Consider the following 50,028-nt stretch of genomic DNA (forward strand, 5'->3'; position numbering starts at 1 on the left):
CCTCTGCGGCGCCGGCACCGATCGCATCGACGTACTTCTGCCCGTAGAAGGGCTTGCCGTCCTCACGCCAGGGCAGGCTGTTGATCACCAGAACGGAGCCGACGGATGGGTCGGTGCCGACCGCTCGGACCGACGCGGTCCACAACGTCGGATCGATGATGGCCGCACCGGTGATGTCGAGTGGGTTGTGCGCATGGCCGAAGTCAGGCATCCGCTCCGCCAGCGCCGCCGTAGTCGCCCCAGAGAGCTCGGGAAGCTCCGCGCTGCCGGCGTCGGCGAGATCGGCAACGATGTCGCATGCGCCACCGGAGATCGAGACGACACCGATGCCAGGCCGCTTGAGGGGACCGGTGTGTGCCGCGATCCCTGCGGTCACCAGCATCTCCTCGATGGTGTCGACCCTGATCACCCCCAGGTCGGTGAACATCGCATCGATCACACGGTCGTCTCCCACCAGCGCTCCGGTGTGCGATGCCGCGGAGCGGGCGGCCAACTCGCTCCGCCCGGCCTTCAGCACCACCACGGCCTTGCCCGCCGCGGCGGCGCGGCGAGCCGCCGCCGCGAATACCTCCGGCTCCTTGACGCTCTCCATGAAGATCGCGACAGCACCGACGGAATCGTCGTCGACGAGGACGTCCACGAGGTGACCGACGGTCACCATCGCCTCGTTGCCGACGGTGCACACATGGGAGAGTCCGACGCCCGCCATCGCGGCGAACTCCTTCATCGCTCCACAACTGGCACCGCTCTGCGAGATCAGAGCAACCGGTCCGGGCTCGGTCGGCGGATCGGAGAGAGCCATCGCCGGGATGCCGGCGCCGACATTGACGACGCCCAGCACATTGGGTCCGAGCAGCGCGATGCCGAGCTCATCGGCGAGCGCCACCAGATCCTGTTGCCGCTGCAGGCCCTCTGGTCCGACCTCCGACCACCCGGAGCTGAGGACGATGGCCGCCTTGGCCCCCGCTGCAGCTGCGTCGCGGAGCGCATCCGGCGCCGCTGCCGCGGGGACCATCACGTGCACCAGGTCGATCGGCCGGCCGATCGCCTCGCAGGTGGGATAGGTCGCCCGGCCGTGCACCTCACTGCGACGAGGGTTGACCAGGAAGGTGGACTCCTCCCACCCCGCTGCCACGAGGTTGCCGTGCAGGAGCGTGGAGAAGGTGGACTTGTCGCTTGCCCCGATCAGCGCGAACGATCGCGGATTGAGCAGGACATCGACGGACTCGCGGGAAAGCACTCAGATTCCTCCGGATTGCGGGTCGTCGACGACGCGACGACGGGTGTGCGGGGAGACGGGCCACGGCGCCTCGACGGCCGCGCGGCTCATCCCTCGTCACCGACTCGCCGGCCGGCCTCGCGGCGTCCGGCCTGGTCGGCGTACTTCTCGTCGGCCATCGGCGAAGGGCCACCGGCGCCGGTCATCCCGGCGTCGACGGGAAGGACCACACCGGTCACGAAGGCCGCATCGTCGCTGGCGAGATAGAGCACGCCCGCGGCGACGTCAGCGGGCACGAGCGGACGGCCCATGTAGCGAGAGCGGTCCAGAGCCTCCTCGGCTCCGGACAGATCGTTCGCGCCCCCCGCCACCAGATCGGCCGTCATCTGGGAGACGACAGCACCGGGGACGATGACGTTGGCGCGGATCCCGAACTGACGCAGCTCAGCGGCGACCGAGTTCGAGAGCCCGATGATGCCTGCCTTCACGGCGCTGTAGACATGGGCGCCGACGCCGCCCATCACGCCGGCGGGGCTGGAGGTCGAGATGATCACGCCCGAGCCCTGGGGCTTCATCACCCGTGCTGCGTGCTTCATGCCCAGCAGCACCCCGCGCAGGTTGACGGCGATGGTGAGGTCGGCGTCCTCGGTGCGGGTCCGGTCGATGGGCCCGACCGCGCCGATGATGCCGGCGTTGTTGAACATGACGTCGAGGCGGCCGAACTCGGCGACCGCTGCGTCCACCAGCGAGGCGACCGCCTCCTCCTCGCTGACGTCGGTGCGCCGGAAGATCGCACCAGCACCGAGCTCAGCAGCGAGCGCGGCGCCCGCCTCCTCCTGCAGGTCGGCGATCACTACCCGGGCACCCTCGGCATGGAAGAGCCGGACCGTGCCGGCCCCGATGCCACTGGCACCGCCGGTGACGACGGCGACCTTGCCCTCGAGGCGACCTCGCGGGGCGGCCGCTGACTCGCCGCTCACGACGGAATCGCGATCGACTTGGTCTCGAGGAACGCCTTGAATCCCTCGGGACCCATCTCGCGCCCGATCCCGGACTGCTTGTAGCCGCCGAAGGGCGAGCCGTAGGCCTGCGGCCGACCGTTGATGCTGACCATGCCCGTGCGGATCCGGCGGGCGACGGCGACGGCATGGTCGACGTCAGTGCCCCAGACGGATCCGGAGAGCCCGTAGACGGAGTCGTTGGCGATCCGAACGGCGTCCTCGACGTCGTCGTAGGGAATCACCACCACGACCGGACCGAAGATCTCCTCCTGGGCGACCCGCATCCGGTTGTCGACCCCGGCCAGCAGCGTGGGGGGCACGAACCAGCCTGCCTCCAGCTCCGACGGCAACGGCAAGGTCTCACCGCCGGTGACCACCTTCGCGCCCTCCTCGCGGCCCAGGGTGATGTAGCCGGCAACGCGGTCGCGCTGACGCCGGCTGACCATCGGGCCGATCCTGGTGTCGGGAAGCATCGGGTCGCCGACCTTCTGCGCGGCAAGAGCTGCGGCCAGCGCCTCGACGAACTCGGACTCGCGATGCCGGGGAACCAGGATCCGGGTCTGCGCGATGCACGCCTGTCCGTTGACCATCATCGCCATCGGGAGCAGGGCCGGGATCACGGTCTCGACGTCGGCATCCTCCAGCATGATCGCCGCCGACTTGCCCCCCAGCTCCAGGGTGACCCGGGCGATCCGCTGAGCGGCCGAGGCCATGATCGCCTTGCCGGCCGCGCTGCTTCCGGTGAAGGCGACCTTGTCGACCTCCGGGTGCGCGACCAGGTGGGCGCCGGCCTCGCGGTCACCGGGAAGGATGCTGAGCACGCCCTCCGGCAGGCCCGCCTCAAGGAACGCGTCCGCGAAGGCCTGCACCGTCAACGGGGTCTCCGGCGGTGGCTTCAGCACCACCGAGCATCCCGCCGCGAGGGCCGGGGTGATCTTGAGCGACGGAGTGCTCAGGGGCCCGTTCCACGGGGTGATCGCCCCGACGACACCGACCGGCTCCTGGGTGACCAGGCTGGTGTTGGTGCCGTCCGTGCGCCGCTCGTCGTAGGCGAACTCGCGGGCCATGTCTGCGTAGTACCGGGTGTGCCGGATGGGGTTCGGGACGTGGGCCATCTCGCTGAACCACAGGGGGCACCCGAGCTCGGAGGTGATGCTCACCGCCAACTCGGGTGCGCGCTTCTCCAGGTAGTCCGCGGCCTTGTGCATGACCTCCGCCCGCTCCTCAGGCGTGGCCCGGGACCAGATTCCGGAGTCGAAGGAGGTGCGGGCAGCCGCGACAGCCGCGTCGACGTCGTCGGCCGAGGCGAGGGCAGCGGACCCGACCCGCGCTCCGGTCGCCGGGTTGCGCACGTCGGCGACCTCCCCTCCGCGGGAGTCCTGCCACCGGCCCCCCACGAAGAGCTGAGGCCGCTCGGCCATGGCATCGGGCAGTGAGACGGGCTGGGACATAGGGGGTCTCCCTCCGGCGAACAATGTCGCCACACGGGTGCTGAGATGACTCTGCGAGGACTATTGCTGATAATGAAACATAACGTATTGTCGCGAGTGATGCCAGCCACATCCCAGGAGCAGAGCATGTCAACACATGTCGTCATCGTCGGAGCCGGCCTTGCCGGCCTCCGCACCGCCGAACGCCTGCGCCGAGGGGGTTACGACGGCGTCCTCACGCTGGTCGGCACCGAGTCGCACCCGCCGTACGACCGACCGCCCCTCTCCAAGTCGCTTCTCGCCGCCAAGGAGACGCCCGATCTTCCTGCCCTCCGGGGCAGCGATCGGCTCGCCGAACTCGACCTCGACCTCAGGGCCGGGGTCACCGCGACCCGCCTCGACCCCGAAGCACACCTGGTGACACTGGACGACGGCAGCGAACTGGCCTACGACCATCTGGTGATCGCCACCGGGTTGGCAGCACGAGCCTTCCCGCAATGGCAGGGAGTCGAAGGCGTCCACGTGCTGCGCACCTTCGACGACTGTCTTGACCTGCGCGCGTCCGCTGCCCGCGCCCGGCACGCGACGGTGATCGGGGCCGGCGTGCTCGGCAGCGAGATCGCCGCGACCCTTCGAGGCAGGGGCACCGCGGTCGACCTGGTCGACACCCTCCCCCAGCCCCTGTACCGCGTCGCCGGCGACGAGGTCGGCGCCTTCATCGCGACTCTGCACCGGTCCCACGGCGTCGGCCTCCACCTCGGCCGCACCGTCGAGGAGCTGTCCACCGACGACGGGCGCGTGCGCGAGGTCCGCCTCGACGACGGCACCCGACTGCGCACCGACCTGGTGGTAGTCGCCGTCGGTGCCTCACCCGTGATCGACTGGCTGGAGTCATCGGGCCTCCAGCTGGACGCCGGCGTGGTCGTCAACGACCGTGGCGCCACCTCCGCGCCCGACGTCTGGGCGGTCGGCGACGTCGCCGCCGTCCCAGATCCCCGCGGCGACGGCACCGTGCGGATCGAGCATTGGACCGCGGCCGGAGACCTGGCTGCGACCGTGGCCGCCAACGTTCTTGCCGCACTAGGCACCGGCGAGCCCCGAGCCCACGCGGAGATCCCCTACATGTGGAGCGACCAGTACGACGTCAAGGTGCAGTGCCTGGGCCTGCCCCGGGCCTCCGACGAGCGCGTGCTGCTCACCGGCTCCTTGGAGAGCGGCGCGTTCCTGCTCGCCTTCGTGGATGGCGGCCACGTGAAGGCGGTCGTGGGAGCCGGCATGCCGGCCGCGCTGATGCGCTGCCGGGCAGCAGTCACCGGATCCTGGCCCGTGGCAGAGCTCCAGGACACTGCCCCGTGGGAACGAAGGAAGGCAACCGCATGAGCAACCTCGACGACCTGATGCACCGCGTGGCCCGACTGGAGGAGGCAGAGCTCGCCCGGAACCTGCTGCACGCCTACGCGGAGACCCTCGACGACCCGACACCCGAGGCAGTGGCGGCGCTCTTCACCGAGGACGGCGTGCTCTCCGTGCCCGCAGGCGACTTCGCCGGGACCGCCGCGATCGCCGGCTTCTACCGCGACCGGCTCGGACCGGGCGCGTCGGAGAAGCGTCACTTCATCATGAACGTACGCACCCGATCACAGGGGCCCGGCCTGGTCGAGGTGGCGTCCTACTTCGTCTTCACCGCACGCGAGCCCGACTCCGGGCTCGGCTGGGGCCAGTACCGCGACCTCATCGAGGTGGCCGACGGCCGGGCCCGCTTCCACCACAAGACCATCACCCCGCACCTGGCCACCGACCTGAAGCGCGGCTGGCCCGCCCACGGGGCGTGACCAGCGGCAGAGACCCGTTGGTCGAGCCTGTGGAGTGATCGAGCCCGTCGGCCGCTTCCGATCTCGACGGGCTCGATCCCCACAATCGCTCGGGGGTCGGGCCCGTCGGGACCCGACCCGATCAGGCAAAGGCGGGGAGCACCTCGTTCTTGAACTTCTCCAAGGTCGCGAGCATCCGGTCCTGGGGCAGGTCGTACCACTGCATCCGCAAGATCACGTGGGTGATGCCGATCTCCTCCAGCTCCTTGAGTTGAGCGATGGCGGTGGCGGGGTCGGTGAAGAGATAGGACTTGTCGGCCACCGACTTCAACCCAGCGTCGCCCTTGAGGTGACGGTAGCTGTCGGTCTTGTCGGGGGCCTCGAACTCGGCGTACTTGCGGGTGTTCTCGCCGCGGAAGTGCAGCCCCACCTCCAGCGCCTTCTCGGGATCGTCGTCCAGCACCATCTCGCGGCGGACGACGACCTCCTGGGCTGGGCCGCGCCCGAGCCGCTCGCGCTCCTCGGCGTAGAAGGCGAGGATCGTGCGGAGCTTCTCCGGCTCGGCGTGCGGCGGGACGATCCAGGCATCCCCGAGCGCGGCCGCCCGCCGCGCTCCCGTCTTGTGGACACCGGCCCCCACCCAGATCGGCGGGCCCCCGGCCTGCACGGGAGGGATGCCGATGGACTCGCCCTTGATGGTGAAGTGCTCGCCCTCGAAGTCGACGGTCTCGTTGCTCCAGAGGCGGCGGAGGATCTCCACACTCTCCTCGTAGCGCTTGACCCGATCGTCCATCGAGACCCCGAACGCGTCGTACTCGTTGCTGCGGTAGCCCATGCCGAGGCCGGCTACGGCATGGCCGTTGCTGACCTGGTCCAGGGTGGCGAACTCCTCGGCCACCGCCACCGGGTGCCGCAGCGGGAGGATGAACATGTTGGTGCCGATCCGCATGTCACCGGTGTGCTCGGCGATCGCGGCCAGTCCGACGAGCGGCTGCAGGGTCTGCATGTTGCCGAGGTAGTGGTTCAGCATCCATGCCGAACTGATGCCGCTCACCCGTGCCGCCCGTGCCTGCTCCCGCAGCTCGCCGATCCGCGCGGATGGGGAGATGTGGGGCGGGAAGTCGTTTTGCAGGGCCAGACCGAACGTCAGCGCCATGGAGTCCTCCAGAAGGTCATGAGCAGGGCTAAATACATACTATTCATATTCAGAGATCTTGGCTAGGGTCTGGAGCAAACGACCGCGACCGAGGGGAGCCATCCGCCGATGACCCGGACCTACGACGATCTCGAGCCCACGGATCCGGACTGGACGCGGTGGACCGGTGCACAGGTGCTGCGCCGTCAAGCGACCGAGCGCGGCGAGCGAACCTTCCTGATCGCTCCCGAGGAGGACCTCGAGATCACCTACGGCGAGCTCCTCGCCACCTGTGAGCGCGTGGCCGGCGGGCTCCACGCCGCCGGGGCCGAGCGCGGCGACCGGGTCATCATCATGGCCAAGAACTCCAGCCGCTTCGTGCTGACCTGGTTCGCAACCGCCGTCGGCGACCTTGTGGAGGCCGGCGTCAACACCGCCTACGAGGGCGAGTTCCTGCGTCACCAGGTGCAGCTCGTGGACGCCCGATGGGTCGTCGTCGACGACGACCTGGCCGACCGTTTCATCGCGCTGCGTGATCAGCTCGACGACGTCGAGGGGTTCTGGGTCATCGACAACACCGGCGACGCCGCCGGCGCCGTGGAGCGACTCCGAGCCGCGGGGTGGCGTGCCGAGCACTGGGACAGCCTCCGCGAGTCCGCGCCGTACGACGGTCCGGAGCCCGACGCCCGCGACCTGACGGCCGTCTTCTTCACCTCCGGCACCACGGGACTGTCCAAGGGCGTCGCTATGCCGAACGCTCAGATGAACTTCTTCTCCGAGCTGACCCGTTGCCTGACCCGGTTCACCGAGGACGACACCTGGCTGTCGGTGACTCCGCTCTTCCACGGCAACGCGCAGTACATGGCGCTCTACCCGGCGCTCATCGCCGGCGGGCGTGCCGTGATCCGCTCGCGCTTCAGCGCCAGTCGCTGGGTGGACCAGCTGCGCGAGCACGACGTCACGGTCACCAACTTCTTGGGCGTGATGATGGACTTCGTGTGGAAGCAGCCTGCGCGCCCCGACGACGCCGACAACCCGCTGCGCTGCGTCTTCGCCGCTCCCACCGCGTCGTCCATCCTCGACGACTTCAAGAAGCGCTTCGACATCGAGGCGTTCGTCGAGGTCTACGGGACGACCGAGACCACCACGCCGATCCTCAGCCCCTACGGGGAGGAGCGGCCGGCGGGGGCAGCCGGGCTCAACGCCGGCAGGTGGTACGACGTCGCGATCGTGGACCCGGAGACCGACATGGAGGTCCCGGTCGGCGAGGTCGGCGAGTTCTGCGTGCGCCCTAGGCATCCGTGGATCAGCAGCCTCGGCTACTACAACATGCCGGAGAAGACGACCGAGGTGTGGCGCAACATGTGGTTCCACACCGGCGACGCCGTCCGTCGCGACGCGGACGGCTGGTACTACTTCGTCGACCGGATCAAGGACGCGATCCGCCGCCGCGGCGAGAACATCAGCTCCTACGAGGTCGAGCAGGCGCTTCTCTCCCACCCCGCGATCGCGGAGTGCGCGGTGATCGGCGTCCCCGCCGGCTCCGAGGCCGGTGAGGACGAGGTGATGACCGTGATCGTGCGCGACGGCGCCCTCGCCGCGGACGACGTGTGGGAGCACTGCGTCGGCAGGGTTCCGGCCTTCGCGATCCCGCGCTTCGTCCGCTTCCGCGACGACCTCCCGATGACGCCGTCGGAGAAGATCCGGCGCAACGTGCTGCGTGACGAGGCCGTGACCGCACAAGACATCTGGGACCGAGAGGCGTCGGCCGGAGCCGCCCGGTGAGCCGGTCGGCGCCGGCATCCGCGCGCGCCGTCCAGGTCGCCAGTCTGGACGGGCCCGCAGGACTCCGGATGGTCGAGGTGCCCCGCCTGCGGCCCGAGGATGCGGAGGCTGCGGTGTTGGTCGACGTGTACGCGGCCGGGGTCAGCTTCCCTGACCTCTTGATGAGCCACGGACGCTACCAGCGCAAGCCTCCCCTCCCCTTCGTTCCGGGCGTCGAGGTCGCGGGAGTCGTCGCATCCGCACCCGCGGGCAGTGGTTTCCGCCCCGGCGACCGGGTGGCCGCCTTCATCCGCGTCGGCGGGTGGACGGACCGCGTGGCAGTGCGTCCCGAGCTCACCTTCCCGCTGCCCGACGCCATCAGCTTCCGCAGTGGCGCGGGAATGCCGATGAACTACCTCACCGCCCACCTGGCGCTTACCCGGCGAGGCGGCCTGCGCCAAGGCGAGACCCTGCTGGTCCACGGTGCCGCCGGGGGCCTGGGCACGGCTCTCCTCCAAGCCGGTCGGGCCCTCGGTGCCCGCGTCATCGGCGTCGTCTCGACCGAGGAGAAGGCCGCACTGGCCCGCGCTGCCGGCGCGCACGAGACGGTCCTCGTCGACGACTGGCTGGCCGACGTCCGCGCCCTCGTGCCTGGTGGCGTGGACGTCCTTGCCGACACCGTCGGTGGCGGACGGTTCCTCGACTCGGTCCGCGCCCTCGGCAAGGAGGGCAGGCTCCTGGTCCTCGGCTTCGCAGACGGCATCGCGACGGTCGCGGCCAACCGGCTGCTGCTCAAGAACGTCGACGTGCGCGGGGTCGCCTGGGGAAGCCTCATCGAGGACGAGCCCGCCTATCCACGCCACCAGTGGAGCGAGGTGTCCCACTGGCACGCCGCGGGGCACATCCGTCCCGTCGACGGCGCCGCCTATCCGCTCGAGCAAGCAGCCGACGCGTTGCGCGATCTCGAGGACAGACGAGCGACCGGCAAGATCACCCTGACTCTCCGGGAGGAGAGTGGAGGCCCGGTCGTTGCCGAGCAGAACCCCAACCGAGAGGCAGGAACCCACTGATGGGCCAGATCCACGTCAAGGAACGCAACGAAGCCGTCTGGATCACGTTCGACGCTCCGGAGCGTCGCAACGCCTTCGATCCGCAGATGGCGCAGGCCGCGGTCGAGGCCCTCGAGCAGAGCACCGACGCGCGTGCCGTCGTCATCACCGGCGCCGCCGGAGGGTTCTGCGCCGGCGGGGCACTGGATCTGCTCGGCACGCCGACGCTTCCGCAGATGCGCGAGCTGTACCGCATGTCCCTGCACCTCTTCGACGCGGTGCGCACCCATCCCCGACCGGTGATCGCGGCCGTCAACGGTGCCGCAGCGGGCGGCGGGAACGAGCTGGTGGTGGCCTGCGACCTCGCTGTCGCCGCGTCGTCCGCCACTTTCGGGCAGACCGGGCCGCGGGTGGGGAGTGCGCCGGTGACGGGTGCCACGAACGTGCTCGGCGTCCAGATCGGCGAGAAGCGGGCCAAGGAGATGGCGTTCCTGTGCCGTCGCTACACCGCGGCCCAGGCACTGGAGCTCGGTCTGGTCAACCAGGTCGTTCCCGACGACGAGCTCGAGGCCACCGTCGACGGCATCGTCGAGGAGCTCAGCGCCCTCAGCCCGCGCTACCTGGAGATCGCGAAGGTCTCCTCCAACATCTGGTGGAACCAGGCGCGCGACAACTTCATGGGCGGGCTGGGCATGCTCGTGCAGGCCGTCGGAAGCGAGGACATGGTGGAAGGGGCGACGTCCTTCCTCGAGAAGCGCAAGCCCCGGTTCCCCGATCCGCAGTGACACCACCCGACGCATGAGAGGAGGGGCCGGCGGTTGCCGGCCCCTCCTCTGCGTTCGGGGATGGGTGCAGCTCAGCCCAACTGGTCGAGCTCTGCCGGATCCACGTCGAGCTCTACGTCCTGGACCCCTCGCCACGCCGTCGTGCCGCCGTCGACGGGCACATTGATCCCGGTGAGGAACGACGCCGCATCGCTGGCCAGGAAGCACACCACCTGGGCGATCTCCTCGACCGTGCCCCGCCGCGGGATCAGATGGGTGCCGTACATCGATCGCGCCCGCTCCAACCGGTCGGTGGCGCTCGCCAGGTGCGAGTTGCCCATCGGCGTCTTGATCGCGCCCGGCGAGTAGCAGTTGGCGCGCACGTGCGGAGCCAGGTTGATCGCCGTGGTCCGCGTGAGCTGGATGACGGCCGCCTTGGTGACTGCGTACGCCGTCATAGCGGACCCGTTCATGCCCGAGACCGAGGCCGCATTGACGATGCTCGGTCCCCGGTCGGAGGCCCGCAGGTGGGGCGCGGCATGCTTCGTCGCCAGCCAGACGGCCTTGAGGTTGATGTCGTTGACGGCGTCCCAGGCGTCTTCGTCGAGAGTGTCGACCCCGACCCGGTCCGGGTCGGTGAAGACGTGGTCCAAGACGCCGGCGTTGTTCACCAGCACGTCGAGCCCACCGGCCCACGCAGCGACCTCGTCGACCATCTTCCGGATCGCCTCGCCCGACCGCAGGTCGGCGACGACGGCGAGCGCCTCGCCCCCCAGCTCACGGACCAGCGCAGCCGTCTCCTCGGCGCCGTCGCCGTTCACGTCGGTGAGGCCGACGTGGGACGCCCCCTGTCTGGTGGCCTCCAGGGCGATCTCTCGCCCCATGCCCTGGGCTGCTCCGGTGATCAGGATCCGCTTGGGCCCCAACATCACTGCTCCTTCACTCGTCGGCGACCCAGCCGGCGGCCAGATCAGTTCGCAGGTGGTTCTGCAGGTGGATGCGCACGAAGCGCGGCTCGTCCCCCGACACGTCGACCAGGTCGTCGTACTCGCCCCACCCGAGGATCGACTGATCAGGCAGCCGCCCGGTGAAGCAGAAGTAGGTCTCCAGCCGAACCAGGCCCGGCTCGATCCAGGTGACCCGCGGTGCGGTCACGAAGTGCCGCTTGTCCGACGGGTCTCGCCGCCACGCCTCGGTGAAGAACGCGGCGATCTCCTGATGGCCCCGATGGACGGCGCTGGGCGTCTCCAGGATGGCGTCCGGCCGGAAGCAGGCCAGCGTGGCCCTCAGGTCCTGCGCATCGACCGCTGTTGCGAAGGTGTGCAGGACGTTGCCCGCGACCACGCACTCCCAGGCGCGCGTCCCCGGGTCGCTGCCGCGGCTCACGCCACTCATTCGCGCGGCAGCCCGAGGCCACGCGCGATGATGCCGCGCTGGATGTCGTTGGTGCCGCCACCGATCACATACATCGGGGCAAGGCGGATGGCTGCCTCGTAGCGCCCGGCCAGTGCTGCGGAGGGACCGAGCACGTCCAGGCAGATCCGCCCGAGCTCCTCCGCGAGATCACCGCTGAGGACGGCGGCCATCGGCCCGGCGATGCGGGCCTCGACGCCCGAGGCGCTGCCGCCCATGATCCTGGTGGCGCGCAGGACCAGTGCGCGGGCGGCCTGCAGCCGGGCTGCTCCCCAAGCGATCCGGTCACGGTCGAGCGCATCGACCGCCCCACCTTCGGCGACCCGCGCACGCAGCTCACCGACCGCCTCGTCGAAGTGGCGACGCAACGTGGCAGCAACGCCGCCCATCACCACCCGTTCGGCCGTCAGAGCGTCGGTGATCACCCGCCATCCGCCATGAAGCTCGCCGACTCGGCACGAGTCGGGCACCCGGACGCCGTCGTAGAACACAGTGCAGGAGATCTCACCCGAGAGCGCCGTGTGGTTCTGCACGGTGATCCCGGGAGTGTCCATCGGGACCAGGAAGATCGTGATGCCTGCGTGCCGCGGCTGGGCGTCGGGATCGGTCCGCACCGCCAGCCAGACGTGGCTCGCGGTGTTGCCCCTGGTGGTCCACAGCTTCTGGCCGTCGATCACCCAGTCGTCTCCATCTCGCACCGCACGGGTGCGCAGTGACGCGAGGTCCGAGCCGGCCTCGGGCTCTGAGTAGCCGAGGCAGAAGGCCATCCGGCCGGCATGCAGGAGCGGCAGGAACTGGCTCTTCTGCGCCGGCGTTCCGTGGCGCAGCAGCGAATGGCCGATCAGCATGGTCGCGCTCATCGCCCGATCGACGGGTCCGCCCGCGTACTTCATCTCCTCGTGGAGCACGACCTGCTCCTCGATCGAGACCTCCTTGCCGCCGTGCTCGGCCGGCCAGTTGAGGGCGAAGAGCGACTGCCGGGCCATCTCGTCGCGCAGCGCCTCCACGTCGTACTCGCCGAGGACGCCGGCCGCAGGATCCGGATCGGGGCGGCGGAACCGTGCCAACAGCGCACGCACCTCACCACGGAAGGTCTCGGCCCGCTCCCCGAGGTGGAAGTCCGGGAGGCTCTCACCGGCCAGCAGCCGGTCGGCGACGCCGTCTCGGCGGCGGTCGTCGAGCGCGCCGGAGCCGAGGTGGGACAGGTCGGTGTGCACCCTGCGGAAGAGCCAGGCAGCCTCGTGCTCGTCGAAGAATCCGACCGCACCGAGGGTGTGCTGTGCACCGGCCATGATCCGCTGCGCAGCGGTGCGCGCGTGACGGGCGGCCAAGGCGGCGGCGATCCCGGCGTCAGGGCGATCGACGGTCATCGCACCGACCGCCTCGTCGATCAGCGCCTCACTCGCCGAGACCTCGATCTGGCAGGAGGCGACCCGCTGCTGGACCGCACCGAAGGCACCGATCGCCTTGCCGAACTGGTGACGCGTCAGCGCGTGCTGGACGGCCAGCTCGTGCGCCCGGCCGGCAGCTGCGATCGCGCGAGCAGCGGTAGCGAGCCGAAGGACGGCGACCATCCGCTCCGCATCCTCGCCGGCGAGCGCACGGGAGTGGACGGCGTCGCCGAGTGTGATCTTCCGCAGCGTCGGCGCGGCAAGCCCGGTGAGCTCCACCGCGCTGGTGAGCGGGTGCAGGGAGACGGTGCCCGCCGTCTGGTCGACCAGGACCCCGTGGGTGGCGGTGCCGGCGTCGTCGACCACCGAGTCGGCGCCGGCACCATCGATGACGACTGGGCGCAGTTCGCCGTCGCCGATGGCCGCGGCATGCTCCGGCAGCAACATCGCGGCGACATAGGCGTCGGCCAAGGGAAGCGGGCACGCACGACGACCCAGTTCACGGACGGCAGCCACCAGGTAGTCGGCCGCGGCGGCCTCTCCGAGCTGATACCAGCCCTGCTGGGCGGCGACCTCGGCCAGCTTGACGACGTCAGGCTGCTCCGCGTTCACCGCGGAGGGCCACAGACCCTCCAATGCTCCTGCGACTGCCTTGCGGAAGTCCTGCACCTCGGAGTCGTCGTCTGTCATCTCGTCACCGTCCTTGCCGAAAGCGGGTTATCCATGAATACCATAGTCATGATCACCATCACACGCGAGGTTTCAGCGAGGAGCAGCAGCCGCCATGATGTTTCCCCACCTCTTCCGTCCGCTGATGATCGGCTCTCGGACAGTGAAGAACAGAGTGGTCCTGCCACCCCACGCACATGTGGTCTCCAGCCTGTGGGGCACGGACGCTGAGGCCGAGCGCCACATCGGGTACTGGGCAGAGCGCACCTCCGCCGGCTGGGTGGACGGGGTGTCCGCCCATGTGCGCAACAACCTGATCCCCGGCTTCGAGCCGACCGGCGTGGGCGCCCAGTACGACGGGCACTTCCGGCAGCCCTACTTCCTCGACCGCGTCGGCCGGCTCGCGGACACGCTGCACCAGGACGGCACCATCCTGACCGTCCAGATGATCCTCCAGGGCGGCATGCCGCACGCGGCGTCGTCCACGCTGAGCGGACCCGTGGTCAACCAGGTGCCCCATGCCCTCACCCGCGAAGAGATCGACTGGTTCGTCGCGGAGTACGCACATGGCGCCCAGCAGATCGCGCTCGCCGGCGCGGACGGCGCCGAGGTGCACCTCAACCACGACGACATGCTGGAGTACTTCCTCTCCCCCCTGACCAACCACCGCACCGACGAGTACGGCGGCGACCTCGCCGGACGACTGCACTTCCCGTTGCGCATCCTCGCCGCCATCCGGGGGGCGATGGGCCCGGACCGCATCGTCGGCGTCCGGCTCAACCTTCGCGAGGAGGAGCCCGGCGGGTACGGGATCGACGGCCCGGACGGAGCGATCGCCATCGCTCGGGCACTCGAGGCCAGTGGCCACGTCGACTACCTCAGCTGCGCCATCGGCAGCCCGTGGGGAAACCCGAGCTACATCCAATCGCAGCACCATCGGCCGGCCGAGTGGTCGGCTCTGGCCGGTCGCGTCAAGGAGGCGGTCTCCCTTCCGGTCGTCTACACAGGACGCGTCACCAGCCCCGCAGTCGCCGAGGAGCTGCTGGCTGCCGGACACGCGGACGCCGTCGGCATGGCGAGAGCGATGATCGCCGACGGGAAGCTGCTGACCAAGGCGCAGGCCGGGCGCCCGGAGGACATCCGGCCGTGCGTGGGCGGCAACGAGTGCATCAGCCGCCGCGTCGTCGAGGGCACGCCGTTCTCCTGCGCGGTCAATCCTGAGGCGGGCAAGGAGGCAGACCGCTCGTTCGCCACGCGTACCGCCACCCGACGCATCCTCGTCATCGGCGGCGGCCCGGCTGGCATGGAGACAGCGGGCCTGGCAGCAGAGCGGGGGCACCAGGTGACGCTGTGGGAGGCCGGGCACTCACTCGGAGGGCAGCTGCGGATCGCCGCCAACGCGCCGTGTCACGAGGACTATCGCTCCTACCTGGCTTGGCAGGAGCGGCGCCTGGCGACTGCCGGAGTGGAGATCACGACCGGGCAGCGTGCCGATGCACAGGGCGTGGAAGCCTTCAGCGCCGATCACGTCGTCGTGGCGACCGGCGCATCGGCCCGGACGCCGGACATCTCCGGCGTCGACCTTCCTCACGTGCACACGGCCTATTCCGTGCTGGCCGACGACGAACAGCGGATCGCCCTCGGCGAGCACGTGCTGGTCGTGGCCCAGGACGACCACCTCGCCCCGCTGTCGGTCGCGGATTTCCTGGCAACCCGAGGCCACCGCGTCACGCTGGTGCACGGAACGGCGGCTCCAGGGCCCTTGCTCAGCCGCTACATCCTCGGCTCGATCTTGGCGCGCCTCGATGCGGGCGGGGTCACCCTCCGCGCCTCCGAGCAACCGGTCTCGATCGAGGACGGACGGGTGGCCGTCCGACACGTCTACTCCGGCACTACGCGGGCGATCGAGCGGGTCGACTCGGTCGTACTGTCCTGCGGAGCAGTGCCGGAGTCCGCCCTGCACGACGAGCTCCGCACCCGGGGCATCGCCGCCGACATCATCGGTGACGCCTACGCCCCTCGGCGTCTCGTCTTCGCCACCAAGCAGGCACGGGAGCTGGCGCTTGCGCTGTGAGCCGAGCGGGAGCGCCGTGACTCACGGGTAGTGGCTGCCCCGGGCAGCCGTGCCCAGCACGCCGTCACCCCCGTCGACGACGAGGCACGCTCCGTTGATCCGCGGCGCACGAGCGAGGAACAGCGCCGCCTGTGCGACGTCCGCCGCTGTGGTCGGGAGCCCGCTGGACGACGCCGCAGCCAGGCGCGCATACGGCGTCTCGAGATCGTCGGGGTCACCCATCAGCCCGGCGGCCAGCGACGTGACCGCGCCACCGGGGGCGACCGCATTGATCGTGAGTCCATCGCGCCCGATGTCGACGGCCACAGACTCCACCAGGCCCTTCACCCCATGCTTGGCGGCGGTGTAGGCGTGCGGACCCAAGCCACCCCGAACCGAGGCCACACTGCCCGTGCAGACGATCGCACCCCTGCGGACGGGACGCATCACCCGCACCGCGTGCTTGACGGTGAGGAAGACACTCGTGAGCAGCAGATCCAAGGTTCGGCGGTAGTCCTCCAGCACATGGTCCTCGATCCTGCCGGTCACGCCCACCACGCCCGCATTGGCGAAGACCGCACCGAGTGAGCCGAGCGCCGCGGCAGCATCCACGGCAGCCGCGACGTCGGACTCTTGGGTCACGTCGCAGTGCACATACGTGGCCGCACTCCCCAACTCGACCGCCAGGGCAGCTCCGGCGTGGTCGTCGACGTCGGCGACGACCACGCGACCGCCCTCGGCCACCACGGCCCGCGCAATGGCCGCCCCGATGCCCTTCGCGCCCCCTGTCACAAGCGTCGAAGTCACAACGTCAGCCATGCCGAACCTCCTTGATTGACACTCTGCAACACGAGAGATTACCGTAGAATCATTATCAGAGATAGGGAGTACCGTGGCAAGCAAAGTGGTTCGGCTCGACCGAGTGATCATCCGTTTCGCTGGCGACTCCGGTGACGGCATGCAGCTCACCGGTGATCGGTTCACCCAGGAGTCAGCGGCGTTCGGCAACGACCTCGTCACGCTGCCGAACTTCCCCGCCGAGATCCGCGCCCCCCAGGGCACCATCCCCGGCGTCTCGTCGTTCCAGGTCCACTTCGCCGACCACGACATCCTCACCGCCGGCGATGCCCCCGACGTGCTGGTCGCGATGAACCCCGCCGCGTTGAAGGCCAACCTCGCCGACCTGCCCAAGGGCGCCACGATCATCGTCGACACCCACGACTTCTCCAAGCGCAACCTCGACAAGGCCGGCTACGACGTCAACCCCCTCGACCTACTCGGCGACGCCAACGACATGCTCGGCGACTACAACGTGCAACCGGTCGACCTGACCGGCATGACGGTCGCCTCGGTGGCGGAGTTCGGGCTCTCACGCAAGGACGCCGCCCGCGCCAAGAACATGTTCGCCCTCGGGCTGCTGTCCTGGATGTACGGCCGCCCCACCGAGACCACCATCGACTTCTTGTCCAAGAAGTTCGCCAAGGCACCCGCCATCCGCGATGCCAACATCACCGCGTTCAAGACCGGCTGGAACTACGGCGAGACCACCGAGACCTTCGCCGTCCAATACGAGGTCAAGCCCGCCGTGATGCCGGCCGGCACCTACCGCAACATCACCGGCAACCTCGCCCTGTCCTACGGCCTGGTCGCCGCCGGCGTCCGCTCCGGCCTCCCGGTCTTCCTCGGCTCCTACCCGATCACCCCGGCCACCGACATCCTCCACGAGCTGTCCAAGCACAAGTCCTTCGGCGTCACCACCTTCCAAGCCGAGGACGAGATCGCCGGCGTCGGCTCCGCCATCGGCGCCTCCTTCGCCGGCCAGCTCGGCGTCACCACCACCTCAGGTCCCGGTGTCGCACTCAAGGGCGAGGCCATCGGCCTGGCCGTGATGACCGAGCTGCCGCTGCTGGTGGTCAACGTGCAACGCGGCGGCCCCTCCACCGGCCTGCCCACCAAGACCGAACAATCCGACCTGCTCCAGGCCATGTACGGACGCAACGGCGAATCCCCGGTCCCGATCGTCGCACCCGCCACCCCCGGCGACTGCTTCAACGCCGCGGTCGAGGCCGCGCGGATCGCGATCACCTACCGCACCCCCGTCATGCTGCTGTCCGACGGGTACCTCGCCAACGGCTCCGAGCCCTGGTCGATCCCCGCGATCGACGACCTCCCGCTCATCGACCCCAACTTCACCACGCTGGAGACCCTCGCAGCTGAGGGGAAGAGCGGCGCCGAGTTCGAGCCCTACGCCCGCGACCCCGAGACGCTGGCCCGGCCGTGGGCGATCCCCGGCACCAAGGGTCTCGAGCACCGCATCGGTGGCCTGGAGAAGGGCGCCGGTCACGGCAACATCTCCTACGACCCCGCCAACCACGATCACATGGTCCGCACCCGCCAAGCCAAGATCGACGCCATCGCCGACTCCCTGCCCCCGCTCGAGGTCGACGACCCCACCGGCGACGCCAAGGTGCTCGTCATCGGGTGGGGCTCCACCTACGGCCCCATCGGTGCCGGCGTGCGCCGCGTCCGCAAGGCCGGCTACAAGGTCGCCCACACCCACCTGCGCCACCTCAACCCGTTCCCCAAGGACCTCGGCGACATCCTCAAGCGCTACGACAAGGTCCTCGTCCCCGAGATGAACCTCGGCCAACTCTCGATGCTGCTGCGCGCCAAGTACCTCGTCGACGCCCAGGGCTACAACCAAGTCCGCGGCCTGCCCCTCAAGGCAGCCGACCTCGCCCACGCCATCGGCGACCTCGTCGCCGAAGCCGAATCTGTGGAAGTGATGCTCTGATGACCTACGTGATCGCTCAGCCCTGTGTGGACGTGAAGGACAAGGCCTGCGTCGACGAGTGTCCGGTTGACTGCATCTACGAGGGCAAGCGGATGCTCTACATCCACCCCGACGAGTGCGTGGACTGCGGAGCGTGTGAGCCCGTCTGCCCGACCGAGGCGATCTTCTACGAGGACGACGTCCCCGAGGAGCAGACCCGGTACACGGCGATCAACGCGGAGTTCTTCAGCGAGCTCGGCGCCCCCGGCGGAGCAGCTCGTAGCGACTTCGCCGGACAGGACCACCCCGACATCACGGCACTGCCGGAAGGGCTGAACGCATGAACACCGACAGCACCTCCACCGTCGCGCTGGGCCTTCCCACTCTGCGTGGCACCGACGGCGTGCCGACCCTCGCCGAGCACGAGTTGCTCACCGGCAAGGACTTCACCTCCGACCAGGAGGTCCGCTGGTGCCCCGGCTGCGGCGACTACGCCGTCCTCAAAGCCGTCCAAGGGTTCCTGCCCGAGCTCAACATCCGCCGCGAGAACGTCGTCTTCATCTCCGGCATCGGCTGCTCCAGCCGCTTCCCCTATTACCTCGACACCTACGGCATGCACTCCATCCACGGCCGCGCACCCTCCATCGCGACCGGCCTGGCCACCGCTAGAGAAGACCTCCACGTCTTCGTCGTCACCGGCGACGGCGACGCCCTCTCCATCGGCGGCAACCACCTCATCCACGCCCTGCGCCGCAACGTCAACATGACCATCCTGCTGTTCAACAACCGCATCTACGGCCTCACCAAGGGCCAGTACTCCCCCACCAGCGAGACCGGCAAGGTCACCAAGACCAGCCCCATGGGATCCCTGGACCACCCCTTCAACCCGGTCTCCCTCGCCCTCGGCGCCGAAGCCACCTTCGTCGCCCGCACCATCGACAGCGACCGCAAGCACCTCACCTCCGTGCTCACCGCAGCCGCCGCCCACCGCGGCACCTCCCTGGTCGAGATCTACCAGAACTGCCCCATCTTCAACGACGGCGCCTTCGACGCCATCAAGAGCCCGGACACCAAGGCCGACGCGATCATCCCGCTCGTGCACGGCGAACCGATCACCTTCGGCCCCCGCAACCCCGACACCGGACTCGGGGACAAGGCCCTGATCCGCACCACCACCGGAGCCATCGAGGTCGTCCCCGTCGCCGACATCGCCACCGAGGCGATCCTCATCCACGACGCCCACAACCCCGACCCCTCCACCGCGTTCGCGATCAGCCGCCTCACCGACGCCGGCTACCTCCACCAATCGCCCATCGGCATCTTCCGCCAAGTCGAACGCCCCACCTACGACGACGAGGCCCGCGCCCAGGTCCGCACCGCCCAAGGCGACAACCCCACCGACGCCAAGGCCCGCCTCCAAGCCCTCATCAACGGCAACGACACCTGGACCGTCTAACCCCAATGTGACCTCAGCGCCCGGAAAACCACCGAAACAGCGCGCTGAGGTCACATCAAGCAGAGCGCCAAGACGAAAGAGACCCCCAGCCCTCGGGCCGGGGGTCTCTTTCGCCTACATGTGGACCAGTACACGCGAGCGGTCAGTCCTCGGTGGAGGCAGCCTGACCGGCGGCGATCAGATCCATGATCGAGGCATCGGCCAACGTCTGGGTGTCGCCGACCGCGCGACCCTCGGCGACGTCGCGCAGGAGGCGGCGCATGATCTTCCCGGAGCGGGTCTTGGGGAGCTCGGGGACGATCATGATCTGGCGTGGCTTGGCGATCGGGCCGATCTCCTTGCGTACGTGGTCGCTGAGCTCCTTGACGATCAGCGGACCGCCGTCGCCGGCCTCGTTGCGAAGGATCACGTAGGCGACGACCGCCTGACCGGTGTCGGCGTCGGTGGCGCCGACCACCGCAGCCTCGGCAACCTTCGGGTGCGACACCAAGGCGGACTCGATCTCCGTGGTGGAGAGGCGGTGGCCCGAGACGTTCATGACGTCGTCGACCCTGCCGAGCACCCAGATGTCGCCGTCCGCGTCCTTCTTGGCGCCGTCGCCGGCGAAGTAGTAGGCACCCCTCTCGCCGGTCGCGGGGAAGCGCGACCAGTACGTCTCGACGTAGCGATCGTCATCCCCCCAGACGGTGCGGAGCATCGAGGGCCACGGCGAGGTCACCACCAGATAGCCGCCCGACCCGTTGGGCACCGATCGGCCGCCGTCGTCGACCACGTCGACGCCGACGCCCGGGATCGCGCTCATCGCCGAGCCGGGCTTGCCGGCGGTCACTCCGGGCAGCGGGGACATCATCACCGCGCCGGTCTCGGTCTGCCACCAGGTGTCGACGACCGGCGTGCGACCCCCACCGATGACCTCGCGGTACCAGACGTAGGCCTCGGGGTTGATCGGCTCACCGACCGAGCCGAGGATGCGCAACGACGACAGGTCGAAGGAGCCGGGGATCTCGTCGCCCTGCTTCATGAACGACCGGATCGCGGTGGGTGCGGTGTAGAAGAGCGTGACGCCGTAGTCCTGGATGATCCGCCACCAGCGGCCCGGATCCGGGCTGTCGGGGGTGCCCTCGTAGAGCACCTGGGTGGCTCCGTTGGCGAGCGGTCCGTAGACGATGTAGGAGTGCCCGGTAACCCAACCGATGTCGGCGGTGCACCAGTACACGTCGGTGTCCGGTTTGAGGTCGAAGACCGCGTCGTGGGTGTAGGACACCCCGGTCAGGTAGCCGCCGGTCGTGTGCAGGATGCCCTTGGGCGTGCCCGTGGTGCCGGAGGTGTACATGACGTAGAGCGGGTGCTCGGCATCGAAGGCCTCCGGGATGTGATCGGGCGATGCCGAGCCGACGGCGTCGTGCCACCAGATGTCGGTGGCGTCGTCCCAGCCGTCCTCGCCGAGGTCCTGGCCGGTGCGGCGGACGACGAGCACCTTCTCAATCTTGTCGGTCTTGGTGCGTGCCTCGTCGACGGCGGGCTTGAGGGCGGAGGCAGTACCGCGCCGGTAGCCGCCGTCGGCAGTGATCACGACCTTCGCCCGGCAGTCCTCGATCCGCGAGGCCAGCGCATCGGCGGAGAAGCCGCCGAAGACGACCGTGTGCGGGGCACCGATTCGTGCGCAGGCCAGCATCGCCACGACCGCCTCGGGGATCATCGGCAGGTAGATCGCCACTCGGTCGCCCGTGCCGACGCCGAGGGCCGTCAGCGCGTTGGCGGCCCGGCAGACCTCGTCCTGCAGCTGCGCGTAGGTGATGTCGCGGGTGTCGTCGAGCGGCTCACCCACCCAGTGGATGGCGACCTTGTCTCCGCGGCCGGCCTCGACATGCCGGTCCACGCAGTTGTAGGCGGCGTTGATCCTGCCGCCGGTGAACCACTTCGCGAAAGGCGCGTCCGACCAGTCGAGGACCTTGTCCCACCGCTTCGCCCAGGTCAGCCTGTCGGCCTGCTTCGCCCAGAAGCCCTCGCGGTCGGCCGTCGCCGCACGGTAGGCGTCGGCCTTCACGTTGGCACTCGCCGCCAGCCCGGCCGGCGGAGCGAATCGACGGTCTTCCCTGAGCAGGTTCGCCAGAGGCTCGGAGCCCGGATCAGTCACGCCACGACCTCATGTCACCACGTCGAACGAACATGACGGACCTCCTTCACCTCAGGCGACGCTGCGGCCTCGCGACCAATCAGCCGAATGGTTATTAGAGATTATCGCAACGCCGACCCTCTGAGAACCGCCACTGACCCTTGTGCGCGTCCGGGCCTGACGCTGCCCGCCTTTGCGCATGCCCCCCGCTCAACCAGCCAGCGCAGCCCTCAGCTCGTCACGCTCCTCGCGCGTCAGCGACTGGCCCGACAGCAGGGGCGCCGAGCCGACGAGCAGCCTCGTGTACGGGTGCTCGGGAGCGGTGACCACCTGCCGGGTGGGCCCGGACTCGACCACGCGTCCTTGGCGCAGCACCACGGTCCGGTCGCTGACGCCGGCCACGGAACCGAGGTCGTGCGAGATGTAGAGCATCCCGATCCCCTCGGCGCGCAGCTCGGTCAGGGCCTCGATGATCCTGACCCGGGTGGCGGCGTCGAGCGCGCTGACCGGCTCGTCGAGCAGCAGCAACCGCGGCTCGGTGATCAGCGCCCGGGCGATCGCCACCCGCTGCCGCTGACCACCCGACAGCTCGGCCGGATACCGCTCGAGCAGCTCGAGGGCGACCTTGCTCCGCTCCGCATAGGCCCGCACCCGCTCCGTCACCTCGGCCCGCGACAGGCCGCCGCGGATCCGCAGCGGCTCGGCGATCGAGTCGCCGACCGTCCAGTCGCCGTCGAGGCTGCGCAGCGGATCCTGGAACACGTACTGCACGACACCGCGCCGCCGGAGCCGGCGCTGCTGCGCGCGCGAGCGCGCCGTCACCGGCTCGCCGTCCACGCTGATCCCCCCGCTGCTCACCCCGACCAGGCCGAGGATCGCCCGGGCCACGGTGGTCTTGCCGGATCCGCTCTCGCCGATCAGTCCGACGATCTCGCCCGGCTCGACGTGCAGGCTCACCCGGTCCAGGACCTGCGTGCGCGAACGCCGATGCCCGTAGTGGACGTCGATCGCCTCGACCGCCAGCAGCGACGACCGCGCGCTCATCAGCTGGCCGCCTTCCGCTGCAGCGAGGCGTCCTGCTCGAAGTACCGGTCCAGCCCGAACCGCTCGTGCTCGCTGATCAGCAGCCGGGTGTACTCATGCTGCGGGTGGCGCAGCACGGCCCGCGCGGGGCCGGCCTCGACGATCTCGCCGTCCCGCATCACCACGACGTCGTCGCAGAGCTGGGCCACCACCGCAAGGTCGTGGGAGATCACCACCAGCGACAGGCCCTCGGCCTCCTTGAGCTCGACCAGCAGGTCCAGGATCTCCGCCTGAACGGTGACGTCGAGCGCCGTCGTCGCCTCGTCGGCGATCAGGATGTCGGGGCCGAGCGAGATGGCGATCGCGATCAACACCCGTTGCAGCATCCCGCCGGAGAGCTCGTGCGCGTACTGCTGATGCACCAGCTCCGGGTTGCGCAGGTGGACCGCCCGGAACAGCCGCAGCGTCTCGGCCCGGGCCTCGGCACGCGACAACCCCTTCTTCACCCGCAGCACCTCCTCGACCTGCTTGCCCAACCGGATCGACGGGTTGAGGTAGGAGCCCGGGTCCTGGAAGACCGCGCCGATCACCGAGCCACGGCACGCGATCCAGTCCTTCTTGGTGAACTCGCTGGTCGGGCGGCCCAGCACCTCGATCGCGCCGCCGGTGACCTCGAGGATGTCCGGCAGGATCCCGAGCACGGCCCGGACGGTGACCGTCTTCCCGCTCCCGGACTCGCCGACGATGCCGAGCACGCGCCCGCGCACCACCTCGAAGCTCACCTGCCGGACCACCGATTGGCCGGTGACGGCGTGCGTGACCTCGAGGTCGCGCACGGTGAGAACGCTGTCAGACATGGGTGCCTCCTGGGATGTTGGCGGTCGCGGTCCGGGCGCGACGTCGTGAGCTGCTGGCCGCCTTGCGGGCGAGCAGTTGGCGGCCCGACTCACCGGTGACGTCCCGGACGGCGTCAGCGAGCAGGTTGCAGGCCAGCACCGAGATCAGGATCAGCGCGACCGGCACGAACGGTGCCGAGGGGCGCACCGCGATGAACTGCAGGTCGGTGGCCAGCACGCCGCCCCAGGTGGCCGTCGGCGGCGAGACGCCGATCGAGAGGAAGGTCAGGCTGGCGATCACCGCCAGGCCGGTGCCGACCGTGGTGGCGAACGCGATGGCCAGCGGCGGCAGCACCTTGACCAGCACATGCTTGGAGACCACCCACCGGGTGCTGGCGCCGGCCAGGACGGCAGCCTCCACGTACTGGGAGCCCTCGACGCCGAGGGTGGCGGTGCGGGCGACCCGGTAGAAGACCGGCGCCAGCAGGATGCCGACGGCGAAGAGTGCCTGGACCACGCCATTGCCGAGCAGCGCCGTCATGGCGACGGCGAAGACCAGGAACGGCAAGGCGATCAGGGTGTCGGTGACGCGGAGCGAGACCCATTCGAAGGTGCGGCCGAGGTAGACCGACAGCACGCCGGGGATCGCCCCGAAGAGGAAGGCGAGCAGCGCGACGAAGAGCGCCCCCGACAGGCTCAGTGCGGAGCCCGCCAGGATCCTGCTGAGCACGTCGCGGCCCAGGTAGTCGGTGCCGAGCCAGTGCTCGGCGGACGGCCCGAGCAGGCTGTCGCCGACGGTCTGGTTGGGCTCGTAGGGCGCGAGGGTGCCGCCGAAGAGGCCGAGCAGGAGCAGGAAGGCGAGCAGTCCGACGGCCCACCGGCCGGTCCGCAGCCGCAGGATGTTGCGCAGCATCACACACCTCGCTTCGATGCCGGGTTGAGCACGGCCAGGACCGAGTTCACCGCCATGTTGAAGACCACCACCAGGATCACCGCCACCACGAGCACCGCCTGGACGGCCGGCACGTCGCCCTTCACCGCGGACTGGGCGGAGAAGAGCCCGTAGCCCGCGAGCTGGAAGATCGACTCGGTGACGACGGCGCCGCCGAGCAGGTTGGGGAACTTCAGCCCGAGCACCGCGATGGCCGGACCGACGCCGTTGCGCAGGGTGTGCACGAAGAAGACCCGGCGCGGGCTCAGGCCACGCACCACGGCACCCGTCACGTAGTTCTCCTTGGAGGTGTTGAGCAGTCCGGCGCGCAGCAGCCGCGCCATGTCGGCGACGGTGTCGAGGCTGAGCGCGATGGCCGGCAGGATGATGTGGCTGAGCCAGGGCCAGAACCCCTGCTCGAACGGGATGTAGCCGGCTGCCGGCAGCCACTCGAAGCGGACGGCGACGATCGCGATCAGGGCGATCCCGACGATGAACGGCGGCATCACCGAGATCACCGAGGTGAAGACGGTCACGCCCCGGTCGAACCAGGAGCCGTGGTACTGCGCGGCGAGGGCGCCGAGCAGCGAGCCCAGCAGCACCCCGATCAGCAGTGCGACGCCGGCGATCGAGAGGCTGATCGCGGCCCGTCCGGCGAGCAGCTCGCCGACCGGGACGTTGGTGGCCCAGCTGATCCCAAAGTCGCCGGTCAACACCGAGCCGAGCCAGTCGAAGTACTGCACGATCCAGGGGCGATCGAGGCCCCATTCGGCGTTCATCGCCGCCACTGCCTCCGGGGTCGCGTTCTCCCCGAGCTGGATCACCGCGGGGCTGCGTCCGCTGACCGTGCCCAGGAGGAAGGTGAACAGCGAGGCCAGCAGGAAGACCGGGATGAAGGCCGCCAGCAGCCTCCCCAACCAGCCCACGAACCGCCGCAGGCGGCCGCGGGGCAGGCCGGGCGGGCTCACCACCTCCTGGGCGACGGCGGTCATCCGACCGTGATCCCGTTCCAGCGGAAGATGCCGTCGGTCTTCGGGAAGTCGGAGACGTCTGCGGAGGTCGCCGAGACCGTCGGGGTCGTGTAGAGGAACACCGTGCTCCCGGTCTCGACACCGGCCTTGGACGCCGCCCGGAGCCGGGTCTTGTAGGCGGGGTCGTCGAGCGGCGTCTTCAGCACCTGCTCACGAGCCGCCGTGTAGGCGGGGTCCTCGCTGGCCGACAGGTTGAGGATGCCGGCCTCGGAGAAGTGCTCGTCGAGCGAGAGCAGCTTGTTGTCACGACCGACATAGCCGTAGAGGGCGGCCTGCTGGGTCTTGCCGTAGTAGCCGGGGTAGAACGAGGTGGTGTCCTCGGCGACGATCTCGACGTCGAAGCCCACGGCCTCGAGCTGCTGCTGGAGCTGCTCGGCCGGAGCGGTCATCGTCGGGAAGACGTGGATCTTGAAGGAGAGGTCCTTCGCCCCGGACTCCTCGAGCAGCTGCTTCGCCTTCTCGGGGTCGAATCCGACCTCCTCGTCGATGGCGGGGTTGAACGCCGGGTTGGTCGGCGGCACCGGGTTCGCGGTGGCGTCGCCGAGGCCGAAGGTGAGGGTCTTCACCAGGGCGTCGCGGTCGATCGCGGCGTTGAAGGCCTCGACCACCTGCGGGTTGTCGAAGGGCGCCAGCTGGCGGTTGATGTTGACGAAGCTCGCCACCCAGTTCGCCGAGGTGTCGGCGACGACCTTGAGGCCGGACGACTTGGCGGTCTCGAGGTTCTGGGGCGCCAGGCCCGGGACGAAGTTGTAGACGCCGGTCTGCAGCCCGGAGAGCACGGTCGCCGGGTCGGTGCCGAGGCTGACCTTCACCTTGTCGACGTGGATGTTGTCGGCGTCCCAGTAGCCGTCCCACTTCTCCAGGGTGATCGAGGCTCCGGGCACCACCTTCACCACCTTGAACGGTCCGGCTCCCACCGGCTCGTTGGCGTTGAGCGCCTTGAGGTCCTTCTCGGCCGCCGCCTTGCTGGCGATCAGCGCGGAACGGTTGGCGAGCACCAGCGGGAAGCCGAAGTCGGCCTGCTTGAGGTCGATCTGCACGTGCGTGGCGTCGACGGCCTGGACGCTCTTGATCTGGTGGTAGGCGGGCTTGAGCGCCGAGTTCTCCTGGGTGCGACCGCGCTCGAGGTGGTAGGCGACCGCTTCGGCGTCCAGCGGGGTGCCGTCCTGGAAGGTCAGCCCCTCGCGCAGGGTGAGCGTCAGCTGGGTGCCCGTCTCGTTGAACGTGTACTCGGTGGCGAGTGCTGGCTGGATCTCCCCCTGCTCATCGAGGGTGAAGAGCGACTCGTAGACGAGCGACAGCGTCTGGGTGGCGCCGGTCGGGCCGAGCACGACCGGGTCGTAGGCGGGGATGTCGGCCGCATTGGCGATGTTCAGCACGCCTGCCTCGCCGCCGGAGCCGGAGTCGGAGGAGGCGGAACCGCAGGCAGCCAGGAGCGTGGTGGTCAGGACGGCGGCGGACACGGCGACGAGCGCCCTCCGTGCTCCGAACGGGCGACGGCGGGTGGTGTCGCCGATGGCGGGCGCAGCCAGCTGGGTGCGCGGCTTCTTGCTCATGATTGCTGTTCAGCCTTTCCTGCGGCGGTGCCGCTGTGGTGGTCCCCAGCGCTCTCGGGTGGTCGTGCTGGACCTCGGATCCAAATATGAGTTTCTTACTCGACTTAAGTCGATAGAAGCAGCGTGCCCGAACCTGGGGGCGAAAGTCCAACAACGCTTCGTGTCGCGACCCATCGCCAGGAGCGATGGGTCCGCGCTTACTCCCGCCGAACCTGCGCTTGTTCCCGCCGAACCTGCGCTTGTTCACCACCGAACCCACCGGACGTCGTCCGCGGAGCAGCCGCAGCGACCGCGCGCAGGGCGTCCGCCACGAAGGCGATCAGCTCCGGCGCGATGCCCGCCCGGCCCCAGACCGCGAACTCGAGCGGCTCCACCGCCGGCAGCCCGGCGACCGGCGCGAGGCCGGTCGGCACCTGACCCAACGTCGCCATCAGCGAGACGCCCACCCCGGCAGCCGCCGCGGCATGGACGCCGGCGAGCTGCACGGCCTCCCCTGCCACCGAGGGGTCGAACCCGTTCGCGGTCAGCGTCTCGACGGCACGCGCCCGCAGCGCGCACGGGCTCTCGAACGCCACGATCGGGACCGCACCTGAGCGCGGCGGCTGCCAACCGGGAGCGGCGTACCAGTCCAGCGCCAAGGAGCCGATGCTCTGCGCCCGCGCCGCCCGGTCCAACTCGGGGTGCGCGGTCGGCCCCGGCAGGATCGCCAGGTCGAGGCGGCCGGCGGCGAGATCCTCGCGCAACCGCACCCCGCGGTCGAGCCGCAGCCGGACCTCGTGCTCCAGCAGGGCTCCGCTCATCGCGCCGGTCAGCGCCGGGAGCAGCTGCGCGGCCGCATGCTCGGTCGCCCCGATCGCCAGCGCGGGCAGCTCGCCCGGCCGGAAGTGGTCGATCGCCGCGTCGTGCAGATCGAGCAGCCGACGCGCATAGCCGAGCAGCGCCTCGCCGTCCGGCGTGAACCGCGAGGCGCGGCCGTCGCGCTCGACCAGGCGCCGATCCACCGCCTGCTCGAGGCGTCGCACGTGTTGACTGACCGCCGCCTGGCTCAGATGCAAGGCGTCCGCCGCCCGCTGGAAGCCGCCGTTGTCGGCGACCGCGACCAGGCTGCGCAACGGCGTGATGTCCAAGATTCCCGCCATGCACTCCACCCTCGGGTCGATCCATCAGCGTCCGCGATGGATGAGATGGTGACTCATTGTTAGACAAAGTCACGTAACTTAGTTGAGATTGTCCTACGCGGCCCGCTCCCAGCGGGCACATGTCTCACGGATTGGAAGACGATGGCGAAGCGGCAGATCCACCTCGGTGCGGTGACCACCCCGACCGGGGGCCCCGGACAGCACACGCTCTGGCACGACCCCGAGATCCCGGGCGACGCCAGCGTGAGCATCGACTGGTACATCAAGGCGGCGAAACAGGCCGAGGCCGCGCGCTTCGACCTGGTCTTCATCGTCGACAGCCAATTCATCACCCCGCACTCCCCGCCGCACTACCTCAACCGCCTCGAGCCGCTCACCCTGCTGAGCGCCCTGGCCACCCACACCAGCAACATCGGCCTGGTCGGCACCGCGACGACGAGCTTCAACAGCCCGTTCAACCTCGTCCGCCGCCTGGCCTCGCTCGACCTGATCAGCAACGGTCGCGCCGGCTGGAACGTCGTCACCACCGGCGACGCCGGCACCGCCGCCAACTACGGCCTCGACGAGATGTACGACTACGAGACCCGCTACGGGCGGGCCCAGGAGTTCGTCGAGCTCGCCCGCGCCCTGTGGGACTCCTACGAGGACGACGCCTTCCCCCGCGACCGCGCCACCGGCCAGTTCCTCGACCGGGCCAAGCAGCACGTGCTGAACTGGGAGGGCGAGTTCTTCAAGGTGCGTGGGCCGCTCAACATCGAGAGCTCCCGCCAGGGCGCACCGGTGATCTTCCAGGCCGGCGACTCCGACCAGGGGCGCAACCTCGGCGCCAGCGTGGGCGAGGGGATCTTCACCCACGCCCCCGACATCCCGAGCGGCCAGGCCTTCTACACCGACCTCAAGGCCCGAGCGGCCAGGTTCGGGCGCGCCCAGGACGAGCTCGTGGTCATGCCCGGCATCTCGGTCGTCGTCGCCGACACCGACGAGGAGGCACGGGAGCTCGAGGCCCACTACCGCGACGCCGACCACACCTTCGCCGCCGCGCTCGGCGAGTTCGGCAGGCCCTTCGGCTGGCACGACTTCAGCCAGTACGACCTCGACGCACCCTTCCCCGCCGAGGCTCTGGTGCACGGGGAGCGCTCGTTCTACACCCAGGCCCAGGCCGTCACCCAGCGCGCCGTCGACAACGGCTGGACGCTGCGCCAGGCCGTCGAGGCCACCCGCTCCGCGCGCAAGGGCGAGTTCGTCGGGTCACCGTCGACCGTCGCCGACAAGCTGATCGAGTGGTGGGAGGCGCGCGCCTGCGACGGCTTCAACATCCACATCGGCCACCCGGCGAACTTCTCCCGCTTCACCAGCGAGGTGATCCCGATCCTCCAGGAGCGTGGCGCCTACCGCCGCGAGTACGAGTCGGACACCCTGCGCGGCAACCTCGGCCTCCCGGTCCGGCCCAACCGGCACACCGTCCGCCGCGACCAGGAGGGCATCGCATGAGCACCGAGCCCACCACGCAGCCGACGATCCTCGACGCCTGGAACGAGCCGGACGGCGCCGTCGCGCGCGGCACCGTGATCCTGGTTCCCGGCCGCGGCGAGACGGCGGCCGAGTACCAGCGGTTCGGGAGGCGGATCGCAGCGGAGAATTGGAAGGTCCGCCTGGTCGCGCTCGACCTCGACGACGCCGAGCCCAGCCGGACCGCCGTCGAGAAGCTGCTCGCCGACGAGACCCTGCCGGCCCCGAAGGCCCTGGTCGGCGTGGACGCCGGCGCCACCTGGGTCGCCCGGATCGCCAACGCCGTCGGTGCCGACGCTGCGGTGATCGCCGGTGCCGCGACCACCGACTCCTCCCAGGTCGGCGACTGGCAGGCCGAGCTCGACGCCCGGTCCGCCTGCCCGGTGCACCGCGGCGTCCTGGACGCCGACACCTCGTTCGCGCGTGGTGCGCTCAACCAGGCGCTGCCCGCCGAGTGGGCCGTGGCGGTGGCACCCGCCCTGCCCACGCTGGTGATCCACGGCGACGCCGATCCGCTCACCCCGTTGGCCCAAGCCGTCGCGCCCTACGCCTCGGCCGACAACGCCGTCGTCAAGGTGGTGCACGGTGGCCGCCACGACGTCTTGAACGACGCCACGCATCGTGCGGTCGCCGCCACCCTGGTGCTCTTCCTGGAGTCCCTGCGCCTCGGCGGCGACCTGCCCGCGATCGTGAGCGACCTGACGGGGGCCCGCCGGTGAGCGCCGACCACCGCTTCATGTTGATGAGCCTGATCCCGCGTGAGCCCGGCACCGACGCGGGACGACGGTTGCGGGGAGTCGGCGACCTCGCCGTCCTGGCCGAGCAGCTCGGCTTCGACGGCTTCGGGGTCGGTGAGCGCCATGAGACCAGCTACCTGAGCTCGTCGCCCGCCGTCCTGCTCGGGCATCTGGCGGCGCGCACTTCGCGGATCAGGCTCTTCACCGCCGCCTCCACCCTGGCCATGCACGACCCGGTGCGCGCCTACGAGGACTACGCGACCGTCGACCAGCTCTCGGGCGGACGGCTCGAGTTGATCGTCGGCACCGGCCTGGGCCCGACCGCCCAACGCCTGTTCGGGATCGCCCCCGAGGAGCAGACCCGGCTCACCGTGGAGTCCTACGAGCTGCTCCGCGAGCTGTGGCACTCCACCGCGGTCAGCTACGGCGGCGACCTCCGGCCGAGCCTGGATGCGGTCGAGCTCTCGCCGCCGCCCCACCAGCATCGGATCCCCGTCTGGCATGCCGGGCTCTCCTCCGCCGAGTCGGCCACCCGGCCGGCCGCCTGGGGCGAGCCCCTGGTCACCGGCAACCTGTTCGGCACCGTCGATCAGGTCGCCGCGCACATCGCGCTCTACCGCGAGGAGTGGGCGCGTCAAGGCCACGACCCGGCGGCCGCGCAGGTCGGCGTCGGCATCGCCGGCGCACACGTCGCTCGCAACAGCCAGGACGCACGCCGCCAGTTCCGGCCCGCCTTCGACTGCCAGATGCAGCAGTACGGACAGTTCTTCGGGACGGCTCCCTACGCCGACTTCGACGCCTATCTCGCCACCAGCACCGCGCTGGTCGGCAGCCCGGCCGAGGTGCAGGAGAGGCTCGCGCTGCTGCGCGAGCGCTTCGGCCACACCCTGACCTACCACCACGCCGACTCCCCCGGCCTGGCCGAGGCCACCTGGCGCGCCGGCAAGGAGCTCTTCGCCGAGCACGTGATGCACCGGACCCCGGAGGTCGCCGGTGTCTGACACGCCCCTGCGCCGCCCCTTGGAGGGAGTGCGGGTCGTCGAGCTCGCGCACGTGGCCGCCGGCCCCTTCACCGGCATGCTGCTCGCCGACCTCGGCGCCGACGTCGTCAAGGTGGAGCCGCCGAGCGGCGACCAGATGCGGGCCTGGCCGCCGTTCGCGACCTCCCCGGACGGCGAGCGGTTCAGCCACAACTTCGCCTCGGTCAACCGCAACAAGCGCTCGCTGGTCGCCGACCTCAAGGACCCGGACCAGCTAGCGGACGTCCGTGCGCTGATCGCGGCCGCCGACATCGTCGTGGAGAACTACCGCCCCGGGGTGCTCGACCGGCTCGGGCTCGGCTACCAGCAGGTCGCTGCCGAGCACCGCGGCCTGGTCTACTGCTCGATCTCCGGCTACGGATTGAGCAGCCCCTATGTCGACCACGGCGCCTACGACGTGGTGATCCAAGGCATGTCCGGGATGATGAGCGTGACCGGCGAGGCAGACGGGAGCCCGGTGAAGGCGGGCGTTCCGGTCGGCGACTTCACCGCCGGCCTCTACGCCGCCTACACGATCGCCGCGCTGCTGCCCCAGGTCCGCGACGGCGGTCGCTCGGTGCACGTCGACTGCCCGATGCTGGACTGCCTGCTGGGCGTCTCCGCACTGCAGACCAGCGAGTACTGGGGATCCGGCCGGGAACCGCGCCGGCTGGGCACGGCGCATCCGCGCAACGCCCCCTACCAGGGCTTCGCAGCCAGTGACGGCGACTTCACCGTGGCCGCCGGCACCGACCGGCTCTGGCATGCCGTGGCCGAGGTCGTCGGGCTGCCGGAGCTGATCGCCGACCCCCGCTTCACCACCCAGCTGAGCCGCGTCGAGCATCAGGGTGAGCTCGAGGCGCTGCTCGGGGATCGGTTCTCCCGCCACTCCCGGGCGCACTGGATCAGTGAGCTGCGCGAGCGGGGCGTGCCCTGCGGTCCGGTGAACACCTTCGGCGAGATCCTGGCGGATCCCCATGTCAGCAAGGGCGATCTCGTCGCCGAGCTGGACGTTCCGGTGGCCGGCCCCACGCCGACCGTCGTCCACCCGGCGCGGATCGAGGGACTCGCCCCGCGGCTGGATCGGCCGGCTCCGGTGCTGGGCCACGACACCGCCGAGGTGCTCAGCGAGTGGGGCGTGCGATGACGCTGAGCCTGGTCCGCGGGCAGGTCTGGCAGGTCACCCTGGAGCGCCCGAAGCAGGCCAACGCCCTCTCCTCCGCACTGGTCGAGCAGCTCCATCTCCTGCTGGAGGAGGCTGCCGTGGCCCGGCCGGAGGCCCTGGTGCTGCGCGGCAACCCGGTGCACTTCGCGGCCGGACTGGACCTCACCGGCCTGGAGGCGGAGACCGACGCGTCGCTGGCCCATCGTCTGCTGCGGATCGGCACGTTGCTGGAGCGCCTGTTGCAGCTGCCGTTGCTGACCATCGCCGTGGTCGAGGGTGCCGCCGTCGGGGCTGGGGCGGATCTGGCGCTGGCCTGTGATCGGCGGATCGGCACGCACCGGGCCTCGTTCCGCTTCCCGGGGTCCGGGTTCGGCGCCGTCCTCGGCACGGCCCGACTCGCCGCCGCGAGCAGTGCGCACGTCGCCCTCTCCTCGAGCCGGCGCCGCTACGCCGAGGAGGCGTTGCGCGATGGCCTGCTGACGGACCTCGCCGAGGACCCCGAGGCCACGCTGGCCGGGATCCTCCGCACCTGGCGGGGCGTCGCGCCGATCGCTCGCGCGGGCCTGCTCGGCCAGGCCCGAAGCTTCGACGCGGACGCCGCACTCGCTGCGCTGGCCCGCTCGGTGACGGTTCCCGGCCTGCGCGACCGGGTACTCGCCTTCGCCGCCACCGCCCGGCCGCGGGCCGCCACGCCCCCGCCTGCCACCCCGACCACCCACCATCGACGAGACTGAGTGAGATGACCAGAGAGACCGTTGCCGTGCAGAGCGAGATCCCCGAGGTGGCGCACTTCGCCGCCACCGTGCGGGGGCTGATCGCCCAAGGACTGGACGAGACGTCCCTGACCCAGGCGGTGCAGCGCGAGCTGACGGCGTTGCTGGCCACGGGATTCGAGATCCCGGAGCCGTTGCGCCGTCCCGACCCGGTCCGCTACGTGATGTACCCGCTTCATGTCGAGGCGGACGACTCCTTCTCCATCGCCAGTGCGGTCTGGGACGTCGGCCAGGGCACGCCGGTGCACGGCCACGAGACCTGGGGCGTGGTCGGGATCTACCGCGGCACCGAGGTCGAGACCCGCTACCAGAAGCCGGAGCGCCCGGACGTTCCGTTGCTCGCGCAGGGCACCGACTCCTGGGGCCCCGGCCAGGTCACCGTCTGCTGCACCACCGACGACGACGTGCACCAGGTCTCCTGCGGCGGCGACGAGCCGGTGATCGGCATCCACGTCTACGGCTCCGACATCGGCACCCTGCCCCGGCGCTCCTACGATCCGGAGACCGGGGCCGTGCACTGGTTCACCTCACGCTGGGCCGAGTGACCCTCCGGCGCATCAGCAGCGCTCCGGCCAGCGCGGCCAGCAAGGCGCCGCCCAGCACCGCCCACGTGACCGGCGAGCCGGCGTCAGGAAGCACGCCCCCCGGGCCGTCGTTCGCGTTGTCGTTGTCGTTGCCCGGGTCGGTGCCGGGGTCTGTCCCGGGGTCGGTCTGCGGATCGTCGTCGTTGGTGATGGTGCAGGTGACGTGGGTGCTCTCGATGATGCTGACCCGTCCGTCGGCGACGGACAACGGCTCCCCGTCCTCCAGGCAGACCCAGTCGCCGGCGGTGTAGCCGTCCGGCCCACCGGACTCGGTGAGGTCGTAGTCGCCGGCGGTGATCTCGGCCGCGGTCACCGCGGCGTCCCCGGTGACTCCGCTGATCGGGGTCGGGCCATCGGCCGACAGCTCCCAGTCCTCCGGCGAGGCCGAGCCGCCGTCGTCGTTCACCACCACCTTGGTCAAGGTGAGCGTGGTGGCGCATTCGACCTCGTTGGTGATCTGGATCCGCCGGGCCGGGAAGTCGGCGGTGGTCTCCAGGGGCAGCGGTAGATCGGCAGGGTCGCCGTCCACCTCGGTGACCTCCGCCGCGACCACCGTGCAGCCGCTGGGAAGCTCGCTGGTCTCGTCGACCGTGACCTGCTCGCCCTGCGCGTACCCGTTGCGCTCCTCACCCCATGGCTGGGCCGAGGCTCCGGCGGCGCCCGGCCCGGTGAGAGTGGCCTCGGCGCTCATCCCGGCCGGCTGCGAGCCTTCCGGATACTCGACTCCGTCGACAACCCAGAGCTTGTCGACGACGATCGCGGCACTGGCCCGGTTGTACATCGTGCAGACGACGAAGGCTCCGGCCGGCACCTCGATCGTGAACCCCGGCTCGTCCGGATCGCCGGAGGAGGTGACGGCGAGTGGTGCGTCAGCGGCCGTCCGGTTGCGGCAGACGGCGTTCTCGCCCGCCTGGGTGACGAGCTGATAGCCGTCCTGCTGGGTCTCGCTGATCGTCATCGCGGCATTGGCCATGCCGGCCGGGTAGTCGAGGTCGAAGTGGACCGCACCGGTGTCGTCGGAGGTCGTCTTCTGGTCGGGCAGGCCGCCGACGCCCGGGGTGCCTGTCGCCGAGAAGGTCCAGCCGGGGCCCGCGGGCTGGGCACCCGTGATGTCCTCCCCCGTGGTGCCGGGCGGGACGATCTCCTTGAAGACGGCGACCTGCTCCTCGCAGCGTGCCAGCGCGAGCTGACGCATCGCCTGCCCAGCCTCCTCATAGTCGTCGGCGTCGAAGTAGTCGGCGTCCTCGACGTCGGCCCCGTTGTACATGACGGGTCCCGACAGTGCCGCCAGGTTCTTGCGGCTGATGTCGTCCAGGCCGTTGCCGACGCCGACCGCGACCAGGCGGCTGCCCTCGGCCTTGATGGCGTTCGCCGAGTAGATGCCGTTCTCGACGTCGCGGAAGTGGGTCGTGCTCCCCGAGCCGAGCAACGGGTTGGCGCTGAACCGGGTCGGGTTGCCGTCGGTGATCACCACCACCAGGTCATAGCGGGGTGTCGCCTCGGCAACTGCCCACAGGCCCTGGTCCCAGTTGGTGCCGGCGCCGAGGACCCAGTTCGCGTAGGTGTCCTGTACCGCCTGTGCGCCGGCCGGGGTGGAGACCGAGCGCGGCTGCGGGTAGTTGGCGTCGGCTCCGGAGTTCGGCGAGGCGGCGTCGAAGGAGAAGAGCGCGACCCGCGACGGCGTGCCCACCAGCGCGTCGATGAAGGTGTCGGCCGCGCCCTTGAGGTTCGGCAGCGCCGAGCCGACCGAGGCGGAGAAGTCCATCACCAGGGCGACGTCCAGTCCGCAGGAGTCGGTGAGCGTCGGGTTGTTCCGCGACTGCTGCCAGACCCCTTCGGACTCCTCCTGCCCCGAGCCGCTGCCGGCGGATCCGAACATGAAGTCGCTGGTGCTGCGGTAGATGGTGCCGGCGGCCAGGGCCGGCGTCTGGAAGCGGTAGGGATTGTCCACCGAGCCGGAGCCGCTGCCGGCTCCGGTGCGCAGGCTGGCGTTCAGGTACCAACCGGCCGGGGCGGCGATCTGCTTGACCCAGAGCCGGGCCCCAGCATTGGGGCCGCCGTCGGCGGCACCCGGGACGACGAAGGAGCAGTCCCCGTCGGCGTCCGAGGTGCAGGTCGCCCAGGGCTCACCGATCGGCGTCGCATCGGCGGCGTCGGTGAACAGGCCCAGCTGCACTCCGGCCAGGGGTGCCACGGTGCGGGTGCCGGTCCGGTCACCGCCCACCGCGACCGTGACCACCGCGGTCTCCGGGCCAGGATCGGGAACGTCGGCGTCGGCGATGGTCAACGGCACGAGGGCGAGGGCGATCAGTCCGGCTGCCATGGCGGCTGCCGAGGCCCTGGGGAGATGGGCCACGAGAATTTCTCCTAGGGTTTGCTGTCCTAGGTCGCCCTCGATCCGCTCGACGGGCGCGGCCTCTCCAAGCACGCCCGGCGGCACACCTGGGATGCATGGATCAGGTGACGACGGAGCGGACATTCGGGTCCTGTCGGTCGATGTACATGGGGCTCTGCACAACGCCCGACCACCCTAGCCAGGTTCGTCGCCGCTCCGCCATCGTCAACCCGCCCTCAATGTGACCTCAGCGCGCGGAAACCGTCGGCTTCTCGACGCTGGGGTCACACTGAGCGTCGTCTTCCTCGTCCATCGCGTCGCGCCGGTTGGCGCCGCGGTAGGTGGCGTGCAGGGCGAGCACCGCGATGCCGGAGACCACCAGCACCAGGCCGTAGAGCTGGTACAGGTCGGGGGCGGTGAAGCCGCGCTCCTGCAGGAAGGTCGCGGTGTTCGGCGCGAAGAAGGCCACCACGCGCCCCAGGCCCATCATCAGGCCGACCGCGGCGGCCCGGACGCCGATCGAGTAGATCGAGGGGCTGATCGCGTAGTAGGCGGCCAGGCCGCCGTTGACGGCGAAGCCGATCGCGACCGCGAGCACCACCACCATCGTCCGGTCGGAGAAGAACTCGGCGAAGGCGAAGAAGACGACGGTGCCGAAGCCCATGATCAGCGCGGTGACCACCCGCGGGTGGAGCTTGCGCGAGACGTAGGCGAAGACCAGGGCGCCGATCACGCCACCGGCGGCGACCAGCGCCTGGGCGCGGATCCCGAACTCCGGGTCGCCGGTGGTCTCGGTGACCAGCTTGGCGGTCAGGCTGTTGGCGAAGTAGAACGCAGCGGTCAGCGTGGCGTAGGCGACCCAGAGCAGCAGCGTGCGGGGCAGCATCACGCCCCGCCACATCGAGGCGAGACCGGAGTTGTCGGCGGCGACCGGAGCCGGCGGCAGCTCGGTGGAGCGGGCCACGCCGATCCGGTCGGCGATCCGGTTGTACGCCTGCAGGGCACCGGCCGGACGACGCTGCACCAGGTAGTCGGCCGACTCCGGGAGCCGGACCACCGAGAGCAGGAAGAGCACGAAGGTCACGCCGGCTGCGAAGAAGTAGGGGCCGCGCCAGGTGAACGCGTCGATCAGCTCGACCGACAGGAAGCCGCCGATCGCCGCACCGAGCGGCAGGCCGATGCCGTAGACGCCCATCACCGCGCCGCGGCGCTCCTTGTTGGAGTACTCGGCAACCAGCACGTTGATGCTCGGCACGATCCCGCCCAGGAAGAGTCCGCTCAGGAAGCGGAAGGCGAGGAACGACTCGAACGACCAGGCCAGGCCGCTGAGCACCATCCCAGGAACGATGAACGCCAGCGAGAACAGGATGTGGCGACGGCGACCGATCCGGTCGGCCAACGGGCCGAGGACGACGGCGCCGATGCCCATGCCCAGAGTGCCGACCGAGGCGACGAGCCCCTGCTGGCCGCTGGCCAGTCCCCACTCCTGGGTGAGCGCCGGCAGCGTGAACGCGGTGATCAGGATCTCGTACCCGTCGATCATCGTGAGCAGGATGCAGATGGCGACGACCGACCACTGGAATCGGGTCATCGGGTTGTTGCGGATGGCCGCACTGAGGTTCATGGGGCTCCCCTTGCGTGCATTTATCGCACGGATAGGTGTCAATATCGAACAGAGTGAGGGCGATCACAGGGGGTTGTCAAGTCCCGCCTCGCGCCACCGGCCCCACCTCGCAGCGACGGCGACCCTCTAGGCTGCGGCCCATGGAACCCGCGCGTACGACGACTGCCGGCTCACAGACCCTGGCTCGCGGCCTCCGGGCGCTCGAGCTGGTCGCAGCCGCGCGCGACGGCATGAGCGTGCAGGAGATCGCCGACGAGCTCGACGTGCACCGATCGATCGCCTCGCGGCTCCTGGCCACGCTCGCCGAGTTCCGCCTGACCACCCGCGGACAGGACAACCGCTACCGCCCCGGAGCCGGCCTGGCCGCTCTCTCGGCCGGCGTGCACCTCACCCTGCGCGAGGCCGCCGATCCGGTGTTGCGCGACCTCGCCGCCGAGTTGAACGCCACCGTCTCGCTGCTGGTCGTCGAGGGCGATGAGGCGGTCGCGCTCGCCGTCGTCGAGCCGCCGCGCGCCAACTACCTGATCTCGTTCCGCGCCGGCGGGCACCACCCACTGGGTCGCGGATCGGCCGGCGTCGCCCTGCTGGCCGCCGCCGCGCCCATTCCCGGCGAGGCGCCCGCGATCACCGAGGCCCGCAAGCGCGGATACGCGAGCACCTTCGGCGAGGTGGAGCCCGGTGCGTACGGGGTCGCCGTCCCGCTGCCGCCGACGCCCGGGATGCCGCGCGCCTGCCTCAACCTGATCACCCACCGGGTCGAGCTGGCCGAGGCCGCCCCGCCCACCCTGATCGCCGCGGCCGAGCGCCTCCACGCCACCCTCACCTCAATGTGACCTCACGGTCGCAATTCACCGCCTAATCGAGCGCTGAGCTCACATTGAGCGGGGCTGCCCCTTGCCCAAACACGTGCAGATAACGCATCCTGTTGTGCAGATATCGAGCATTGGAGTCGAGATGACCGTCAGCCAGGAGTCCACCGCACGCGAGGCAACCCTCAGCTCCGGGACCCACATCCACTACTACGAGGCCGGCGACGCGACCGCTCCGACCGTCGTCCTGCTGCACGGGTCGGGCCCCGGCGCCACCGGTTGGTCGAACTTCTCCGGCAACATCGGCGCCATCGCCGACGCCGGCTTCCACGTGATCGCCCCCGACATGCCCGGGTGGGGCAAGTCGTCCGCGGTCGCCACCGTCGACATGGACCACGACCAGGACCTGGTCGGCCTGCTCGACGCCCTCGGCCTGGACAGCGTTGCCCTGGTCGGCAACTCGATGGGCGCGCACACCGCCATCCGGTTCGCGACCCTGCACCCCGAGCGGATCACCCACCTGGTCACCATGGGCGCCTCGCTGGGCCGCGGCGCGGCCTCGCTGTTCGGCCCCGGCGACGGCCCCAGCGAGGGCCTCAAGGTGCTGGTTCGCGCCTACAAGGACGCCAGTCCGGAGAACATGAAGGCCCTGGTCGAGATCATGACCTACGACAAGGCCCGCTTCGCCACCCCCGAGCTGACCGGTGCCCGCTCGGCGGCCGCGCTGGAGCGCCCCGACCACCTGGCCAACTACGTCGCGGGCCTGGCCCACGGCGCGCCGATCCCGATCAAGGTCGACCGCTCGAAGCTGCCCGACATCGCCGTGCCGACCCTGCTGATCCACGGCAAGGACGACCGGGTGCTGCACTTCGAGGTCAGCCTCAACCTGCTCGCGAACATCCCGAACTCGCGCCTGGTGCTGCTGAACCGTTGCGGGCACTGGGCGATGATCGAGCACGCCGAGGAGTTCAACCGCCTGGTCGTCGACTTCCTCACCCACAACTGAGGGGCACGACGATGACCACCGCGACCCCCTCGGCGCTCGACGCCGACGTCATCATCATCGGCGCCGGCCCGGTCGGCCTGACCCTGGCCAACCTGCTCGGCATGCGCGGCCAGCGCGCGCTGGTCCTCGAGGCACGCGACGAGCTGATCGACTACCCGCGCGGCGTCGGCCTCGACGACGAGTCGGTGCGCACCCTGCAGACCGCGGGCCTGTGGGACGCCGTCCGCCCCTACACGGTGCCGCATCACGTGGTCCGCTTCGTCAACGGCAAGGGCCAGGTGCTGGCCACCAACGATCCGCGCACCGACGAATTCGGCCACCCCCGCAAGCACGGCTTCATCCAGCCGCTGGTCGACAAGGAGCTCGCCGCCGGCCTCGACCGCTTCGCCCACACCGACCTGCGCTTCGGGCACACCGTGGCCGGGCTGAGCGAGGACGACGGTCACGTCACCGTGACCGCCGAGCTCGCCGACGGCAGCACCACCGAGCTGCGCGCCGCCTACGTGGTCGGCTGCGAGGGCGGCCGCTCCTTCACCCGCAGCTGGATGGGCGTCGAGTTCGTCGGCAAGTCACCCTCCACGCGCTGGCTGGTCGTCGACGTCGAGAACGACCCGCTCGGCACCCCCTCGGTCTACCTGGGCGCCGACCCACGTCGGCCCTACGTCTCGATCGGCCTGCCGCACGGCATCCGCCGCTGGGAGTTCATGCTCTTCGACGACGAGGCCACCGAGCTGGTCGAGCAGCCCGAGTTCATGGCCCGGCTGCTGGCGCCGCACGTGCCGGACCCGAGCAGCCTGAACGTGATCAACCAGCGGGTCTTCACCCACCACGGACGGATCGCCTCGACGTTCCGCAAGGGCCGGGTGCTGATCGCCGGCGACGCCGCGCATCTGATGCCGGTGTGGCTGGGCCAGGGCTGGAACTCCGGCATCCGCGACGCCACCAACCTGGCCTGGAAGCTGACCGCTGTGCTCACCGGCCAGGCGAGCGAGCAGCTGCTCGACACCTACACCGATGAGCGGCACCAGCACGCCTTGGACATGATCGATGTGAACATGGCGGCCGGCGCGATCATGAAGTGCGGTCCGATCAAGGGCAGGCTCCGCGACCTGGCTGCGGCGGCACTCAACGTGGCGCCGTCCGCGAAGGCGTACTTCTCCGAGCTCCGGTTCAAGCCGATGCCGCGCTACGGCAAGGGCGTCGTCGTCGACCAGGCCACGCTGACGCCGGGCCGCAGCGACGCCAGCCTCAAGGGCGGGCGGCTGCAGCCGTTCATCGACAACGCCGCGTCGCTCTCCCCGGTGGGCCTGCAGTTCATCCAGCCGCGGGTGAACACGGCCACCAGCACCAACGCACTGCTCGACGACGTCCTCGGCGACTGGTGGACGCTCGCCTGTTGGGGCAACGATCCGTCGCGCCATCTCGGGCCCGCCGAGCTCGACCTCGTGCGTGCACACGGGATCCGGCTGGTGAGCATCATGCCGGAGACGCAACGCGGGTGGGCCGAGAAGGAGTTCGCCGACTCCCCCGTCCCGGTGACCGTGGTCGGGGACGTCGACGGTCGGCTCAAGTCGTGGTTCGACACCCGCGCCTGCGGCGTGGTGCTGCTGCGACCCGACCGGTTCGTGGCGGCCGCCTGCCTCGCCCAGCAGACCACCGCGGCCCTGCACGCCGCCCTCGCCTCGGCCTCCTACCGGACGCCCGGGCTCTCCCTGATCCCCGCAGCCGAAGGAGCATCCGCATGACGCTCGCCCTGACCTGCATGTCGCACAGCCCGCTTCTCGAGCACGGCGACCCGCCCGCCGAGGTCGTGGAGGCCGTCGAGGGCGCCTTCGCCACCGCCCGGGCCTTCGTCGCCGACTACCAGCCGACACTGGTCGTCTCGTTCGCCCCGGACCACTACAACGGCTTCTTCTACGACCTGATGCCGCCGTTCTGCATCGGCTACGAGGCCCTCGGCGTCGGCGACTACGGCACCACCGAAGGGCCGTTGGACGTGCCCACCGAGTTGGCCGAACGCCTTGCCCAGCACGTGATCGACGCCGACGTGGACGTCGCGATCTCGCGCCGGATGGAGGTCGACCACGGTGCGATCCAGCCCCTGGAGATCCTCTTCGGCGGCATCGACACCGTGCCCGCGATCCCGGTCTTCGTCAACGGCGTCGCCAAGCCGTTCACCCGGATGCGCCGGATCCGGCAGCTGGGTGCCGCGATCGGCTCCTTCCTCGCCGACCTCGACGAGCGGGTGCTGCTGATCGGCTCCGGTGGGCTGTCGCACGACCCGCCGGTGCCGCAGTGGGCGACCGCGAGCGAGCCGCAGCGCGCGATGCTGCTCAACGGTCGCCACCCCACCGCCGAGGCGCGCGACGCCCGCCAGCAGCGGGTGATCGAGACGGCGAAGGCCTTCGCTGCCGGCGAGGCTCCGATCCGCGACCTGAACCCGGAGTGGGACCAGGCGATGATGGACGCCTTCGCCTCCGGCGACCTGACCGCGCTGGACGCGATGACGCCGGATCAGATGACCGCCGACGCCGGCAACTCGGCACACGAGGTGCGCACCTGGCTGGCCGCCTTCAGCGCACTCTCCGCCGCCGGCTCGTACGAGGTGGCGTCGTCGTTCTACCGACCGATCCCGGAGTACATCGCCGGCTTCGGCGTCGTCACCGCCCGCTCAATGTGACCTCAGCGCGCACTTTCGCCCTCAAAGTCGACGCTGAGGTCACATTGAGCGGTTGCGCAACGCGAGATGCCCGCCGAGGAAGCCGGCACCGGCGGCGACCAGGTTGCCGGCCAGCGCGAGCCTGACCCCGGTTGCATGGTCGTCGCGGAGGCGCGCGACCAGGGAGCCGAGGAAGAGCAAGGTCGCGACGTCGGTGCTCAGCGAATGGATGGCACCGATCCGCCGGTCCTCGCCGTGCATGCCCGCCCAGTCCGCAGCACCTGCGAGCGCGGTCGGCACCGAGGCCGCCATGCCCAACCCGACCAGCAACGTAGCGCCGTTGCGCGCCCGCTCGCCGCCGGCGACGTCCAGCAACGACGCACTGAGCCAACACCCGAGCGTGACGTCGGTGAGCATCGGATGCACCGGATGGCCGAGCGCATCGGTATGGAAGACACTCCGCTGAGCCCACCGCAGCAAAGGCCCGTAGACCTTCGTCTGGACGTTCGCGACACCCTCCGCGACGGGGCTCTCGCCCACGGCCCGGAGCACGCGCTGCGGCAGCGACGACATCTCGTCAGCGTACGAAGAGTCGGCCCGGGGTTCATCCCGCACACTGAATAACCGCTGCCTCGACACGGCGGTAGGAACCGGTTGAGCACATCCTCGGCGGCGTGCATACTGGATCTCGCCTGCGACGCTGAGTTGCAGGAAGTGAGCCCGAGACCCGGCCGGACGACCGTGGCGCTCGGGTTTCGCGTGTCTCAGGGACTGCTCACACGGCTCGGACTTCGAGGACGACGGGCCTTACCCGCTCGCGCCACTCGCCCCCGCGTGCCCAGGACCACGCAATCGCATCCGGGATCGCCAGCAGCATCTCCGCGTGGCGGGGCAGGTGGTCGTAGGAGATCCGCGCACGAGCCCCGGCAGCGCGGGTGAGCTCGATCATCCTCGGCCGGTCCCAGCTGACCAGGGACTCGTCACGGTCGAAGATCACGCTGGCCTCAGGGTGCCTCGCCGCGTCGTCAACCAGAGCGGCAAGGCAACGCGCACGACGCTCCCTCTCTGTCCCGGCCCGACCCGCGTCGTAGATGACGGCGTGGATCCCGTCCAGCTCCCCGAGGTGGACGATGGCGTGGGCGATCTGGCGGCGCCGAGAGTCCCCTTCGTCCTTCATGTGGAGGGAACGCTGTCGCGGCAGGACCAGAGCGCTCAGCTCGTTGCGTGGCAGGGCGAGTCGAGGGCGCGGACCTGACGCGACTGCCACCAGGTAGCCCTTGGCCTTCGACTCGTCCACGTAGAAGTGCATGCCCACCCGATGCTCTCCTCGCGTCCTCGCTGATCGCCTGGCTGCTCGGTCGAACCGTCCCTCCACCTCGGGCCTCTTCCCGACCGCCAGCCCGAGGTCGGCATCCAGCAAGCTATCCCGTCGCTGCGGCGTTGTCTCACGCCCATCCACAGGCGCACACACTGCGACTGCGTACTCATGTGCGGAATCGTTCTCACCCTTTGCGGACGAGGTCCCGCGACGGTCGGCGCGTAACCGCGACGCCTGCAAGGATCATGGTGACGCTGGCCTCGCCCCCACACGCAGCGTGAGCGCGGGCGCCTTCCCTCGCCACCCCACAGCCCCAGGAGCCCTGATGCCGAAGCTTCCCCTCCACATCGGCCACGATCTGGAGACCGGTGACCCGTTCCTGCTGGACGGCGCGAAGTTCAACCGGCACACCTTCTGGTGCGGTCAGAGCGGGTCCGGCAAGACCTATGCGCTGGGCGTGATCCTGGAGCAGCTGCTGCTCGACACCGGTCTTCCGTTGTTGGTGCTGGACCCGAACTCCGACTACGTGCACCTAGGCACCCCGCGCGAGGACGCGGCGCCGGATGCGGCGCAGCGACTGACCGCGTGCGACGTCCGCGTCTTCGGTGCGCGCGAGAAGGACGGCGCCGCGCTGCGGGTGAGGCTCACGGAGCTGGACCTGCCGGCCCGCGCCGCAGTCCTGCGCCTCGATCCGGTCGAGGACGCCGAGGAGTACCAGGTGTTGCGCGAGCTGGACGCGGCCTACGGCGGCCAGGACGGCGCCGAGATGATGCGCTCGCTCATCTCTTCCGCAGAGCCTGCTCGGCAACGCCTGGCTCGCCGCATCCAGAACCTTGCCGTGGACGACTGGGACGTGTGGGCACGTGGCGGCACGGGCGTGGAGGCGACGGTGATGCAACGCCCCGACGCCATGGTCCTCGACCTCGGGGGCTTCCGGTTCGCCGAGGAGCCGGCGGCCGCCGCCCTCGCCGTCCTGGACCGGCTCTGGCAGTCCCGCGCGGAGCGCTCGCCGGTGCTGATCGTGATCGACGAGGCACACAACATCTGCCCGGCCGAGCCGACGACGCCGTTGCAGCGCGCCATCGTCGACCGGCTGATCCAGATCGCCGCAGAGGGCCGCAAGTACGGGCTGTGGCTCCTGCTCTCCACGCAGCGGCCGTCCAAGATCCACCCGCAGGTGCTCTCCCAGTGCGACAACCTCGCGCTGATGCGCACCAACTCCCCCGCCGACCTCGACCACATCGGCCGGTTCTTCGGTGCCACCCCGCGTCACCTGCTCGACACCGCGCCCACCGCCGCCCAGGGGCAGGTCCTCTTCTCCGGCGGCTTCGTCGCCGAGCCCCGGCGCGCGCAGATGGGCGTGCGGCTCACCCCCGAAGGCGGCTCGGACGTGGCGGTCCCGCCCACGCGCGGAGCCTGAGGGGGCGCGCATCCTCCTCTAGGTGCATCACAGCCCAAGCAGCGCCGCTGGGACCACCGCGATCCCGTCCGGGCGCCGATAGGCATCACATCCAGTGGTCACCACCACGGCGTCCAGCAGGTCCTCGCCCAACTGGTCTCGAAGCCAGAGCAGGTGGCGCACATCAGCATCGCCAACGGTCGCTGACAACTTCACTTCCACTGCTAGGACACGGGAGTCGTCACGGACCACGAGGAAGTCGATCTCTCGCTCTCCGCCTTTAGTTCGAAGGTGCCGCACCTTGGCCTTCAACGACGATGGCAGGCAGGCCGGGCAACAGTTCGTCGAGTTCGTCGTCAATGACCCGACGCCGGTAACCGGACACAGCGGAAGAAGTCCTCGGCATAGAGCCACACTGCCATTCGCCGACTAGTTACGCTACAAATCGTCGCCCTCGAGCACTACAGATCGACGGATGATGCCATGTGCCTCACGCTGCCGCCGTCAGACCAGCACGAAGCTCAAGCAGACCACCGGCGTCTCGTCGGTGACGGCGACGCCGGCCCGCCGCCAGTAGTTGAGGTGTCCCTCGCGCCACTCCGCCAGGTCGGCATCGCCCTCACCCTCGGAGTGCGCGAACGACCACGGGACGTCGACGAACGGCACCACCTCGACGGCGGTCACCTCCACGGTGGCGATCGAGCGGCCGTCGTCGTCCAACAGGGCCAGTCGCTCACCGACGGTCTCGATCGCCTCGCCGTCCTCTTGGTACTCGCTCACCAAGCCCGCCGTCGCCCGCTTCTTGCCGGCGAGCACGAGGCTGTTGAGCCGCTCGCGCAGCTCACCCGACGTGCCAAGCTCCAGCGCGCGGAGTCCATCGATCCTGGGCCACGTCATCGGTCCCTCCCTCTCCGTACCTCGACAGCGAACAGATTGCGAGGAACCTCAGCCTCACGCCCCCGACATACTCCCGCAAGAGCCATCCCTCCGGCACCACATGCAGCGCCTCGCCGCCGGTCGCCTTCGTCGCGATCGTCGGCGCCACCGCGCAAAGGGCTCCAGGTCTGCTGCGGCCTGCGAATGCGCTGTGGTCGCATCACGCACCAGCCTGCGAGGAGAACAGCCTCCACTCACCCTCCGAGACGACCTCCACGGTGCCGTCGACGACCGTGATCGCGGTCTGGTCGTCGATGGCGTAGGCGGGGCCGGCAATGCCGCCGGCCCATTGCTCTGCCTCGGCCATCGAGTTGCCCGGCATGCCGTCGGGACCAAGATGGGGAAAGACCGAGAAGTCGACGACGCCCAGCGTGCGGTCGTCACCACTCGGCGGTCGCCACTGGATGAACTCTTCGCCGACGTCGGGGGTCAGCACCATGCTTCCCGCACTCAGGCCCACCCAGACCGTGTCGGTCAGCGACGGGATCAGGTCAGCCAGCCCGGACTCCCGCATCCAGTGGCACAGGTAGAGGACGTCGCCGCCGGCCACCAGGAGGACGTCCGTCTCTCGGACCAGCGGCACCCAACGCTCTTCAGCGATGCTCGGCAGCGCGGTGAGCTCCAGGACGCCGACGGACTTCCAGCCCAGGTCCACCATCGGGTTCTCGGACTGGCCGCTGATGAAGTTCCACGCCCTCGTGCCCGGGCCGACCCCCGGGTGTCCGTACATCGCCGTGGGGATGCAGAGGGCGGTCGCATCCGCAATCGGCTTGCCCAGCTGGTCGACCAGCGCCGCGCGAATGCTCGCGTTCGTGACGCCGCCGGAGGTGAGGAGGAGCTTCACGGAGTCTCCCGACGAGAGGTGGAAGGGTTGACGTGCTGACCGGTGACCCGTCTCCGAATCATCGCCGTACGCCCAGACCCGGCAGCGGGTGCGCGAGGTGAAGCCGCGATGGATTCTGACAATGACCGCCTGAGCGTGTGGCCAGCGGACATCGCCGAAGACGACGAGCCCGTTAGACCTCTCAAGTCGGAGCGCTCCGCGATGCGAAGCTAGATAACGGCGCACTACCCTTGAAGTTCACCTAAGAGGTAACGATACTGAACCTGTTATGCGAACTTCGTCATCACCGCTGTTGCCGCTCCTGAGATCAAGGGTCCAGGGCGACCTGCTGGCGCTCGTGTACCTGAACCCTGGCGAGGAGTACAGCATCACCGAGGTCGCGAACCGCATCGGTGCCTCCGTGAAATCCGTCCACCAGGAGGTCACCCGCCTAGTGGCATCAGGACTGCTGGCCGACCGGAAGGTCGGTACTTCCCGGCTAGTCCGCGCCGTCGAAGACTCGCCTCTCACTCGTCCGTTGACCGACTTGTTGGCCGTCACGTACGGCCCGCTTCCTGTTCTCACCCGTGCGCTCCGCGGAATCGACGGCATTGAGCAGGCGTTCATCTACGGTTCGTGGGCCGCGCGTTACAACGGCGAACCGGGGACGGTGCCAGCCGACGTGGATGTCCTGGTCATCGGTGATGTCGACCCCGACGAGCTCGACGATCGCGCCCGCGAGGCCGAAGCCGTGCTCCGGCGCGAGGTCAACATCCGACGGCTGCGTCCTGCCACCTGGAAGCGCCAGGAAGACCCGTTTGTGGTGACGGTGAGATCGCGCCCTCTGGTCGCGTTGCACCTGATCCCCGAGGGGAGTGCTGCATGAAGTGGCAACAAGGTCGAGCTGCGATCGACAGGATGATCGCCGACGGAGAGCTTGAACATGTCCAGGCGAGCCGCGATCACGCCGACCGATTGCTCACCCAGGCGCGACGGCACCTCGAGTCCGCTGAGTCGACCTGCGCCTCAGAACCGGAAGGTGCCTACGGCACGTTGTACGACGCTGGCCGCAAAGCGCTGTGGGCGATCTTGGCCAACCAGGGGCTGCGACCAACCTCGAAGGGCGGGCACCTCGCGGTCTATCACGCAGTGAGAGCCCAACTCGACCCACCGATGGGGCAACAACTGCGGCCCTTCGACCGCATGCGGCGCCAGAGGCACGACGCCGAGTACCCGCAGATCGACACACCTGAGCTCCACCCCGACGACATCCGCGACGACCTTCCCAAGATCAGCGAGATCGTCGACATCGCCGAACGAGTCCTCGACAACATGTCGGTCTACTGACCCTCCACCCCGTTCTCGACAGGGGTGTGCGGAGAGGGCGCCGCCACAGCGACTCCGTTGGGGCTCGAAGCGTGACGAGGCCGCCGGAACTACAACTGTCACTTCACCAGATAGTCGCGGCGGGCAAGACCCCTGCGTGCGGCGTAACGGAAATTCGACTTGATTGTCTGGACGAGAGGCATGCGCCCGAGTCGAAATCTGAATCGCCACCGATGCTGTACCGGGTGCAGATGCTATGGATACTCCCATTTCTGGTTACCTTGCCAGATGTGAGGGACATGGCAGAGGAACTGCGGGGCAGACCTGTTCGCCGACTGGAGGCGTTTATCGTGCGCACCCCCGGGTCAGGGCGAATTCCCTCGACAGTGACCTGGAACGCCTCAGCGCTAGGGACTGCTGCACCGATAGGTGACACCGAAGGGTTTCGCCCGCGACCGAGGGTCGTTGGAAGGCTGGCCGGAGTCGAGCACCGGCTGCATCACCTTCATCTGCTTCATTTGCTTCATCAGCCCTCGTGTGTGCTGCTCAACCTCACCCAAGTACCACCGCTGAAGCGGTCCTGGATACAACCACGCAACCGTAACGACCGCAGCGACTCTCACCACCGGCACGGCAACAACCCGGAGTAGTCCTCGGCATCGAACACATCCACGTTCCCAGGATGACGACCGCCACCGACAGATTGAGGCACACGACTCTGGTTGAAGGTGTGTCGTTCCTCGTGCGTCCGATGGCCGGTCCAGGGGGTCTGCCCCATTTCATGACTCGCGGAGCCGGGTGCCTGCTGAGTCGGCTACGCGAGGAACCGCGACCACGGTTCGACAGCCGGTGCGCTTTCGAGGAGGAACACGTTCTCGTGGTGCGGAATGAGCCCGCCTTACCGCCGCAAGTGCACGTCATCCTGCCCAGGAAACAGCAACCAGAGGCCAGCCTGTCGGCCGCGTACACCACCCCAGCGGGCACCAGCCCGCAGGCTGCCGATGCCAACCACATGCCGTACCGCCCAGACCGCCTCCCAGCCCCGCTCCCCCGCAGCGCTGACTATCGTGGAGTCGATGATCACCCGCCGCGAAGCCGCCCAACGCCTGGACATCTCCTTGGAGATGGCCTCGCGGCACGGCCTGCCCTCGACCCTCACCGAAGCCCAGCTGAACGAGATCGAGGAGAACCCGCCGCCGTGGCTGGTTCAGTCCCGCGCCAATCGGACCGGCAAGAAGCCGGTCTGGGTCGACCTGGTGTGCGTCGTCTGCGGAATCGCCGAGAAGGCAAGGCCGAAGAAGTGGTGGCCCACGTTCACCTACGTCAGCTGTGACTCACACGACCCCTCCAGCCTGCCGCCGGCACACGCCGGCGAGGTGCGCGCGGAGATCCCGGGCGTCGGCGGCCGCTTCACCGGTTGGGTCGACACACCCGTGGACTGATCCG

At 69.7% G+C, this 50,028-nt stretch carries 44 protein-coding genes; 23 read left to right on the top strand and 21 right to left on the bottom strand.

What is annotated here, in order from left to right; translation table 11 throughout:
- The 3 genes from ABD151_RS12025 to ABD151_RS12035 form a co-directional block, all read right to left on the bottom strand.
- Window positions 1–1,240 (bottom strand): CoA-binding protein (locus tag ABD151_RS12025; protein WP_343994628.1); only part of this gene is annotated, 1,240 nt, incomplete at its 3' end.
- A gap of 86 nt (window positions 1,241–1,326) precedes the next feature.
- Window positions 1,327–2,199 carry an SDR family oxidoreductase gene (locus ABD151_RS12030; protein ID WP_343994630.1) on the bottom strand — a complete coding sequence of 291 codons (873 nt, stop codon included), beginning with the start codon at window positions 2,197–2,199 and terminating at the stop codon, window positions 1,327–1,329.
- Window positions 2,196–3,671 carry an aldehyde dehydrogenase gene (locus ABD151_RS12035; protein ID WP_343994632.1) on the bottom strand — a complete coding sequence of 492 codons (1,476 nt, stop codon included), beginning with the start codon at window positions 3,669–3,671 and terminating at the stop codon, window positions 2,196–2,198. Before ABD151_RS12035 ends, ABD151_RS12030 begins: the two co-directional genes overlap by 4 nt.
- Before the next feature lie 126 nt (window positions 3,672–3,797).
- On the opposite strand from ABD151_RS12035, the gene ABD151_RS12040 reads away from it, so the two are divergent.
- Together ABD151_RS12040 and ABD151_RS12045 are read left to right on the top strand one after the other, a co-directional pair.
- Window positions 3,798–5,030 carry an NAD(P)/FAD-dependent oxidoreductase gene (locus tag ABD151_RS12040; RefSeq protein ID WP_343994634.1) on the top strand — a complete coding sequence of 411 codons (1,233 nt, stop codon included), beginning with the start codon at window positions 3,798–3,800 and terminating at the stop codon, window positions 5,028–5,030.
- Complete coding sequence (locus ABD151_RS12045; RefSeq protein WP_343994636.1) at window positions 5,027–5,482, top strand: nuclear transport factor 2 family protein; 456 nt, start codon at window positions 5,027–5,029, stop codon at window positions 5,480–5,482. The genes ABD151_RS12040 and ABD151_RS12045 overlap by 4 nt, the downstream gene beginning before the upstream one ends.
- Before the next feature lie 121 nt (window positions 5,483–5,603).
- On the opposite strand, the gene ABD151_RS12050 is transcribed toward ABD151_RS12045, so the two are convergent.
- On the bottom strand, window positions 5,604–6,617 hold the full coding sequence (locus ABD151_RS12050; RefSeq protein WP_343994638.1) for an LLM class flavin-dependent oxidoreductase: 1,014 nt from the start codon (window positions 6,615–6,617) through the stop codon (window positions 5,604–5,606).
- A 108-nt stretch (window positions 6,618–6,725) separates the two neighbouring features.
- On the opposite strand from ABD151_RS12050, the gene ABD151_RS12055 reads away from it, so the two are divergent.
- The 3 genes from ABD151_RS12055 (at window position 6,726) to ABD151_RS12065 (ending at window position 10,194) form a co-directional block, all read left to right on the top strand.
- A complete protein-coding gene (locus ABD151_RS12055) occupies window positions 6,726–8,381 on the top strand; it encodes an AMP-binding protein (RefSeq protein ID WP_343994641.1) in 1,656 nt (551 codons plus the stop codon).
- Between the two features lie 68 nt (window positions 8,382–8,449).
- Complete coding sequence (locus tag ABD151_RS12060) at window positions 8,450–9,430, top strand: NADPH:quinone oxidoreductase family protein (protein WP_343994643.1); 981 nt, start codon at window positions 8,450–8,452, stop codon at window positions 9,428–9,430.
- Complete coding sequence (locus ABD151_RS12065) at window positions 9,430–10,194, top strand: enoyl-CoA hydratase/isomerase family protein (RefSeq protein WP_343994645.1); 765 nt, start codon at window positions 9,430–9,432, stop codon at window positions 10,192–10,194. Before ABD151_RS12060 ends, ABD151_RS12065 begins: the two co-directional genes overlap by 1 nt.
- Before the next feature lie 71 nt (window positions 10,195–10,265).
- On the opposite strand, the gene ABD151_RS12070 is transcribed toward ABD151_RS12065, so the two are convergent.
- From ABD151_RS12070 to ABD151_RS12080, 3 genes are read right to left on the bottom strand one after another with little or no spacing between them, the layout of a single operon-like run.
- Window positions 10,266–11,102, bottom strand: a complete 837-nt coding sequence (locus ABD151_RS12070) for an SDR family NAD(P)-dependent oxidoreductase (protein ID WP_343994647.1) — start codon at window positions 11,100–11,102, stop codon at window positions 10,266–10,268.
- A gap of 10 nt (window positions 11,103–11,112) precedes the next feature.
- Window positions 11,113–11,559, bottom strand: coding sequence for a nuclear transport factor 2 family protein (locus ABD151_RS12075; protein ID WP_343994650.1), 447 nt, complete (start codon window positions 11,557–11,559; stop codon window positions 11,113–11,115).
- A 5-nt stretch (window positions 11,560–11,564) separates the two neighbouring features.
- The gene (locus ABD151_RS12080) at window positions 11,565–13,667 is read right to left on the bottom strand and encodes an acyl-CoA dehydrogenase family protein (RefSeq protein WP_343994652.1); all 2,103 of its coding nucleotides are present in this window, start codon (window positions 13,665–13,667) and stop codon (window positions 11,565–11,567) included.
- Window positions 13,668–13,764: 97 nt separating this feature from the next.
- On the opposite strand from ABD151_RS12080, the gene ABD151_RS12085 reads away from it, so the two are divergent.
- Window positions 13,765–15,720 carry an oxidoreductase gene (locus tag ABD151_RS12085; protein WP_343994727.1) on the top strand — a complete coding sequence of 652 codons (1,956 nt, stop codon included), beginning with the start codon at window positions 13,765–13,767 and terminating at the stop codon, window positions 15,718–15,720.
- 21 nt (window positions 15,721–15,741) lie between these two features.
- Here the strand turns inward: ABD151_RS12085 and ABD151_RS12090 are convergent, their stop codons facing one another.
- The gene (locus ABD151_RS12090; protein ID WP_343994654.1) at window positions 15,742–16,518 is read right to left on the bottom strand and encodes an SDR family oxidoreductase; all 777 of its coding nucleotides are present in this window, start codon (window positions 16,516–16,518) and stop codon (window positions 15,742–15,744) included.
- Window positions 16,519–16,555: 37 nt separating this feature from the next.
- Between ABD151_RS12090 and ABD151_RS12095 the strand changes: the two genes are divergently transcribed.
- From ABD151_RS12095 to ABD151_RS12105, 3 genes are read left to right on the top strand one after another with little or no spacing between them, the layout of a single operon-like run.
- Window positions 16,556–18,493, top strand: a complete 1,938-nt coding sequence (locus tag ABD151_RS12095; RefSeq protein ID WP_425571914.1) for a 2-oxoacid:acceptor oxidoreductase subunit alpha — start codon at window positions 16,556–16,558, stop codon at window positions 18,491–18,493.
- The gene (gene fdxA / locus ABD151_RS12100) at window positions 18,493–18,816 is read left to right on the top strand and encodes a ferredoxin (RefSeq protein WP_343994658.1); all 324 of its coding nucleotides are present in this window, start codon (window positions 18,493–18,495) and stop codon (window positions 18,814–18,816) included. Before ABD151_RS12095 ends, fdxA begins: the two co-directional genes overlap by 1 nt.
- Complete coding sequence (locus ABD151_RS12105; RefSeq protein WP_343994660.1) at window positions 18,813–19,928, top strand: 2-oxoacid:ferredoxin oxidoreductase subunit beta; 1,116 nt, start codon at window positions 18,813–18,815, stop codon at window positions 19,926–19,928. The genes fdxA and ABD151_RS12105 overlap by 4 nt, the downstream gene beginning before the upstream one ends.
- A gap of 142 nt (window positions 19,929–20,070) precedes the next feature.
- On the opposite strand, the gene acs is transcribed toward ABD151_RS12105, so the two are convergent.
- The 7 genes from acs to ABD151_RS12140 form a co-directional block, all read right to left on the bottom strand.
- Window positions 20,071–22,065 (bottom strand): acetate--CoA ligase, encoded by a 1,995-nt coding sequence (acs, locus tag ABD151_RS12110; protein ID WP_343994662.1) that lies wholly within the window; start codon window positions 22,063–22,065, stop codon window positions 20,071–20,073.
- A 189-nt stretch (window positions 22,066–22,254) separates the two neighbouring features.
- Complete coding sequence (locus ABD151_RS12115) at window positions 22,255–23,088, bottom strand: ABC transporter ATP-binding protein (protein ID WP_343994664.1); 834 nt, start codon at window positions 23,086–23,088, stop codon at window positions 22,255–22,257.
- On the bottom strand, window positions 23,088–23,924 hold the full coding sequence (locus ABD151_RS12120) for an ABC transporter ATP-binding protein (protein ID WP_343994666.1): 837 nt from the start codon (window positions 23,922–23,924) through the stop codon (window positions 23,088–23,090). Before ABD151_RS12120 ends, ABD151_RS12115 begins: the two co-directional genes overlap by 1 nt.
- Entirely contained in the window at window positions 23,917–24,816 is a 900-nt protein-coding gene (locus ABD151_RS12125) for an ABC transporter permease (protein WP_343994668.1), read from the bottom strand. Before ABD151_RS12125 ends, ABD151_RS12120 begins: the two co-directional genes overlap by 8 nt.
- A complete protein-coding gene (locus ABD151_RS12130) occupies window positions 24,816–25,826 on the bottom strand; it encodes an ABC transporter permease (protein ID WP_343994670.1) in 1,011 nt (336 codons plus the stop codon). Before ABD151_RS12130 ends, ABD151_RS12125 begins: the two co-directional genes overlap by 1 nt.
- Window positions 25,823–27,421 (bottom strand): ABC transporter substrate-binding protein, encoded by a 1,599-nt coding sequence (locus ABD151_RS12135; protein ID WP_343994671.1) that lies wholly within the window; start codon window positions 27,419–27,421, stop codon window positions 25,823–25,825. Before ABD151_RS12135 ends, ABD151_RS12130 begins: the two co-directional genes overlap by 4 nt.
- Window positions 27,422–27,618: 197 nt before the next feature.
- Window positions 27,619–28,560 carry a LysR family transcriptional regulator gene (locus ABD151_RS12140; RefSeq protein WP_343994673.1) on the bottom strand — a complete coding sequence of 314 codons (942 nt, stop codon included), beginning with the start codon at window positions 28,558–28,560 and terminating at the stop codon, window positions 27,619–27,621.
- A 141-nt stretch (window positions 28,561–28,701) separates the two neighbouring features.
- On the opposite strand from ABD151_RS12140, the gene ABD151_RS12145 reads away from it, so the two are divergent.
- Genes ABD151_RS12145 through ABD151_RS12170 form a run of 6 tightly spaced genes read left to right on the top strand, consistent with a single transcriptional unit; the run spans window position 28,702 to window position 34,308 of the window.
- On the top strand, window positions 28,702–30,051 hold the full coding sequence (locus tag ABD151_RS12145) for an NtaA/DmoA family FMN-dependent monooxygenase (RefSeq protein ID WP_343994675.1): 1,350 nt from the start codon (window positions 28,702–28,704) through the stop codon (window positions 30,049–30,051).
- Entirely contained in the window at window positions 30,048–30,788 is a 741-nt protein-coding gene (locus ABD151_RS12150; RefSeq protein WP_343994677.1) for an alpha/beta hydrolase, read from the top strand. The genes ABD151_RS12145 and ABD151_RS12150 overlap by 4 nt, the downstream gene beginning before the upstream one ends.
- Window positions 30,785–31,807, top strand: coding sequence for an LLM class flavin-dependent oxidoreductase (locus ABD151_RS12155; protein WP_343994678.1), 1,023 nt, complete (start codon window positions 30,785–30,787; stop codon window positions 31,805–31,807). The genes ABD151_RS12150 and ABD151_RS12155 overlap by 4 nt, the downstream gene beginning before the upstream one ends.
- Window positions 31,800–32,972 carry a CaiB/BaiF CoA transferase family protein gene (locus ABD151_RS12160; RefSeq protein WP_343994680.1) on the top strand — a complete coding sequence of 391 codons (1,173 nt, stop codon included), beginning with the start codon at window positions 31,800–31,802 and terminating at the stop codon, window positions 32,970–32,972. The genes ABD151_RS12155 and ABD151_RS12160 overlap by 8 nt, the downstream gene beginning before the upstream one ends.
- Window positions 32,969–33,724 carry an enoyl-CoA hydratase/isomerase family protein gene (locus ABD151_RS12165; RefSeq protein ID WP_343994682.1) on the top strand — a complete coding sequence of 252 codons (756 nt, stop codon included), beginning with the start codon at window positions 32,969–32,971 and terminating at the stop codon, window positions 33,722–33,724. The genes ABD151_RS12160 and ABD151_RS12165 overlap by 4 nt, the downstream gene beginning before the upstream one ends.
- Before the next feature lie 5 nt (window positions 33,725–33,729).
- Window positions 33,730–34,308 (top strand): cysteine dioxygenase family protein, encoded by a 579-nt coding sequence (locus ABD151_RS12170; RefSeq protein WP_343994684.1) that lies wholly within the window; start codon window positions 33,730–33,732, stop codon window positions 34,306–34,308.
- Here ABD151_RS12170 and ABD151_RS12175 read toward each other — a convergent pair.
- Window positions 34,286–36,670 carry an LPXTG cell wall anchor domain-containing protein gene (locus tag ABD151_RS12175; protein WP_343994686.1) on the bottom strand — a complete coding sequence of 795 codons (2,385 nt, stop codon included), beginning with the start codon at window positions 36,668–36,670 and terminating at the stop codon, window positions 34,286–34,288. The two genes, ABD151_RS12170 and ABD151_RS12175, sit on opposite strands and share 23 nt — an antisense overlap.
- 259 nt (window positions 36,671–36,929) lie before the next feature.
- Window positions 36,930–38,306, bottom strand: a complete 1,377-nt coding sequence (locus ABD151_RS12180; protein WP_343994688.1) for an MFS transporter — start codon at window positions 38,304–38,306, stop codon at window positions 36,930–36,932.
- Window positions 38,307–38,446: 140 nt separating this feature from the next.
- On the opposite strand from ABD151_RS12180, the gene ABD151_RS12185 reads away from it, so the two are divergent.
- The 4 genes from ABD151_RS12185 to ABD151_RS12200 all read left to right on the top strand — a co-directional run bounded on the left by ABD151_RS12185 (window position 38,447) and on the right by ABD151_RS12200 (window position 42,801).
- Window positions 38,447–39,139, top strand: a complete 693-nt coding sequence (locus tag ABD151_RS12185) for an IclR family transcriptional regulator (protein WP_343994690.1) — start codon at window positions 38,447–38,449, stop codon at window positions 39,137–39,139.
- A gap of 121 nt (window positions 39,140–39,260) precedes the next feature.
- Window positions 39,261–40,121, top strand: a complete 861-nt coding sequence (locus ABD151_RS12190) for an alpha/beta fold hydrolase (protein WP_343994692.1) — start codon at window positions 39,261–39,263, stop codon at window positions 40,119–40,121.
- An 11-nt stretch (window positions 40,122–40,132) separates the two neighbouring features.
- Window positions 40,133–41,866 carry a bifunctional 3-(3-hydroxy-phenyl)propionate/3-hydroxycinnamic acid hydroxylase MhpA gene (gene mhpA / locus ABD151_RS12195; protein WP_343994694.1) on the top strand — a complete coding sequence of 578 codons (1,734 nt, stop codon included), beginning with the start codon at window positions 40,133–40,135 and terminating at the stop codon, window positions 41,864–41,866.
- On the top strand, window positions 41,863–42,801 hold the full coding sequence (locus ABD151_RS12200) for a 3-carboxyethylcatechol 2,3-dioxygenase (RefSeq protein WP_343994696.1): 939 nt from the start codon (window positions 41,863–41,865) through the stop codon (window positions 42,799–42,801). Before mhpA ends, ABD151_RS12200 begins: the two co-directional genes overlap by 4 nt.
- A gap of 39 nt (window positions 42,802–42,840) precedes the next feature.
- Here ABD151_RS12200 and ABD151_RS12205 read toward each other — a convergent pair whose 3' ends face one another.
- Together ABD151_RS12205 and ABD151_RS12210 are read right to left on the bottom strand one after the other, a co-directional pair.
- Entirely contained in the window at window positions 42,841–43,353 is a 513-nt protein-coding gene (locus tag ABD151_RS12205; protein ID WP_343994698.1) for a DUF2231 domain-containing protein, read from the bottom strand.
- A 202-nt stretch (window positions 43,354–43,555) separates the two neighbouring features.
- Window positions 43,556–44,089, bottom strand: coding sequence for a hypothetical protein (locus ABD151_RS12210; protein WP_343994729.1), 534 nt, complete (start codon window positions 44,087–44,089; stop codon window positions 43,556–43,558).
- A gap of 334 nt (window positions 44,090–44,423) precedes the next feature.
- On the opposite strand from ABD151_RS12210, the gene ABD151_RS12215 reads away from it, so the two are divergent.
- Window positions 44,424–45,518: an ATP-binding protein gene (locus tag ABD151_RS12215; protein WP_343994700.1), complete on the top strand. Its 1,095-nt coding sequence runs from the start codon at window positions 44,424–44,426 to the stop codon at window positions 45,516–45,518.
- 483 nt (window positions 45,519–46,001) lie between these two features.
- Here the strand turns inward: ABD151_RS12215 and ABD151_RS12220 are convergent, their stop codons facing one another.
- Both ABD151_RS12220 and ABD151_RS12225 read right to left on the bottom strand, forming a co-directional pair.
- Entirely contained in the window at window positions 46,002–46,394 is a 393-nt protein-coding gene (locus tag ABD151_RS12220) for an ASCH domain-containing protein (protein WP_343994702.1), read from the bottom strand.
- Window positions 46,395–46,593: 199 nt separating this feature from the next.
- The gene (locus tag ABD151_RS12225; protein ID WP_343994704.1) at window positions 46,594–47,277 is read right to left on the bottom strand and encodes a Type 1 glutamine amidotransferase-like domain-containing protein; all 684 of its coding nucleotides are present in this window, start codon (window positions 47,275–47,277) and stop codon (window positions 46,594–46,596) included.
- Between the two features lie 337 nt (window positions 47,278–47,614).
- Here ABD151_RS12225 and ABD151_RS12230 point away from each other — a divergent pair, with 337 nt between their 5' ends.
- The 3 genes from ABD151_RS12230 to ABD151_RS12240 all read left to right on the top strand — a co-directional run bounded on the left by ABD151_RS12230 (window position 47,615) and on the right by ABD151_RS12240 (window position 50,024).
- Window positions 47,615–48,142, top strand: coding sequence for a nucleotidyltransferase domain-containing protein (locus tag ABD151_RS12230; RefSeq protein WP_343994706.1), 528 nt, complete (start codon window positions 47,615–47,617; stop codon window positions 48,140–48,142).
- Window positions 48,139–48,603, top strand: coding sequence for a HEPN domain-containing protein (locus tag ABD151_RS12235; protein ID WP_343994708.1), 465 nt, complete (start codon window positions 48,139–48,141; stop codon window positions 48,601–48,603). The genes ABD151_RS12230 and ABD151_RS12235 overlap by 4 nt, the downstream gene beginning before the upstream one ends.
- 1,055 nt (window positions 48,604–49,658) lie before the next feature.
- Window positions 49,659–50,024 (top strand): DUF5997 family protein, encoded by a 366-nt coding sequence (locus ABD151_RS12240; RefSeq protein ID WP_343994710.1) that lies wholly within the window; start codon window positions 49,659–49,661, stop codon window positions 50,022–50,024.
- The last annotated feature ends 4 nt before the right edge of the window (window positions 50,025–50,028 follow it).

Source organism: Nocardioides dubius, assembly GCF_039528155.1.
Taxonomy (GTDB): Bacteria; Actinomycetota; Actinomycetes; order Propionibacteriales; family Nocardioidaceae; genus Nocardioides; species Nocardioides dubius.

What these genes read in the sequence shown, in the direction of transcription:
- ABD151_RS12035 (WP_343994632.1), bottom strand. Translation starts at nt 3,671, where the DNA reads ATGTCCCAGCCCGTCTCACTGCCCGATGCCATGGCCGAGCGGCCTCAG.
- ABD151_RS12040 (WP_343994634.1), top strand. Translation starts at nt 3,798, where the DNA reads ATGTCAACACATGTCGTCATCGTCGGAGCCGGCCTTGCCGGCCTCCGC.
- ABD151_RS12045 (WP_343994636.1), top strand. Translation starts at nt 5,027, where the DNA reads ATGAGCAACCTCGACGACCTGATGCACCGCGTGGCCCGACTGGAGGAG.
- ABD151_RS12050 (WP_343994638.1), bottom strand. Translation starts at nt 6,617, where the DNA reads ATGGCGCTGACGTTCGGTCTGGCCCTGCAAAACGACTTCCCGCCCCAC.
- ABD151_RS12055 (WP_343994641.1), top strand. Translation starts at nt 6,726, where the DNA reads ATGACCCGGACCTACGACGATCTCGAGCCCACGGATCCGGACTGGACG.
- ABD151_RS12060 (WP_343994643.1), top strand. Translation starts at nt 8,450, where the DNA reads ATGGTCGAGGTGCCCCGCCTGCGGCCCGAGGATGCGGAGGCTGCGGTG.
- ABD151_RS12065 (WP_343994645.1), top strand. Translation starts at nt 9,430, where the DNA reads ATGGGCCAGATCCACGTCAAGGAACGCAACGAAGCCGTCTGGATCACG.
- ABD151_RS12070 (WP_343994647.1), bottom strand. Translation starts at nt 11,102, where the DNA reads ATGTTGGGGCCCAAGCGGATCCTGATCACCGGAGCAGCCCAGGGCATG.
- ABD151_RS12080 (WP_343994652.1), bottom strand. Translation starts at nt 13,667, where the DNA reads ATGACAGACGACGACTCCGAGGTGCAGGACTTCCGCAAGGCAGTCGCA.
- ABD151_RS12085 (WP_343994727.1), top strand. Translation starts at nt 13,765, where the DNA reads ATGTTTCCCCACCTCTTCCGTCCGCTGATGATCGGCTCTCGGACAGTG.
- ABD151_RS12090 (WP_343994654.1), bottom strand. Translation starts at nt 16,518, where the DNA reads ATGGCTGACGTTGTGACTTCGACGCTTGTGACAGGGGGCGCGAAGGGC.
- fdxA (WP_343994658.1), top strand. Translation starts at nt 18,493, where the DNA reads ATGACCTACGTGATCGCTCAGCCCTGTGTGGACGTGAAGGACAAGGCC.
- ABD151_RS12105 (WP_343994660.1), top strand. Translation starts at nt 18,813, where the DNA reads ATGAACACCGACAGCACCTCCACCGTCGCGCTGGGCCTTCCCACTCTG.
- ABD151_RS12115 (WP_343994664.1), bottom strand. Translation starts at nt 23,088, where the DNA reads ATGAGCGCGCGGTCGTCGCTGCTGGCGGTCGAGGCGATCGACGTCCAC.
- ABD151_RS12120 (WP_343994666.1), bottom strand. Translation starts at nt 23,924, where the DNA reads ATGTCTGACAGCGTTCTCACCGTGCGCGACCTCGAGGTCACGCACGCC.
- ABD151_RS12125 (WP_343994668.1), bottom strand. Translation starts at nt 24,816, where the DNA reads ATGCTGCGCAACATCCTGCGGCTGCGGACCGGCCGGTGGGCCGTCGGA.
- ABD151_RS12130 (WP_343994670.1), bottom strand. Translation starts at nt 25,826, where the DNA reads ATGACCGCCGTCGCCCAGGAGGTGGTGAGCCCGCCCGGCCTGCCCCGC.
- ABD151_RS12135 (WP_343994671.1), bottom strand. Translation starts at nt 27,421, where the DNA reads ATGAGCAAGAAGCCGCGCACCCAGCTGGCTGCGCCCGCCATCGGCGAC.
- ABD151_RS12140 (WP_343994673.1), bottom strand. Translation starts at nt 28,560, where the DNA reads ATGGCGGGAATCTTGGACATCACGCCGTTGCGCAGCCTGGTCGCGGTC.
- ABD151_RS12145 (WP_343994675.1), top strand. Translation starts at nt 28,702, where the DNA reads ATGGCGAAGCGGCAGATCCACCTCGGTGCGGTGACCACCCCGACCGGG.
- ABD151_RS12150 (WP_343994677.1), top strand. Translation starts at nt 30,048, where the DNA reads ATGAGCACCGAGCCCACCACGCAGCCGACGATCCTCGACGCCTGGAAC.
- ABD151_RS12165 (WP_343994682.1), top strand. Translation starts at nt 32,969, where the DNA reads ATGACGCTGAGCCTGGTCCGCGGGCAGGTCTGGCAGGTCACCCTGGAG.
- ABD151_RS12170 (WP_343994684.1), top strand. Translation starts at nt 33,730, where the DNA reads ATGACCAGAGAGACCGTTGCCGTGCAGAGCGAGATCCCCGAGGTGGCG.
- ABD151_RS12175 (WP_343994686.1), bottom strand. Translation starts at nt 36,670, where the DNA reads ATGGCAGCCGGACTGATCGCCCTCGCCCTCGTGCCGTTGACCATCGCC.
- ABD151_RS12180 (WP_343994688.1), bottom strand. Translation starts at nt 38,306, where the DNA reads ATGAACCTCAGTGCGGCCATCCGCAACAACCCGATGACCCGATTCCAG.
- ABD151_RS12185 (WP_343994690.1), top strand. Translation starts at nt 38,447, where the DNA reads ATGGAACCCGCGCGTACGACGACTGCCGGCTCACAGACCCTGGCTCGC.
- ABD151_RS12190 (WP_343994692.1), top strand. Translation starts at nt 39,261, where the DNA reads ATGACCGTCAGCCAGGAGTCCACCGCACGCGAGGCAACCCTCAGCTCC.
- mhpA (WP_343994694.1), top strand. Translation starts at nt 40,133, where the DNA reads ATGACCACCGCGACCCCCTCGGCGCTCGACGCCGACGTCATCATCATC.
- ABD151_RS12200 (WP_343994696.1), top strand. Translation starts at nt 41,863, where the DNA reads ATGACGCTCGCCCTGACCTGCATGTCGCACAGCCCGCTTCTCGAGCAC.
- ABD151_RS12205 (WP_343994698.1), bottom strand. Translation starts at nt 43,353, where the DNA reads ATGTCGTCGCTGCCGCAGCGCGTGCTCCGGGCCGTGGGCGAGAGCCCC.
- ABD151_RS12210 (WP_343994729.1), bottom strand. Translation starts at nt 44,089, where the DNA reads ATGCACTTCTACGTGGACGAGTCGAAGGCCAAGGGCTACCTGGTGGCA.
- ABD151_RS12215 (WP_343994700.1), top strand. Translation starts at nt 44,424, where the DNA reads ATGCCGAAGCTTCCCCTCCACATCGGCCACGATCTGGAGACCGGTGAC.
- ABD151_RS12220 (WP_343994702.1), bottom strand. Translation starts at nt 46,394, where the DNA reads ATGACGTGGCCCAGGATCGATGGACTCCGCGCGCTGGAGCTTGGCACG.
- ABD151_RS12235 (WP_343994708.1), top strand. Translation starts at nt 48,139, where the DNA reads ATGAAGTGGCAACAAGGTCGAGCTGCGATCGACAGGATGATCGCCGAC.
- ABD151_RS12240 (WP_343994710.1), top strand. Translation starts at nt 49,659, where the DNA reads ATGATCACCCGCCGCGAAGCCGCCCAACGCCTGGACATCTCCTTGGAG.